The following is a 57,671-nucleotide window of genomic DNA, read 5'->3' as shown; positions in this document are numbered from 1 at the left end:
TAGAATCAAAATTTAAAAGGGCCGCCGGTGTTAAGGATAGTGGAGCTATTTTACCAGGGCACGGTGGCATGCTGGACAGATTGGACAGTTTGGTTTTTGCCGCACCTTTCGCATATTTAACTTTAATTATTTTTTCCAATGTTTCATAAAGAAGGACAAAAAATTATTATAACAACCTTTATTATAGTTTGTTCCATTGTGGTATTGGCCAATTATTTTATAGATATAACTTGGCTTAAATTTGGACTTCAAATAGTTTCCTTGCTTATCCTTATTTTGATCCTACAATTTTTTAGAAATCCCAAAAGGAAGGTTTCCAAGAATTTTGATGAAATATTGGCTCCGGTAGATGGTAAGGTAGTAGTTATTGAGGAAGTGGAGGAAACGGAATATTTTAAGGCAAAGCGGATCCAAGTGTCCATTTTCATGTCTCCCATAAATGTACACGTAACAAGGTACCCCGCCAGTGGACTGGTTAAGTTTTCAAAATACCATCCCGGAAAATATCTAGTGGCATGGCATCCCAAATCCAGTGAAGAGAATGAAAGAACCACTGTAGTTATAAACACTCCCAAGTTTGGCGACATCCTCTACCGACAGGTGGCTGGGGCCATGGCACGTCGTATCGTAAATTACGCCGAAGTTGGTGAAAGTGTACAACAGGGAGAAGATGCAGGATTTATTAAATTTGGCTCTAGAGTAGATTTGTTCTTACCTTTGGATAGTGCAATTACAGTAAAATTGCACCAAAAAGTAACTGGGGCAAAAACATGTATTGCAACTACAAGGGTTAAAAAAGAAAATGAAGACTGATAAACTAAAACAAGATTTTATAGCTGCGGTCGATTTTGTCAATGATTATACAGACCCTTTGCCTGCGGATCTTTTATTAAAACTATATGCCTATTTTAAAATTGCGAACCGCAATTTTAGCCATCCGGGAAGCAGGACCCCTTTAATAAATGCCTTTAAGGCCAACGCCCTTATCCAAGCTAAAAACGTAAGCATTGAAGAAGCTATGCAGCGATATATAGCTTTGGTAGACAAAGAAATTAGGAACCACAAATAGTTTTTTGTACAAATCTGCCCTGATTTGCTTTTCAAAGTTTAAATGGCCCCATAAGCAGACCGGACTAAAAACTTATAATTTCCATGCTCCCCTTTTCCTAATGAATGCCAATCCAAAATATTTTAGTTGAAAACTTAATACTTATGAAGCCAATCGCAGTCCGGTTTCCCCATTTTCAAAATAAGTAAAATATATACTGGCAAAAATGGTAATTAGGAAATAGGCCACAATCCATAGATCGGCCTGGGGAAGGTACGCATTGAGGCCAAACCAGTCTCCTAAATAAACTATCCATATTATTCCGGCCACCCCCCTGGCAACCTCTATCCCCACAGCATATTTTTTCCTATCCATCAAAGTGGTATATCCAAAGATGCCAATAAAAATAAATCCACTAAATATAAGTAGACCCTCAAAACCAATTTGAGTATAGTTGTAGAACATAAACATCATTAATCCCAAACTTATGAGCATTTGAAAAACCACATAAAGTTTCAGACCCTTGGTGGCGCTAGGTGCATATCTTTTAAAATTGTAAACATCCCCAATAATAGCAATAGGATACTTTTCCTTAACATCATCGGGCCTCCAGCCCGTAGGCATAAACCAAATGCGTATTTTATCCCAGAAACTCTTGGTTCGCCAGGCGTCCTGCAATAACCGCCACAAATGCTGAAAATTAATAATTATCGGATTCCAGCTACCCGCAGGCTTCAACACCCCATATTGTGGAGGAACCTGATCCAATTCTTCCTGAAATGTACCAAACATGCGATCCCAAACGCACAATATTTGTCCTAGGTTTTTATCTATGTATTCCGGATTTATGGCATGGTGTACCCGGTGCTGGGATGGGGTGACCAAAATATATTCCAACCAACCCATCTTTCCTATATGTCTGGTATGGTACCAGAATTGTGCAAACAAATGTATGGGGGCCAAAACAGCTATTACCTTGTGGGGCACTCCCAAAACCGCTGCTGGGAGCAGGAATAGGGAAAAATAACCCACTAGGTTGCTGATGGGCTGCCTAAGGGCACAGGCAAGATTAAATTCTTCACTGCTATGGTGGATTACATGCTGATTCCAAAAAATATTTATTTTATGGCTGAGCCTATGGTTCCAATATCCCGCAAAGTCCAGAACAACAAAGGCAACGCCCCATACCAACCAATTGGCTTTAATTTCCGTTATAGCCAAATGTTCCAACAGAAAAGGATAGGAAATTACGATCACTGCCAGCCCCAAGGTATCCTTAATTATATTGGTCAACCCCGAACTTATACTGGAAACCGTATCCATAACCTTATGCATTTGTTTTTTTACAAAATAGCCATAGGTTATTTCTATAGTTAAAAGGATTACAAAAAATGGGATGGCATATAAAAGCGCTGTAGCGTAGGTCTCCATAAAGCAAAGTAAATTCTGAAGTCTGTAACAAATATAATGAAATTCGTTATTTTTTCATTACCACCTGTTTTAAAACCAAAACCATACCCACCTTAAGTAGTCAATAACAAAATCCAAATATGTGGAAAACAATTGGATTCTTGTATTAAAACCGTATTGGCATTCCGATAAAGCTTTGCTTTCAATTTAAATAAAGTATAAATTAGTTGTATATCCCTTATATTCGCTTTTACATGAATTTAAGACATTCCATAGTTACCCGATTTGCGCTTTTCTTCACAGGCCTAATCATTTTCTCCATTCTTTTATCCGGGTACTTGGTCTTTAGAAAGGCTTCACAAGTTATTACGGCCCATTCAAAAGAACGTATTATGCATGGCTCTCAATTGGCAGAACAGTCCTTTTATGCCTTACTCAACGAGGTTACCAATGACATTGCCGTAATAGCCTCGAGTCCAACCCTACAGCAACATATATTTCACCCCTCAGAAAAAACCATCCACGATATTGATCAGCTTTTCCGAATTATATTGGAAAACAAAGAAACTTATTTTCAGATCAGGCTACTGGAGGCCGATGAAAACGGTAAAGAGATTATTCGTTTCAACAAATTGGACGGACAAGTACTGAAGTCGGACAATCTACAACAAAAAGGGGACCGGGAATATTTTAAAGAGGCCGTTCAAATAAATAAAGGAGAACACTATTTTTCCAATATCAATTTGAATGAGGAATACGGTGTAATAAGCACCCCCTACACCCCTACCCTGCGTGTTGCCAGTCCTATTTTTGACCATGGAAACAGAAAAGTTGGTATTTTGATAATCAATATAAACCTAAATCCGCTATATCTAAGCCTCGATCAAATTGCCGGTAACGACAGTCGGTTCTATTTAATAGATGCAGAGGGCCAGTATTTATATGCACATGACAGGTCTCTTCAATTTGGTCAACAGACCCGGAAATTTCAAAATTTTTATACCGATTTTAATGTCAGTAATAGTTCCCAAGAACCTCCAAAAAATGGTTTTCTACAGTTAGTAGGGCAAAATGACGGCCGTTATTTGAGTTATTTTAAGGAGTTGTCCTATTTCGATGGAAAGCGAAAAATATATCTGATTTCCAATATAGGCCAAAATATATTGCTGAAAAATGCCCTTAAGGTTCGCGCCGAAAGTATTCAGACATTGCTATGGGTATGCCTGTTATCCATTCTCCTGTCGTGGTTCTTCACCAATTTATTTTCAAAAAAAATCAACAAAATTACCAGAGCGATCAGCAACTATGACCAGGGCATTCCCGATGATCATACCCTACCCACCAACCGAAAGGACGAAATAGGGATCTTGGCGAATACCTTTACCAAAATGAAGGTGAAAATTGATCAACATGTCCATGAGTTGAACACTGCCCTGGAGAAAGAACAGCTGGCAAGAAGACAACGGGATGAATTTTTACAAAATATGAGTCACGAAATGCGCACACCTTTAAATGCTATTTTGGGGCTAACAAAATTGTTGTACAAAAATGCCTCGGAGCCACAACTACCCATAATCCATTCCCTGGAAAGAAGCAGCAATAGCTTGGCCGGCCTGGTATACGACGTTCTGGACCACCAGAAATTAGTGGAAGGCAAACTGCATATCCAATTGGAACCTACCAATATTGCGGAGCTTTTAAGGGACATCCACTCTACTTATTTGTACGAAGCCGTTCAAAAAGGGCTTACTTTCAATTTAAGTGTAGACGAAAAGCTCGAAACCACCCTATTTCAGACCGATGCTTTAAGATTGACCCAGATAGTTACAAATCTTGTGGTAAATGCCATAAAATATACCAAAAAAGGTATTATTAGCCTCTCCGCTACAGTTAACGGCTCGGAAAATGAAACACTATATATAAAAGTGACCGATACCGGGGTTGGGGTACTCCCCAAAAATCTTGATAGGATAAACGACCGTTTCTTTATGGAAAAAAATGATCTCTCCGGCAGGTATGGCAGCTATGGTCTTGGCCTTTCCATTGTAAAACAGTTAACAACGCTTTTTGGAGGTACTTTAGTGGCTTCTTCAGAAAAAGGGGTGGGCTCCGAATTTACGATCCGAATCCCAACCATATCCACTTCTACCCAAAGGGTTATAAAACCCGTGCAAACAGCAACACTGCCCCTTCCAAAACTAAGCGGTAATTACACCATCCTGCACATAGAGGATGATGTATCCACTATGGAACTGTTAAAACATATTCTAAATTTCGACCAGATTACCTTACTTCAGACCAAATCTTTTGACGAGGCCTTGAAAAGTATAATTTCAGATACACCCGATTTGATCATAAGTGATTTAATGCTCGAAAATGAAAAAATAAACACCAGATTGAAGGATTGGATCAAAACCAAAAAGATAAAATGCCCCCTTATTATTATATCCGCCCTGGATGCGTCGGAAGCCAATACTCCGTACAGTGAATATTTTCAAAAACCCTTCCAAATAGACCATTTAAAAGATACCGTTTATAAAATTTTGGGCAGCAAGGAATTTAAGGCTCCGGATTTTTCAAATATCTATAACAATTATGACCATGAGATCCCTAAAATAAACAAGGTCCTGAAATTACTGGAGAAGGAATTTGAAAATTATCTAACGGGAATAAACAAAATTGGTTTGAACAGGGATCAAGTGAAATGGGAAGCGATAATACACAAATTAATAGCCAATATCCACAATCTTAAATTGACCGAACTGGAGGAGGTACTCCCAGACAAAATATCAGATTTAAACACAGATCGCCTCAACCAAATAAATAACATTTTTGCTTATTATTTGTGCTGCATTAGAGCGGAAATACACCTTAATTTAAAAGCTGGATCTTCCTGAGCAATTCAGTGGCATATCGTTGACTAACAGGGACGTGTTCCTTATTTATTTCCACGGCACCTGTATGTATCACGTCTATCATATTGAGATTAATGATATAAGAGCGATGTACGCGTTGAAAGAAATCGGGAAGTTTAGGTTCAAGATCTTTTAGGGCCATAAGTGTCAACACCTTCTTGTTTTTAAAAACTATGGCAATGTAATTTGCTTCCGCTTTAAAATAGGCGACCTCCTTCAATTTTATTTTTACCAGTTTACCACCTTCCTTTATAAACAATCTAGCATCCTTTTCGGGCACTTTTCTATTATTGGAAATGAATTCCTTCGCTTTTAAAACTCCCTTATAAAACCTGGAGAAATCCAGGGGTTTTACCATAAAATCAACAATTTTGGGATAGTTATAGGAATCCAATGCAAAATCTTTGTTGGAAGTAACCATTATAACGGCGGAATCGGAATTGAGGTCCAATATATCCCTGCCCGTAATATCGGGTAGATTGTAGTCCAAAAAAATAAGATCAAAGGAGGTACTATTAATAAGGTTAATGGATTCAAAACCGGATACCGTTGTAGTGACACCAGCTATCTCATTGATCTTACTGCAAAAATGCTCAAGCAAATCACAAATCAACGGATCATCATCAACAATTAAACATTTCATGATCTTATCCAATATATTACCAGTTTCATCAAGCAATATAATCATTTCGTATAAAAAATAATTTTCACTTCATCTAAAATTCTACTATTGTTATTAATAAAACCAACTACCATGTACTACCAAAGACTTCTCTTACCTATACTTTCCCTATTATTTTTTGCATTGATGGGCTGTAAGGAGCAATCCAAGACTTCCAAAAATTTGGGGGACAATCTGATGGCCATGGCCAATGAACCACGGGGGAAGGACAACGTAGCTTACCAATGGGCCTATATGGCCCTGGAAGGAACTGCTTTGGATACAGATCGCTTTAAGCCTAGGCCCACGGTTACGTCAAGATATCTTGGACTCATATGCACTGCCATGTTCGATGCCTGGACACGATTTGATGACAAGGCACAACCCTTGTACCTTAAAGACGTAGAGCGCTTTCCTGAAAACAAAAGAACACTTAAGAATAAGGAAATTGCCGTTAGTTATGCCGCGTATAGGGCCTTGAAGGAATACTATTATTCCGACAGTACAATGTTCAGGGAAAAAATGATCGCTTTGGGCCTTGACCCAGATAATCAATCCAAGGATGCTAGTACCCCGGAAGGAATTGGAAACTTGGCTGCAGCTATGGTGATCAATGCCCGCAAAAATGATGGCTCCAACCAATATGGGGAAGTTGAAGGTTCCAATGGTCAGCCCTACTTTGATTATACCAATTACTCACCGGTAAATGACATTGACAAGAATATTGACCTCAACAGATGGCAACCAAAGTATTTTATAGATGAGGACGGCAATAAGTACAATCCAGGCTGCCTAACGCCATATTGGCAAAAAGTAAAACCTTTATTATTGGAGACGGCGGATCAGTTTAGACCTGGACCACCTCCTATGGTGGGTTCCGAACAATTGGAAAAAGAAGTTCAGGAGGTAATTGACCTGCAAGCCAATTTAACTCCGGAAAACAAGGCATTGGTGGAATTTATGAGAGATGGGCCCAAATCTGTACAACAAGCAGGGCATTGGTTAAAATTTGCCCAAGACGTGTCCTTGAGGGACAACAATACTTTGGACCAAGATGTAAAAATGTATTTTCTGGTAGAATCAGTAGCCATGGATGCCTTTATCTCCTGTTGGGATTCCAAAATGTATTATGATTATACGCGTCCATACGCCTTGGTCCACGATTATTATCAGGATAAGGTGATCAAGGCCTGGGGTGGCCCGGATAAAGGCATGGTTGAGATGAAGGGTAAGGATTGGAGACCATATTCTCCTGATGCCTTTCTTTGTCCTCCATTCCCAAGCTACGTTTCAGGGCATAGTACCATAAGTGGTGGTTGTGCGGAAGCTCTACGATTATTTACAGGGGACGACTATTTTGGGGTAGAAGTTGAATTGGTCCCAGGAGCCCTTACCGAAATTAATAATATAGATGACCCAGTTATCATAAAATTCCCAACTTTTACCGAAACGGCCGAAATGGCCGGTATATCCAGGGTCATGGGAGGATATCATATACAGGCGGATAATGTTGCCGGTTTAGAGTTGGGCAGACAGGTAGCGAGGTATCATTATAAAAAATATCTTCAACTGATTGGTGAGGATAGAAAAGATGGAACAAAGGTCAACCAGTAAAACGAACTTTTTAAACTTCCTTATCCAGGCTATGGCACAGTGATCATTTACCTGGAAAGTTAAATCAATATCAACAAACTGCAGAAAATGGTTCGAATAACCCAAAATGGGAGAATGCTAAGTATAAGCATAGGTATTGTATACCTTTGGTTTGGATTTCTTAAATTTTTCCCAGGATTGAGTCCGGCGGATGTACTGGCCAAACAAACCATTTCTTTATTGACCTTTAATCTAATTCCAGAAAATGTAGGGATATTATTGCTAGCAGTAATGGAAGTTGCGATTGGTCTTGGCCTAATTTTAAATATTCAACTCCAAAAAATTATTCTTGCAGCACTTGTCCATTTAGTACTAACTTTTATTCCGGTGGTGTTTTTTCCTGAAATTTCATTTTCCAAGGCTCCATTTTCCCTCACTTTGGTTGGCCAGTATATCATAAAGAACATCGTAATTATTAGCTCCCTACTTTTGATTTACCAAAGAACCTACAATAAAATTTCCTAAAAATAAAAAAGGGTAATGGGGCATCATACTTTTTTATCCTTCAATTGTTTGGATCTAAAAAGAAGTGGCACTTTGGAAGATAAATTGCCTTTAGTACCCGTATTGAATATTGGATTATCATATGTTATCATTAAGTTTTTTTGAAGCCAGACATCACTTAAATTCTAAACCATGAAAAAAAAACACTACAATCATTTGTTAGGTATTCTTTTAGTTGCCCTTGCCTTTAATTCTACAATGTTAAACGCCCAAGGATGTGTGGCCATTAGGCACTTTTCCTCCTGTGTTGGAAACAGCCTGGAAAATAATCTTATGGACAAGGGAGACCTTCAAATTGGTATGAATTATAGATATTTCAAATCCTTTCGGCATTTTAGGGGTACGGAGGAAGAGGCCGATAGGGTTTCCAACAATACGGAGGTAATTAATCATTCCCATGCGTGGGATTTCTTCCTGACCTATGGTATTTCCAGTAGACTATACACCAGTATCACCATACCCACTGTAATAAATGCTAGGTCTTCCCTATATGAGCACGGTAGGGAAGAAAGAAATAGTTCCTTTTCAAGAGGTTTGGCGGACATAAGGGCCGGTGTTGGATATTGGCTATTAGATCCAAATTCGAATCCCAATAAGAACATTGCCATTGGTTTGGGTATAAAACTTCCTACCGGTAACTACAATGCTACGGACGTGTTTTACAATGTAGGGCCAGAAGGCAGCCCGGAAGTACGCCCTGTGGACCAGTCCATTCAACCTGGGGATGGAGGTTTCGGATTTACGCTTGATTTCCAATTTTACCAAAAAATAGCCACCGGACTATTTGCCTATGGAGGTGGTTTTTACCTATTCAACCCTAGGGAAACCAACGGAATTAGAACCTTTCGGGAGACGTTGAGCCCTTTATTGGAGAATGAGGCCATTATGGCAGTACCAGACCAGTATTCTGTTCGCACGGGAATTAGTTATAGTGTGTCCAATGTTATATCCACTTCTTTGGGCGCTCGGTTTGATGCCGTACCTGTAAAGGACCTTATTGGAGGTAATGAAGGCTTCCGAAGGCCCGGAAATGTCCTATCCATTGAGCCAGGTATAGCCTATATGCATCAGAATTTTACCTTAAATTTAAACGTCCCTTTTGCTGTCCGAAGGGAACGGCCACAAAGTGTTACTGATCTACAAACGGAAATAAGCACCGGAACTCCTAGAAAAGGGGATGCAGCTTTCGCTGATTATTTAATAAATTTTGGGGTATCTTACCGCTTCCCAAAAAATAAAATAGCGGAAATAGACCCTGCTCTGAAGGATACTTTTAACTAAAATTAATTTCCAGTTACCAGTCTATTGGACGGTAATCCTTAAGGAACTTACCGCACCAATGCTTACCGGTGTTAATGCCGTCTATCAACGGATCCAACACCCTAGCGGCACCATCAACAATATCCAAGGGCGGTTGAAAATCATGGACTTCCTCCTTTCTTTTGGACAACTCTATGGGATCCTCATCCGTTACCCAACCCGTATCCACGGCATTCATATAAACCCCGTCCTTTGCAAAGTCGAGGGCGGAAGTATGTGTCATCATATTCAGCGCAGCCTTGGCCATATTGGTATGGGGGTGCCGATCTTCCTTGTAAAACCTATGGAATTTGCCTTCCATGGCAGATACATTTATAATATGTTTTTTACCCGTATTTTCCTCACGCATCAGCTTGGATAAGCGGTTGCATAGTACAAAGGGTGCAATGGCATTTACCAATTGTACTTCTATCATCTCCGGGGTTTCGATTTCCCCTAATTTCAATCTCCAGCTATTGGTCTTGCGCAGATCGACCTGCTGCAGGTCGGCATCCAATTCTCCTTCGGGAAAAACTTCTTTGGAAGAAAGGGAACTATCAAAACTATATGGGATCTGTGATAGTTTGGCGGAGGCCCTTATACCAATACCGGGTTCCGGTGCATGCCAATTAACGGGCAAGGCATTATTTTGGGCACTCGCTGTACCTTGGCCCAGGTTATTTAGTTCCTGCAAGCAGAAATCATGATCGGACAACACTTCCCGTGCGCGTGGAGGTAATTCCTGAAAAGGAACTTCCTCATTTTTCATTAGGTGCTGGTAAAATCCCGCCGGCCTTCTCACCGTTTGGGCAGCATTGTTGATCAAAATATCCAATCGGTCGTACTGTTGTTCTATAAAGTTGCAAAAGATTTCCACACTTGGGATATGACGTAGATCTAAACCATGTATTTTTAATCTGTGCCCCCATTCATGAAAATCCTCTTCCTTGGAAAAACGTAGCGCTGAATCTACAGGAAACCTTGTAGTAGCCACTACTGTTGCACCTGCCCTCAACAATATTAATGTAATATGATAACCTATTTTTAATCTGGAACCGGTAACTATGGCTACCTGCCCACTTAGGTCCGCTGTTTGAAAGCGTTTTGCATAATTAAAATCGCCACATTCGGGGCACATGGCATCATAGAAATGATGCAGCTTTGAATATACGGTTTTACAGACATAGCAGTTTCTCGGGGATTCCAATTCCAACTCTTCCAAAGACTTCTGAATGGGAGCAGCCAACAATTTTGGGGCTACAAAAATCGCAGCCTCCCTAGCACTTCTAATTCCAGTTTCCTTACGCGCATGCTTATCGCGCTCAATCATCTTACGTTTTGCTGCCTTGGCGGCGTCTTTCTTGCGTTGTTTAAATTCATTCTTGGCCGGCCTGGATAATTGCCCAGCTGCCTTTAGTAACGCCACTCTTTTATCCTCTGGAAGTTCAAATACAGTATGTCCGTTTTCAACCAGCTTCTCAAGAAGATATATACACTGATCGATCTCTTCCGAACTGATCTTTCCCAAGACATTCCCCTGCCCATCTACCAGATTATTACTACCCATTTCCCTGAAATTTTCTGAAAATTAAAACCGTGCAAATGTAAGGTTTAAATTAGATTGCACAAATAGAAGCAATTAGGGAAAAACAAGTTTAAAACAAGACTTTTGATACTCGATTAATCTTATCCAAACACAAGCTGACGATGATAGTTTATTAGACTCCCTTATAAAAAATGTATCCAAAAAACTGGCATAGACCTGCAATGTTTAGAGAAGTACAACTTTAGTCAAACGGACCCACCATAATATGTGCCCTATGGGTACCGGGATCCATTAACCAAGGCATTCCCGGTGCATGTGGTTTGTCCGGTAAGCCCGTAGATTCGGTGGTTGCAAAAGGGGTGTAAATTACGTATCTGAATTTTCCGTTTTGCAATTCCCCGGAAGCAGTATCGTAATCTTCGGATTTTCCATAATATATATACATCATACTAGGTTCCTTTGGCATTTTCAGTTTCCCGGAAGCCACTTCATTGGCACGAATTTTCTCTCTCTCCTCTCCCGCCAGACCTTTTGCTGAGAGTTCCCTGCCACGGGCCATAAACGGCTCCAATTTATCGGAATAGCAGGCTACATTAATCCCGTCCTTATTGGGATTATCTCCAATACAGACCAAATTATTGGTTCCCTTGCGCAATAGCACCAATTTTCCAGAGCTCTCATAACCATATACCATAGCACCATCCTTCTTTTCCTCAGGAGCTGGCAGAACCGCAGTTTTAATTTGAATATCGCTGGGAGGAACTTCTTTGTTAGTTTCTTGCGCCATAAAAGGAAGCACCGTTAATAGCAGCATACCTAGAATTAGTTGTTTCATGAGTGATTTTTTTATTTTCTGATTAATATTGTTAATGGACCCCTACCAGCATTACGGAATACCAAATTGAATTTCCTGCAATTCCCTAAAGATAAAAAATTTGTATCCAACCCATTTGGGAATCTATTGAATAATTTACTTCACAAATCCAACTTAATTCTTAATGGGATAATCTAAATTTACCTGCTAAACTAAAATCCCATCCAACTATGACGGTTTACGAATTTTTAGACACCCTGAGAAGGACTCCCGAGGAGATAACCTTTGGGGACACCATTGGTATTATTGACACCTTTTATAATTTTTCCCCTACAAGATTTTCCAATGGGGAAATTATTAATGAGGCAGGCCAAAATTCAGGTTCCTGTAAAGTATTCTCTTTTGCACAACATCACAAATTGAGCAAAGAGCAAACCTTGGCCTGCTTTGGTTCCTACTACAGAAAAGACGTTCTGGAACACCCAAAGGGTACGGACCACCAAAACATTCGTAATTTTATGATCAGTGGTTGGGAAGGTATATCTTTCGACCACGAGGCCCTCAGCATAAAATAACACCAATGAAAATCTTGTCCGGACCTTTGATCCTATCAAGGATTGGGACAGATATGCATGACTGATTATTTTATCATGGATGCCGAACCTTTATCCAAAAACAGGACGGATTCGGGGTGGGTCCTTAGTATGGAAGCCGGACAGTTGGTACTGATAACCCCATAAAGGCTATTATAAACGGCCTGTGCCTTTCTTACGTCGGGTACTACACAACTAATGGCCTTACAACTCATAATGGCGGTAATGGTAAGCGTAAGGGCCTCTTTGGGCACATCGTCAAAAGTTGGAAACCAGCCCTCTCCAAGTTGTTGGTTTCTACAAGCCTCGTCCAACTCTACCACCTTTACCAATTTGGGGTCTTTAAAGTTGGCCACTGCGGGATCATTAAAGGCTATATGTCCATTTTCACCTATTCCAATGCAGGCAATGTCTATTGGATGTGCCTGCAACGCCTCTTCATAGTTTTTGATTTCCAATTCCAAATTTGGTGCATCGCCATTTAAGAAAAATATCTTTTTAGGTGCTACCCTATTCAAAATACGTTCTTTAAGATACTTTCTAAAACTAGCGGGATGGGCTTCGGATATGCCTTTGTATTCATCCAAGTGAAATACCGTTATCTTTCCCCAATCAATTTCCTTGGTCTGCAGCGCCTCTAAAAACGAAAACTGGGATGCTCCCGTAGCCAATATAATATTGGCTGCACCCTTTTTGTTTATGGCCGCCCGTAATTTTCCAGCCACATAATCGGCCGCAGCTGCTCCCATGGCCTTTGTTTCCCCATAGGTTTTTACTGCTAAATTTTCGATTTGAAATGATCTTTCCATTGTTACTTTTTTAAATAAATTCTGCAATTGCAAACCAGGTGGTAAGCAGTGAAAATAGGATTACGGCCACTAGGCCTAAATTAAGCTTGGTACCAGCCTTGTTATTGCCCATCAATTTATGTCTGTTTATCAAAATAAACATAGGTACCGCTACGGCTGGCAGGATACAAGCCTGAAAAGCCTGGGAAAACACCATAAGCGCCGGTGGCCTTTCCTCTAAAAAAACGGTCCCAAAAGCAAACACCAAAGCGCCGAATATCAGCATTCTGGACGAGGTGGAATGAATGTTTCTTGGAGTCCCCCTATAATCGGCAACTAGCCATGGGGCTATTAGCACAATCGGAAATATAGTGGAAAGTCCGGCTCCTGTAATCCCTATTATAAGAACAAAAGCTGCCAATTTGCCCCCCAAAGGCTCAAAAAGGGATATCATCTCTACCGTATTGTCTAGTTTCATGCCCGAAATGTGCAAGGTTCCCGCGGCAACGGCCATGATGACACCGCTCAATAAAAGCATCATAAAAGCCGAGACAAAAGCATCGGTTTTTTCCTTTTTTAGATCATTTATACCCCATCCCTTTTCCGCCACCACCGTACTTCTCATTACAAAAACAGCCGCCGAACAAGTGGTTCCCGTAATGGCCGCAATAAGCCCCAAGGCACCTGGTGTGTCTGGAATACTCGGAACCATGCCGGACATAATATCGGCCATATCGGGACGAACCATTATAAAAACGACTACAAAGGACAGTCCCATCAAAATAACCAAAACCGTCAATACTTTTTCAAAGGCCTTATACCGGCCAAACCATAAAAAGAATGACAGGATTATCACAAAAAACAGGATGATCCACCCTCTTTGAATTACCACTCCGTTATACGCCAAGCGCACCCCTTCCTGCACCAAATCGGCCACAATTCCCATTACCCCCATAAGAGCCAATAATTCGCCAATTATGAGCACTAGTATAATATAAAGCGAAAGTATCCAGCCCCATTTAAACTCCTGTTTAAAATTAAACAGGGCAGTCCTTCCCGTAACCAAGGTAACCTTGCCATAGGCAACCATTAAAATATAGGTAAAAACGCAGGACAGTACCAATGCCCAAAAAAGGCTCATACCGTATTCGGCACCCGTCTTGGCCATTGTGGTAACACTACCCGTTCCAATATTATACCCAATAAGAAAAAGCCCCGGGCCTACCGCGCTTAGTCCCAATAGAATTTTCTTAATCAATGATTTATTGCCCATATACTGCTTTTAAATAATCAATTTTTAAACAAGTCCCTCTAAATCGAACATTATGGAAGACAACAAGGAACTACTCCTTGGAATAAACCAATTCTCCGGACACAAATGTTTTATATATAACCACCTTCTTATCTTCAAGCTGAAAAAGTATAAGGTCTGCCCTTTTTCCTTGTCCTATTTCGCCTAGGTCATTTAATGAGAACAATTCTGCGGGATTTGTACTTGCCATTTGAATGGCATCTTTAAGAGTACATTGTGTATAATCCATAATTACACCTACACAGGCACTAATTGGTGATGCCGCCCCGGCCAGTACATTTTCCTTGGGCAATTTCACCACATTGGGGGTCAGCAATAGGGTACGTTCACCTCGGGTATATTCTCCTGGTGGCAAGCCTGCCAGATCCAAGGCATCAGATACCAAAATAGTTTTATTGGGGCCTTTTACCTTATAAAAACTCCGTACTTCCTCCTTGGTCAAATGAAATCCGTCCGCTATAATACTGGGCGTAATCCTATCATCGGCCAACTGCGGCCAAAGCGGATTATGATGTCTGTTGATCTCGTTGGCACAACCGTTGCCCAAATGGGTGGCCATTTTAGCCCCTGCATCTATGGCACGTTCTATATCTTTGGCACTTCCATTGTGATGGCCAAGTGCCACTATAATACCATTGGCTACACAATTGCGGATAAAGGGAATGGCACCTTCCAATTCAGGGGCCAAGGTTATTAACTTTATACCGTTGTTGGCCGCCCTTTGTAACTCCTGAAATTCTTCCCAGTCCGGATTTTTTATGTACTTCTCCAAATGCGCTCCCCTAAATCCCGGCAGTGGCGATATGTAAGGACCTTCCAAATGAAAACCGGGAATGGAAGCTCCTATTTCCGGATCTTTTTGTGCCTGTGCCAGAATGGCAAAATTCTTTTTCATCCTCTTGAAATCGCTCGTAATGATAGTCGGGAAATAGGTGGTGACCCCAACCTTCCACAAAGCCTTGGTAGCCTTCCGTATTCCTTCAACGGTAAGATCGGGACCAGAAAAATCGACCCCCATAAAGCCATTGATCTGGACATCGATCAAGCCAGGGGACACATACATTTTTGAAACATTGGCCTCTTTGTCAAGGCGGTTTATTCCCGAAATCTTTCCTGTATTGGTAGAAAGGGAAACCCATCCTTCATCGGAATACAAAACACCCTCTATTGCCTGGGCATCCTTGGATTGTGATATTGCCATATTACTAAAAAAGAACAGCACTATAATGGGTGTATATTTAAATTTCATAACTATTTATTGATTTTACACTTAACTGACCAGAATCAATTTTATCTAAAAACTAATCAACCTATTTAATTCTACGAATCTTGATATTCCTAAACCAGGCATCGTCCTTATGGTTTTGTAGCACAATATGGCCATTTCTCTTATCCAAAAACCCTGGGATATCGACATATTTGCTCTTTTTAAACAAGGAATCCAAATGCTGGGACCCAAATTCATAAGAAACTACCTTTTTTCCGTTTAGCCAGTGCTCCACGTGTTTGTCATTGATCAATATGCGACTAGAGTTAAACTCCCCAATTGGTCTTACCATTGCGTTTTCAGCTGCAATCAAATCATAAAGGCTCCCAGTGTATTGGGAAGGCTTTAATTTGCCTGCATAAAGGGTATCCGAATCATCCAGCAATTGGTATTCAAACCCAAGGGCAGCATATTGGGAACCGAACTTTTGCGACATTTCCTCGGACACATTGTACTTTAAGCCTGTGTTCCCCGCTTTTAATATTTTCCATTCAAAATACAATTCATAATTCTCAAAAGTATCCACGGTCATTAAATCGCCACCCTCCATGGGTTGGCCATCGGGCATGGAAGGAACCTCTCCACTATTCAGTTTTCGTATGGTACCATCCTCAACTTTCCACAGTTCGCTTTGAACATCCTCTCTACCCAAACCTCGCCAACCATTCAGGGATACTCCGTTAAAAAGCAGCTCCCAGCCCTGCTCCTTCTCCAAATCTGTTAGACTATTATTAAGTACAATGGGCGTCCCTGACTCCTTTGCTATCTTTGTCTCTTTGTTCTTGGACCCAAGAAACACCAAGGCGCATATTATAGCCACTGTCCAAAACAATGGATACGACTGCTTATTATACATCATCATCCTAGTTCTACGGATTCCCACTTACCAGAAATTATGGATTTTTGAAGCGCTTCCAGAACGGCAATACCATGTATGATACTCTCATGGCTGCGGGGTTCCTTACCGGTACTGAACATGGTTACCATGTCTACATAATTTTTATCGGGACCAACGGTTTTCACTCGCGACTTTAATTCCACCACTCCTTCCTCGGTTTCAACAAAGGTCTGCCACCCGTACTTTTTGGTAGTAATTACCAAAGTAGCCATCCTTCCGTTTTCAAATATCAAGCTGGCAGTACTGTTTAGGTTTTCCTTTTCATTTTTGTTGAACTTCGCGGAAACAATTTTCTCGTCAAAAAGATAGATAAGAGGTTCTACCAAATGTACCCCGTAAAAGAAAAAGCCTCCATAAATAGAATTAATATCTGCCTTCCCATAACAGGTAATTTGATTTATTTCCTTCATTTCTTCCAATTGCTTCCTCATATCATCCGTACCGTGGCTATGCGCTATGGAACTATAGGATGTTACCGGAGTACCGACAGATCTCGCCATTTCCAGAAACAATTTAGCGGCCTGACTGCTATAACAAAAAGGCTTGTCCACAAAGGTGGGGATTCCCGCCTTTACAAAGGGTAGGGCCGCATCCAGATGAAGGTCGCCATGTCTATGGTCTACGATCAACGCGTCTATCTTGCCCATCATTTCCAAAGGATCCTTTACTATAATAGGAATACCCCCCTCATCTTTAGCCAGTTGGGCATACTCGTCTTTTTCCCCCCAAACGAATTTAACTTCCCATCCAGGAAACTCCTTATCTTTATTGAACATTTTCCCAAAACCTCTAGTATGCGAGTTTTCAGCACCAATAATTCCAATAATTTTTGTTTTCTTTTTCAGGTTTTCTCCTGATTTCAATTGTGAAAACATAGTTGTGGGTACGGACAGGGCCAATGTTGAAAAGGCTGCCCCTTTGCCCAACTTTTCCAAAAACGATCTTCTATTTGCCATATTTATATTTTATAATTTCATTTCCCATCCTTTTTCATAAGAACGGCTCCATAATTTTTGAGCATCATTATCCTCCAGAATATGTCCATTCCTGGAATCTATATTCAACGACCTACCGGTACGCTGTGCTATATTTCCCAGCTGCACCAACAAGGTACTTTTATGTCCCGAGTCTATATCAGCATTCAGGCTGGACCCGCTCAAAATGGCGTCGAACATGTTTTGTATGTGCAAGGCATCCAAAAGTTCGGCAGGATTGGAATTGTTTCTAGGATCTATTTCTTGGGTATTTTTCACTTCTTTTACCAGTTTTCCCTCCAAATCGAAAATGGAATAGCTATTGCCTCCAGGGATAAGCATACTACCGTTTTCCCCATAGAACATTACTCCTACAGCACTACCTTCTATAGGGTTTCCGTTACAGCTTCTACCTTCCCACGACATGGACATTCCGTCTGCAAAATCCAAATTAATCACTTGGGTGTCCGGCGTCTCCCAATCGTCCTGGTACCTATACCTACCACCGTTGGAACTCACCTTTATCGGATAGTCCACCTGCATACCCCAACGCAGTAAATCTATCATATGGGTACCGTTATTAAGGGCTTCCCCCGTACCCCAATGCCATAGCCAGTGCCAATTGTAATGCACAATATTGTCCTTATAATTTTTTCTAGGGGCCGGACCTTGCCAAAGATCCCAGTCCAACCACTTGGGAACCTCAACCTCCTTCCCTATTCCAATGGATTGCCGGTTATTGGTATACCAACCCTTACCAAAATATACCCGTCCTATGGCACCGGACTTCAAGGCATTTATACCTTCGACCACATTGGGCCAAGAGCGGCGCTGGTTCCCCATTTGAATCACCTTTCCATATTTCTTTGCGGCCTGCACCAAAATTTCTCCCTCATTGGGGTTGTGGCTACATGGTTTTTCTACATACACATGTTTTCCTGCCTCCATGGCCAGGAGCGATGCCGGAGCGTGCCAATGATCGGGTGCGGCAATTACCATGGCGTCTACATCCTTACTTTCCAAGGACTTGCGGAAATCGGCATAAGTTTTCGGATCCCTTCCCTGCCTTTTTTTAACGGCGGACACACAATTCATTATAGCCCTACTATCCACATCACAGACATGGATTACCTCACTGTTCTTTTGGCTTGCAAAATTTTGCGCCAATGCCTTTCCCCTACTATTGACCCCCATCATAGAGACATTAATTCGGTCGTTGGCACCTAGAATTCGCGCATAGCTTTTAGCGCTAAATTGAGGTAGCATTCCTGCGGCCGCAATTAGGGCCGAACTGGCAGCCGTTTTTTTTATAAAACTTCTTCTCGAGTTTGAATTTGTTTCCATGCTATCCAAATATGATAATTTATTGTATTGTTTATCTCCTATTTACTTAAAACGGCTAGTACAGATTGGAAAATTCCAGCCCAAGTTTATTTATTTCCTCGTTGGAAACTTCCCCCGAACACACTAAGGTGCGAAACGCAAAACGAACAGAATCGCCCTTCTTTAAGCTCAGGTTCATTGATTCCTTGCCGTCCGAAAATACATGCTGCCCCAATGGGTTTACGGCAAAAAGGCCATAGCCTCGGGCATGCCAATAGGCCGGATAACCCGGATTCTTTTTATGGTCCAGAATCACCACGGCAACTTTTTCGTCTTTATATTTTCCAAAAAGTTTCATCCATTTGGCGCGGGTACCCCAAACATCCCCACCGGTAATTCCTTCACTGCTTAGATAATCTCCCGAAACCACATCATTATTAATTACTTTGATAGTTTCAGGATTTCCATGTGCATCCGTTAGCGTTAGTGGATCGTCCGATGGCAGTTCCAGTTCACGACTCACCCTAATGGCAAACATACCTTCCTTGGTATCCTTGAATAAAATATCCTCTTGGGCCGTCCATGTACTTATCCAATCAATGATCCTGACCTTGCCCCTATCCATAAAGTGAAGATCTATGTCTTCCGTAATTTGGGTCCGACCGCCAGCTTCCCACTTGGTTTTGACGCGAATGGTCCCTTTGCTATCATCGGCCTTGGTCCCAACCACCTCTTGATGCCTAATTACGCCACTAAATTCCTTCCTATCTTTCGGGGTAGCCTCTGAATGCCCCCAATAATCAATACCGTTTACATCTCCGTAATTCATCCACATTCCAATGTGGTGCGGATGATCTGCACGCTCTCCGGCTACGCTCTTCAAGGGATATTTTCGCGTAATTTCCGTACCTTCCGATGTCACTATGGGCCACAAACACGGCTTCATAATATTATCAGGGTAGATGTAGGAAGTAAATAATTCATCCCCAAAGTAGACATCCACTTTTTGTTCGGACACTTTATTTTCCACCCTAATAGCTGGTTTTTCCACTTCTTGCGCAGAATCTGCCTTGTTCTTATTGGACTTACTATTTCCACAAGAACCGAGCAACAACAGCAAAAGCGTGCAAACGGGCAACCCCAATTTAATTTCTTTTTTCATTCCTTAGGCTTATTGAAAATTAATATAATAATCTACGTTTTCCTTAATAATTATATCCAGAGGCACATACTGTACAGCGGCGGGCGATTTTTTATACACAAAAAAATCGAACAAAGTCTTGACCGCCGTTACCCCTTGAAAAACAGGTCTTTGAGAAATAATATAATCGATATTTCCATTCTTTAATTCAGCCACATTTCCAGGGACAGTATCAAACCCCACCACCTTTATGTCCAATTCGTGCAGGGCGTGGTACCTAGAAATTAGATGTGCCCTGGAATTACTTACAAACACTCCTTTGGTTCCTGGATTTTTAATATAGTATTTGGTAAGCTCCCTATTCACTTCTGCTTCCAGGGTTGTGGGTATGGTAATCGAATTTATTTTCCTGCTGTTTAATACCGTGTTGCTTTTAAAGAACTCCCTAAACCCTTTTTCCACAGTTCCTGTGTGGGCACTATTCTCCAGCCCCTTTACCAAGTTTACAACAAGAATTTCCTCGGTGGGACCTAAAATTGAATTCAATAATTTTCCCGCTATATATCCACTACCCTTTAAGTCGGGGCCAATATAACTTAGGTTTTTCTTATTGGGGATGTTGGCATCAATAAAGACATAAGGAATATTCCTTTCCTGGAGCTTATTCACAAACCACAAACTTTCCTTTTCAAAAAGTGGGGCCAAAATTACACCACTTGGATTTTTCCCAAGGATGGTCTCGGCATTTTTGACAAAACTGGATTCGTCGAACAAACTGTACTCATAGGAGCCCAGCTCCAATCCAAAATCCCTATAGACCTCCACACCCTGATCTACCCCTATTTTCGGCAAAGTCCAATAACTTTGGGAAGAAGTTGCTTCCGGAAACAGACTAAAAATTGTGAACTGCCTACCCAAAGCCAATGTTCTTGCGAGGAGATTGGGATTAAAATTCAATTTCTCAATGGCCTCTTCCACTTTTTTTCTTTTGGCCAAAGAGACCTTCCCCCTATTGTGCAATACCCTGTCAATGGTTCCAATGGAAACATTGGCATAGTCCGCCAGATCCTGTATAGTGGTCTTTTTATTTTTTACCATTGTAAGTTGGCCCTTTCAAATACATGATATTTAATTATTTAAAAAAGTGTGTAGGCACACAAATATAAAAATTATAATGATATTCGCACTAAATTATACAAAAATAACAGCAAATTACATAATAAATACACAAAAGTGTGTAAGCACACACCATAGGGGTTAGTCCTATTTGTTTTTAAATAACAAGGGCAAAATGTTGGGAAGTGACTACCTTATAGCGCCTTCCTAATGGCGATAAACAAAAAAATAAATATAGAGTAAACAATAAAAAAAGGTACAATGTAATCTGCCCACCCCAAAACAAGCAATACACTTATTATTAAGAGTTGAAACCCAAGCCCAAAGGTGGAAACGGCCGTCATTAGCCAATTGGGCAAACGCCTATCGTTCGCCGCCTCCGAATCGAGATTATAGATAGCAAGATCAAAGCTTCCATAAAGTATTTTATACCACCAAAACAGAACGTCCACATTCCGTTGGCGTTCCCCAAGCATTGCTACCGGGGTCCCGGATTCAAAAATCCTACTAGTAACATCCCCCTGAAACCTATTCCGTAAAATTACATAGTAATAGTTATAAAGTGTTCCTTGAAGCTGAAGCCCTAAAAATGCCAGCAACGTTAAACCAAAATCGGCCGTGGTTATCCTCCAGAGCACCAGGAATATCAGCATATTCAATACAATATCCGATACCGAATCAAAATATCGCCCGGTATAGGACGGTGTATCCTTTATCCGTGCCAACTCACCATCGGCAGCATCCAAAATAGATTTCAAAATAAGAAACAAGGCGGCATACCAATTATATCCATAATACATAAACGCAACAGCTATGACTCCTGAAATGAGGAACCCAAAAGTAACGTGAATTGGCGTAATTGGGGTTGTTTTAAGTGCGCTGGCAATACGCCTAGCTATCGGCCTCCCATAATCCGATAGGTCTAAAAACTTGTGGTCTTCCGGCAATTTAGACATTGTTCGCTTTTTTAATGGAGCATTTTTAATGACTTAGTTACCTAAATTTTAAAACAGCACACTATTTTGTTGTTATTTAAAGATACGATTAATTAAACAGGGTCTTCCGACCACTATCCAAAATCCAAGGAGTGAACCTATTGCCTGCCCTGGAAAGGGAGTGACTCCCAATAAAATTAAAATATCCGGACCGCCATCAAAACCAGTTTACCCTTCCAGAATCCCCAATTGTAATATAATATCCTTTTCGGAAATGGGGTATGGAACCCCTTCAACAAGGCACTTATACACATCCTCAAACAAATTAAGATAGGATGCCTTAGCCGATTGAATTTTTTCGATTTGTTTTTCCCCTTCCCCACCAATTGTAGTGAGCACACCATATTTATCGGCCTCTTCCAGTCCAAATAAAGGATCGCTAGGACTCATCCCCGTCAACAACTGCTGCTCTTGAATATCGGTTCGGGACTTAACAAAGGTACCTTTGGTTCCATTAAGGACAAAGGCAGCCTGTGGCTGTACCACCAACATGCTCATTGTTATAAACACCTGCACTCCCTTGGGATACAACAAATGTATATGCGCATAGTCGTCCACCTGGGTTTTAGGCCTAAACTGCCCTTTGTGCTTACTCCATTCCAAGGGGTATCCAAAAAGTGCTATGGCGGCGTCCAACAAGTGAGGGCCAAGATCGTACATGAGACCACTACCGGGTACCGGGGTTTCTTTGGCGACCTTAGGGCCAATATGATGCCGGTACCGATCGTACCGCATATGTGCTTCTACCAACGATCCAAGTTTACCGGACTCCAACACCTTTTTAACGGATAGAAAATCACTATCATATCTCCTGTTCTGATAAGGCAGAATACGACGACCCACTTTTTTTGCTGCCGCAAAAAGTTCCTTAGCCTCTGAACTGCCAACACAAAATGGCTTTTCCACCAATACGTGCTTTTTTGCCTTGAGCGCTTTTAGGGCAAATTCAAAATGTGTATAATTGGGCGTATTTACCACCACCAGATCAATATCGTCATCTGCTATAAGCTGGTCAACGGTATCGTAACTAGTAATATTGGGATAACTTATGTGGGCCGATTTTTTACTTCTTTCAACAACTGCCGTCAACTCAAATCCCGGATGCCCGTACAAAAATGGGGCATGAAATAATGTGCCCGACATTCCGAATGAAAGAATACCTGTTTTTATTGTTTTTTTCGCCATAGTCAAGCTGCTTTCATTAAAACTTGTATATTTTTCCCCAACCGAAAGCGTCTTAACTACAGGGATCGCATACAGCTAGCCCAAACTGGCCAGGCTTTTCTCCAAAGTTTCTATCTTGGCAAGAGCGTCCGCCTCCTTTTGCCGCTCCAAGGCAATTACCTGTTCAGGAGCGTTGTTCACAAAACGCTCGTTGGAAAGTTTCTTTCTTACCGAAACCAAAAAGCCCTGGGTATATTCCAATTCTTCCTCCAATTTTTTAATTTCCGCCCCAATATCAATGGCACCCACCATTGGAACAAAATATTCGTTGGATTTCACCCTAAACGTCAATGCTCCATCCACTGCGCTGTCTACATAATCAATAGTCGACAAATTGGTCAACTTGGCAATAACCACATCCCAATTTGGAGAAATATCCCCATCGTTCAATACCGACAGTTGAAGTGCTTCTTTCATAGGAATGTTCTTTTCCTTGCGAATCGTTCGGACTCCTGCAATTACTTCCGAGGCAAAATTGAAGCCCTCGATCAGATCCTCATCAACCGCTTGTACCCTTGGCCATTTGGCTATCACCAAAGCCTCTTCAGGGGTTCGATCTGCAATATGTTGCCAAACTTCCTCCGTTAGGAAAGGCATAAATGGGTGCAATAATTTTAAGTTTTCCTCGAAAATATGGATTACCGCGTCAAATGTAACCCTATCTATAGGCTGTTGGTAGGCAGGTTTTATAATCTCCAATAACCAAGAGCTATAATCGTCCCAAACCAATTTATAAATAGCCATTAATGCATCCGAGATACGGTACTTACTAAAATGATCTTCTATTTCCGCAAGGGTTTTGTTGAATTTTGCGGTATACCATTCAATTCCCAACTTGGAAGCCTCTGGCTGTGGCAGGTCGGCCACCTCCCATCCTTTTACCAATCGGAATCCGTTCCAAATCTTATTGGCAAAGTTTTTTCCTTGTTGACATAAAGCCTCATCGAACATTAAATCATTCCCTGCTGCGGAACTCAACAACAAACCAACACGTACCCCGTCTGCGCCGTAGTCTTCTATTAATTGCAGGGCATCAGGTGAATTTCCAAGGGATTTGGACATTTTACGTCTTTGTTTATCCCGAACCAAACCGGTAAGATATACGTTTTCGAACGGTTTTTCCTGGCGGTATTCATAGCCTGAAATTATCATCCTGGCCACCCAAAAGAACAGAATATCCGGTCCGGTCACCAAATCATTGGTTGGGTAGTAATATTCTATTTCCTTATTATTGGGTTCCAAGATCCCGTTAAAAACACTTATTGGCCAGAGCCAAGAAGAGAACCAGGTGTCCAAGGCGTCTGCATCCTGTTTTAGGTCTTTCAATGATAACTTGGAATTTTTGGATTTTTTCTTGGCCAGTTCCAAGGCTGCTTCCTTGGTCTCCGCTACCACAAAATCGTCCTGACCATCCCCAAAGTAATAGGCCGGAATTTGTTGCCCCCACCATAATTGTCGGGAAATATTCCAATCTCGGATGTTTTCCATCCAATGTCGATAGGTATTTTCAAATTTCTTCGGAAACAACTTAATATCTTCATCCTCCAAAACCGCCTTTATGGCCGGTTTGGCCAATTGCTCCATACTTAAAAACCACTGATCGGACAATCTTGGCTCTATCACCGCCTTGGTTCTTTCCGAAGTACCAACTTTATTTATATGTTGCTCTGTCTTTACCAAAAATCCCTTTTCTTCCAATTCCTTGGAAATGGCCTTACGAACCTCAAAACGGTCCTTGCCCTCATAATGCAATCCAAAACTATTTAAACTTGCATCCTCGTTAAAAATATCAATGGTCTCCAGATGGTGTTTCTCCCCTAAGGCCTTGTCATTAATGTCGTGTGCCGGGGTCACTTTTAGGCAACCTGTCCCAAATTCAACATCTACATATTCATCCTCAATTATTGGGATTACCCTATTACATATAGGTACAATGGCATTTTTGCCCCTTAAATGGGCATAACGACCATCATTGGGGTTAATACATATTGCCGTATCCCCTAAAATGGTCTCAGGTCTGGTAGTGGCAATGGTTACGGTTTCATCAGAGCCTTCTATTTTATATGCTAAATAATATAATAGACCCTGTCTTTCTTCATAAATAACCTCTTCATCGGACAAGGTGGTCTTTGCCTCGGGATCCCAATTCACCATTCGGTAGCCCCTATAGATCAATCCTTTATTGAACAAATCCACAAAAACCCTGATAACAGATGCGGACATATTGTCATCCATGGTAAACTTGGTGCGTTCCCAATCACAGGAGCATCCCAATTTTTTTAATTGTTCCAAGATAACCCCACCATATTCATGGGTCCAATCCCAGGCATGCTTCAAAAATTCCTCTCGGGAAATATCCTTTTTATCTATTCCCTGTTCTTTCAATTTGGCAACCACCTTGGCCTCCGTGGCTATGGAAGCATGATCGGTTCCCGGCACCCAACAGGCATTTTTCCCCATTAAACGCGCCCTGCGTATCAAAACATCCTGTAGGGTATTATTCAACATATGGCCCATATGCAATACTCCGGTAACATTGGGTGGCGGTATAACTATGGTATAAGGCTCCCTGTCATCGGGGATGGAATGAAAATACTTATGCTCGGTCCAATAGTCGTACCATTGGCTCTCTACCTTGTGAGGTTCATATTTTGAAGGAATTTCCATTATTTGGAACAGTTTTTGTTTACCCAATACGGGCGATTACTAAATGAGTACAAAATTAAGGTTAAACTTGAAGTAATTCTAAGGTTTTTGTCCATTTAGAAATACGAAACAAAAATAAGTAACGTTATTACATAACAAAAGAATTTTGGAGGTTGATTAAAAACATTTACTTTTGAAATTCAACAAAAACTAAAAATAATGAAAAAAATAGTACTAGTTCTATTTGTTGGTCTCTTAGGTTTTGGCCTAACCGCTCAAGAAAATGCAGCGAAAATTAATTTCAAAACGGAAACCGTTGATTATGGCGAAATCGCTAAAGGTAGTGATGGTGTGCGGGTATTTGAATTTACCAATACCGGTAATGCACCGCTAGTGATCAGCAAAGTAAGCTCTAGCTGTGGTTGTACCATTCCCAAAAAACCGGAAGGTCCAATTTTACCAGGTAAGACTGGCCAGATTCAAGTAAAATACGATACTAACAGGGTTGGACCGATCGCAAAGGCGATTACGGTAATTTCCAATGCTGACACCCCAACGAAGGTGTTGAAAATTAAAGGAAAGGTATTGCCGGCAGAAGGCAAATAATTTCCATTCATAAATACATAAAGCTTGTTAAGTCCTTTGTAGGGATTTAACAAGCTTTTTTTTTAAGGGCCTTACAAAAAACAGTTGAACAAAACCCTCCCATTTGGCAGGATTTCCAGACACCTCTTATTTGAACATATCCTTAAGAACATAAGTGATTAACATGTCCTTTTGATAACGTTCTATAAGCAACCTAACCTTCTTCCCGTCCTTTTCATTGAGCATGTGCAGGATTTGTTGAAGTTTATAGCGGTGCACCTTTTTACCATTTACAGACAGTATTACATCCCCCTCCTGCAAACCGGCTTTATGCCCAGGGCTTCCAGCACGAATACCGGAAACTATAATTTCCGGGACCATGCTTAATCTGGTGAGGTTCTCGAAGAGTATCTGCACATTCCCAAACGATTTCCCACTCCCCTTCAACACCATTCCTTTGTTCTCGGCTATACTCTCGGAAATATAACGCATCCCGTTGTGCTGGATATCTATCCCACTCATATTAAAGTCGAATGGATGGTTAAAAAGAGCATTTTTACGCAGACTCAGGGTACGGTTACCGTAGTTGAATACCAATGTAAATCTTTTCAAGACCTCTCCGCCCAAGCTACCGTTCCTATTGCCCATAGAGGTGATGGAATTAAAATACTGCAGATCAGGAAATGCAGTTTTGGCCTCCCTCAATTGAAAGCCGCCCAAATTGATGCCATCTATCTTTGTCCTTTTCCCATAAATGCTTCCACTTAGCCCTTGCCCCAGAAAATCCTCATAGTTGTTCTTCGGAATCCCCAAACCTTTATCCAAATCCTCAAAAAGCCATACTGCATCGGAACTACCCGAATCCACCAATAATTCCACAGCTATACTCCGTTTATTCTTCATTAGCACATGACCTTGGACATAGGCTTTATTTTGAACAATGCGCAAAGGAATTGTTCGGATCTTGGAGCTTTTTTTGGGCTTGTATAAACCAGGGGCATGAAGTTTTAAATATTTGGAAGAATAATTCACCTCAACAACAAAATCCCGAAATAGGTCATAACCAATGATTCCATGGACCGGTAAACCCAACCTAGGGGAAAGATTCAATTCCGTGTCCATGACCACATAGAGCAATTGATCCTTATTGACAACATTCCCTATTTTAAAAACGTTGCCCCTAGAACTCAAAGCATCAATAGGCTCCCCATCCCCAAGGCCCTTGATGGCAATTTCGGACACATTGTTTATTTGGATGGAATCCTTATCCGACAAATTGAAAAGAATGGGCTTATTTACTCCGGAATCCAAAATAAATGAAAGTTCCGCACCATTGACCTCTATAGGGATAATAATGAGATTGTTGACCAATTCAAACTTTACCTTTTGAAACTTTTCCCCAAATGGCAATTCGAAATTTTGGGATAAGGTCAAAAAGGGAAAGCAGCAAATAAGGAAAAACATATGTCTTGGGAGAGCCATTTTATTTCCATTTAAAGTAACCTAACTCTCTAATTTACACACAAAACCCTAAACATCAGAATCATTTAACATATTAATATGGAATCAAAAAAGACTGTTTTATTGTTTTGTCCGTATTGATTTCTCATTTTTGCCTAAAATTAAAATCCATATGCCATCAATTTCAAGGAGAGGCGAAACAATGCCGGAATCTCCCATAAGAAAACTAGTTCCTTTTGCCGAAGCTGCCATAAAAAGGGGAGTCAAGATTATCCATTTAAATATTGGCCAGCCCGACATAAAAACACCTAAAGTTGCCTTGGATGCTGTTAAAAACAATACTTTGGAGGTCTTGGCCTATAGTAGAACGGAAGGTTCCGAATCCTACAGGAAAAAGATAGCCCAATATTACGCCAAGAACGACATTCATGTTGATGCGGGCAATATCATTGTCACCACAGGTGGTTCGGAAGCATTGTCCTTTGCCTTGGGAAGTATAGCCGATAATGACGACGAAATTATTATCCCCGAACCCTTTTATGCCAATTACAACGGCTTTGCCAACGCAAACGGAATAAAGGTAGTACCTGTTGTTTCCAATATTGGAAATAATTTTGCACTGCCTCCCATTGATGAATTTGAAAAACTGATAACAGCCAAGACAAGGGCCATCCTTATTTGCAATCCAGGTAATCCAACCGGCTATTTATATACCAAGGAAGAAATTAAAAAACTTGCCTCAATAGTAAAAAAACACAACCTGTTCCTGGTAGCCGATGAGGTATACCGCGAATTTATCTATGACGGCAGGGAACATTATTCCATTCTTCAGGAAAAAGGCTTGGAAGAACATGCCATCATCATAGACTCGGTTTCCAAAAGATATAGTATGTGCGGGGCGCGAATTGGATATTTGGTCTCTAAAAATAAGGAGGTGATCCAGACCGCCCTAAAATTTGCACAGGCTCGTCTTTCCCCTCCTACCTATGCACAGATTGCAAGTGAAGCTGCCTTGGAAACCCCACAGTCCTATTTTGACGATGTAAAAAAGGAATACGAGGGGCGCAGAAACATACTGATCACAGAATTGAACAAACTTGATGGGGTGGTAGTGGCCCAGCCACAGGGTGCGTTTTACTGTATTGCCCAATTGCCAATAGACAATGCCGACACTTTTGCCCAATGGTTATTGGAGGATTTTCAATGGAATGGGGAAACCGTTATGGTAGCGCCTGCAGCAGGGTTCTACGCAACCAATGGCCTGGGAACAAACCAGATCAGAATTGCCTATGTACTGGAAAAGGAAGATTTAATAAGGGCAGTTCACATACTAAAGGAGGCCTTAAATGTATATGCCCGTTAATGGAAATACAACAAGACATATCCCTTAAAAAGTACAATACTTTTGGAATAAATGCCAAGGCCAGATACTTTTGCGAAATAAATTCGATCGCCGAACTAAAAAAGGCCCTTTCACTTAAGGGATATCCCAATTTATTTGTTCTTGGGGGTGGTAGCAATATGCTCATCACAAAAGATTTGGAAAATCTGGTACTGCACATCAATTTAAAGGGAATTGAGCTAATAACCGAAAATGAGGACGAGGCTATAATAAAGGTAAGTGCGGGTGAGAATTGGCACAATATGGTATTGTGGACCTTGGACCATGGTTATGGCGGCTTGGAGAATTTATCCCTCATTCCAGGAAATACAGGTACCGCTCCAATTCAGAACATAGGTGCCTATGGTGTTGAACTTAAAGACACTTTTGTAGATTGTGAAACCATGGAAATTGCCACCGGGGAACTTGTTACCTTTACCAAAGACCAATGCCAGTTTGGCTATCGCGATTCCTATTTCAAAAGGGAAGGTCTTGGGAAGTACATAATCACTTCGGTGAGTTTTAAATTGACCAAACGCAACCATAAGCTAAATGTAGACTATGGGGCCATTGTTTCCCAATTACAGAATTGCGGCATTACCAATCCCGGGATTAAGGACGTCTCCGAGGCGGTAATTGCCATTAGAAAAAGTAAATTGCCGGACCCAAGGGAATTGGGCAACAGTGGAAGTTTCTTCAAAAACCCGGTTATAGATAGGCAACGATTTGATAAATTTACCAAGACATATCCAGATGCCCCCTTTTATAAGGTGTCTGAAAATGAATTCAAGATTCCTGCTGGTTGGTTAATAGAGCAGTGTGGTTTTAAAGGGAAGCGGTTTGGGGATGCCGGAGTGCATACAAACCAGGCATTGGTATTGGTCAATTACGGTAATGCCTCGGGTGCGGATATAATAGCATTGGCAGAAACCATTATAGAAACGGTAGAGCAAAGGTTCGGAATTGTGATCAGCCCGGAAGTCAATATCATAAAATAACCCCTGACATATAATGCCAGGGGCTATACCAAACCAAACTAACCAAAAATTAAATGCACAGTTACCAGCTGTCCATTTATCCAATTAAAACGCTAAGTATAACAATCAATTTTATAATTTAGCGTTTGTGTATATACGAGAAGAAACAAGGTCTTGGATGATTGCCAAACAATTTTTTTTTGAGAACACACTAATTCTATGAGCATATTACTGGAAAATCATATTGTTGAGCTACTTCAAGAGCGAAATGACAAAGCTATTTCCCTTCTCTATGAACACTACGGGGATACTTTATACGGTGTAGCCTACAAGGTAGTACGCGATGAGGAATTGGCCCAGGATGTTGTACAGGAAAGCTTTATCAAAATTTGGAAGAAATCGGATTCTTACGACCCTGCAAAGGCTAAATTGTTTACTTGGCTTTTTAGGATTACGCGTAATACGGCCATCGACAAATTAAGAAGTGCCAACAACAAATCCGACAAGGAAATCCAAATGGACGTTTCGGACGTATATAAATTAGGAAATGAAGGTATAATTCCCGAATTGATAGACGTTCAGGATAATTTGGATAAAATAGATTCAAAATATCAAATTGTATTGGACGCCTTGTTTTTCCAAGGAATGACCCAACAGGAAGCAAGCGAAGAATTGGACATACCACTAGGCACCATTAAATCTAGATTAAAGATAGGGCTTAGGGAATTAAAGAAGATATATGGTTCAACAATGGTCTTTGCCTGTTTACTAAGTTTGTTTATGAATTAAAGCACAACCTTGATGAATACCGGGACCTAAAAACTAAGCTGAAGTTACAGCATAGCCGACCAAATTGTGCAGCAAATAATAAAGCCATGAAAGAAAAGATTAAAATATTTTTAGAAACAGACCTACTGGAGAAATATCTATTGGGCACCACTTCCCAGGAGGAGGCATTACAGGTTGAAAGGTATATAGCCATGTATCCGGAAGTAAGGAATACCTACATTGAGCTTCAGGAAAATCTTGAAATCTTTGCCAAGTTACATGCCATTAAAACTCCGGAAGGCCTTAAGGATAGAATTCAAACTAGAATCAAAAAGGAAAATTCAGGACGATCAAAATTCTTTAGGTATGCCATTGCAGCCAGTTTTGCCGCTCTGATCTTTGCAGGAGCATCCTATTTCTTTTGGAACCAAAACCAGAATTTACAGGAGGAAAATGTTATTGTCAACAATAAGATTCAGAACCTGGAAGAGAATATGCGTTTACAGTTGGAGGATGTAAGGAATCAATTTATTGTCCTTAACAATCCCAAAACGAGGCGACTTACGGTGAAAGGCAATAATAAGGCCAAGGAACTTAAGGCCGTGGCCTATGTTAACCCTGTAAAAAAGCTCTCCTATATCAATGTAAGCAAATTACCTCACCTACCGGAAAACCAATGCTACCAAATGTGGGCAGAGGTCAACGGACAAATGCTTAATCTGGGCGTAATACAGGAGGCCAGCAACAGTGAAAAGCTAATGGCCCTTCCCTATGGTGTAAATGCCGTTGGATATATCACCATTGAGCCAACAGGTGGGAATTCAAAGCCTACCATAGAGAATATCGTGGCCAATATCTCCTATTGAATTAAGGTCTTAAAGTAATCCTAATCCTTCTTGGGAAGGTTATAAATTTCATATCTTTGCATTAAATTATGCAGGGATATGAAATTATTATTTTTTACAATAGGGCTACTAGCACTTGCTTTTGCGGGTATTGCGATAAAAATATGGTCTAAAAAGGATGGTAAATTTGCGGGAACATGTGCCAGCCAGAGTCCCTTTTTAAACAAGGACGGAGAAGCTTGTGGCTACTGTGGAAAACTCCCTACAGAGCAGGACTGCAGAAAGGATTCCGTTACACCATAGAAACCCGCCTATTATCACCATTTACATATTCTTATCTTGGACAAATCCGAAGAACCACTTCCACAACTCATTGAAAAGGCCAAATTAGGCAGCCAAATAGCCTTCAGTGCACTATTAAACAGCTTCTGGAACGATGTCTACGGATTTCAATTGATCAGGACCAGAAACGAGAACGATGCCGAGGACATTACCATCCAGACATTTTCAAAGGCCTTTGACAAGATACATACCTTTAAAGAGGACTACGAATTTAAGACGTGGCTGATCGCCATTTCAAAAAATTTGCACATCGACCTAATTCGCAAGAGCAAAAGAAATATCCTACAGGGCAATCAGGAAAGTAGTAGCGAAGCTATTAAAAAGGTTTTGGATGATGCCCCTTCCCCCGAGGACAGTTTAATTACAGAACAAAATTTGGCCGCCTTATTGGAATACATAAAAAGGCTTAAACCGCATTACCAGGAAGTAATAAACCTAAGGTATTTTCAGGAACTGCCCTATGCCGAAATTGCCGTAAAGCTAGGCGAACCAGTGAATAATGTAAAAGTTAAATTACTAAGGGCAAAAAGGCTGCTGGCAGAAATTATCAATAATAATAATTAATACCGATAGTGCTGCACTTATTTTAACGGAACCAAAGTCCTGTTCTATTAAGGTACCAAAACCTTTGGCATTGGATAATAGAGTTGGGGAATTGTTAAACAAAAACCGGATCAAGTACAATTTATGGGTATTTGGATATTTACGCATATAGTTGAATTAATCTAAATAGGAAGAATTCTATATTTCCAATGCCTCTGAATTGAGGTAATGTACCTAGATCCCGCCGGAAAAGGCTGGATTAGTTCAACTGGCAATTTTAAGTGCGTCTTACCGACTTCTTAAAATTGAGTTTCACTAATAAGAGGAATCGATCATAGGGCCGAGGTATTGAACCTGGATCCCGCCGAAAAAGGCGGGATTAGTTCAACTGGCAATTTTAAGTGTGTCCTCCTGACTTCTTAAAATTGAGTTTCACTAATAATAAGAATCGATCATAGGGCCGAGGTATTGAACCTGGATCCCGCCGAAAAAGGCGGGATTAGTTCAACTGGCAATTTTAAGTGCGTCCTCCTGACTTCTTAAAATTGAGTTTCACTAATAATAGGAATCGATCATAGGGCCGAGGTATTGAACCTGGATCCCGCCGAAAAAGGCGGGATTAGTTCAACTTGCAATTTTAGGTGCGTCCTCCTGACTTCTTAAAATTGAGTTTCACTAATAAAAACACTGCATTTTGGCTTGGTTTTCCGCAAGGGATCCCGGAGCGTATTTTGCTGTCCATGAAAGGTAAAAAATGTCTTGAAACGGAGCTATTTTAGCGCGCCAAAAAAGGGGTGGATCCAACCTGTTTTTCCCTATTTTTATATATGGCTTATATACGGCCTATATACGGCTTATCTATGGCTTATCTACGAGGGAAGATATTACCCATGTTCCGTTGAATTTTTTTCCTGCTCGGCTATTCAAAAAATGATTCGAAAAAGCATCCATAAAATAAAAGGTATCAAACCTCAGGATAGAGGTATTGAACCTGGATCCCGCCGGAAAAGGCGGGATTAGTTCAACTGGCAATTTTAAGTGCGTCCTCCTGACTTCTTAAAATTGAGTTTCACTAATAAAACTTGAACAGTTTCTAGTATGGGATTTAAAAACCTTCACTCAAAATCAAATATACCTGCCCTACTTAACCCTATCCTTTGTCCCAAAGTTATGTCCTATGGCACCTTCCTTAGCGCTTACAATTAAGCCATTAAATTAACGCTGGCACCGGATAGACTTTTCTATTCCCATACTTTGGCTTCAATTGGTATTTTAACTATCGCCCATTTCGTATATTTGTACAAAATCACAGTATGAGTATCGAAACTATAGACAGTGTCATCCCTCCAAAAGGCAAACCCAAATGGTTACGGGTAAAACTTCCAACGGGTAAAAAATACACCCAGTTGAGGGGATTGGTGGACAAGTACAACCTTCACACCATTTGTACCTCGGGCAGTTGTCCAAATATGGGCGAATGTTGGGGAGAAGGTACTGCCACTTTTATGATTTTAGGAAATGTTTGCACACGTTCCTGTGGATTTTGTGGTGTAAAGACGGGGCGACCGGAAGATGTAGATTGGGCAGAGCCGGAAAAAGTAGCCAGATCCATTAAAATAATGGACATAAAACATGCTGTAATTACTTCGGTTGATCGTGATGACCTAAAGGATATGGGTTCTATAATATGGGCAGAAACAGTGAAGGCCATACGACGAATGAACCCCACAACCACATTGGAGACATTGATACCGGATTTTCAAGGCATCCATACGCATTTGGATCGAATCCTTGCTGTAGGACCTGAAGTTATATCGCACAATATGGAAACGGTAAAGCGACTAACACGGGAGGTCCGAATACAGGCAAAATATGAAAGAAGTCTTGGCGTACTTTCCTATTTAAAAGAGCACGGCGCCAACCGTACCAAGTCGGGAATAATGCTGGGACTTGGTGAAAGGGAAGAAGAGGTAATCCAAACCATGGAAGACCTAAGGGCGGCCAATGTAGATGTGGTTACTATTGGCCAATACCTACAGCCTTCCAAAAAACACTTGCCGGTAAAGGAGTTTATTTTACCGGACCAGTTCAAGAAATATGAAGAAATAGGCCTACAATTAGGTTTTAGGCATGTAGAAAGCGGGGCTTTGGTCCGTTCTTCCTACAAGGCACACAAACATATAAAGTAAGTACCGCTTACACCCCATATCTAGAATATCAATCCGTAATTATACGGATAAATTGGCTTGACCCTATTTATGAAACAAATTAATATTGGTATTAACGGCTTTGGTAGAATTGGCCGTACCCTATTTAGACTTCTAAGCGAACAACCCCACTTAAGGGTGGTGGCCATTAACGATTTGGCAGATGCACCTACTTTGGCCCATTTATTAAAATACGACAGCATCCACGGGGTATTTCAAAAAGAAGTATCCCACAGTGATAATTACATTATCGTAGAAAACAATAAGGTTGCCCTCTTAAACCACAAATCTCCCGAGGACATCCCTTGGTCCGAGCATCAAGTGGACATAGTTGTTGAGGCAACTGGAAAATTTAAGGAGAGGACCATTCTGGAACACCACTTAAAAAATGGGGCAAAAAAGGTTATTCTCAGTGTACCTCCAACCGAAGATGACATAAAGATGGTGGTATTTGGAATAAACCACGAAACCCTTGACCAAAGAGATGACATTATTTCCAATGCCTCCTGTACCACCAATAACGCAGCACCCATGATCAAGGTAATTCAAGATCTTTGCGGAATTGAGCAGGCATATATAACCACTATCCATTCCTACACCACAGATCAAAGTCTTCACGACCAACCGCATAAGGATTTAAGAAGGGCCAGGGCGGCCTCACAATCCATTGTTCCCACCACAACAGGGGCGGCCAAGGCCTTGACCAAAATATTCCCAGAACTATCCGATGTTATCGGAGGTTGCGGCATAAGGGTTCCCGTTCCCAATGGCTCTTTGACCGATATCACTTTTAATGTAAAAAGGCAGACCACTATAGAGGAAATAAATGATGCTTTCCTTAAAATATCGCAAAAAGAACTTAAAAACATTCTATATTACACAAAAGACCCCATAGTTTCTATTGATATAAACAATACTTACTTCTCTTGTACGTTTGATTCTCTGATGACATCTGTAATTGGCAAAATGGTTAAAATTATTGGATGGTATGATAATGAAACAGGGTACAGCAGTAGAATTGTAGATTTAATTAACTATATTATAAGTAAACGATACGTTTGAGACCAATATTCTTACATATAAAACTGAACAGAAAATTATGGCTCCTAACGGCTCTATTCTTTTTTTGCTATGCCCATTCCTATACTCAGGAAAACAAGGCTTCAGGGAAGGACATAGAATTTTATTTTGACAAAGCGAGGGAAATGGGCAATAAGAATCAAATAGAACCCGCCCTTGAGGACTTGAATATTGCAATGGAGATTGCCTTCAAGAACAATGACCAAAAGGCTCTCATAGACACTTATCACAAATTCGCCATATTGTATTTACAACTGCAAAAGGACGATAGCGCAGAGTATTATGCGGACCGATCGAAATCCCTTTTAAAGGATATTTCCTATCCCTATGGAGAAGCTACCCATAAATATATAGATGCCATTATTGCCTATAGGGACGGTAAAAATTTCCTGGCAATTTCCATGCTGAACGAGGCCAAACAGATCAATAACGACAGGAATTTACTGAACAATATCCTTTTTGTAGAGGGAATTATTTTCCTAAACCTGGAAAAATACGAAAGTGCCACAAAAAATTTCAATGCCCTCGCCGTAAATACGGATATTTACGAAAAGGACTACCTAGCGGCCAAAGCCCACATTAAATTGGCCGAGATCTATAATAAAACAGAAGATTACGAGGAGAGCATTAAAAATGCACAGAGTGCCTTAAAATTGGCCAAGGCGAACAATTTTTACCTGGAAGTACTTCAGGCCAATGAGCTGCTAACAGTGACCAATGAAAAACTTGGCTTTTTTGAATCGGCCCTATCCTACAACAGGAATCTAGTAAACCTCAAGGACTCTATATTTACCCTTGGAAAAATTTTGGCGGAAACCAAAACGGCCGACAACATCCAGACTAAATTCATGAAGGATGAAATCGGTCGGCAGGAGGCTAAGATAGAAGAACTTAACCAATCCAAAAACAGAACGGAAATAACGGCTATTTTAACCGCTGCCTTTCTTATAGTAATCTCCATATTGGCAATTTCCCTGTACCGCAACAATCAGATCAAATTAAAGACCAACGATCTACTACATACAAAAAATAACGAATTACAGGCCGCAAGGGATGCTGCTGTAATGGCTATGGAAGCCAAGACCAACTTCCTTTCCACGGTTAGCCACGAATTGCGAACGCCGCTTTATGCTGTTACCGGGCTAACACATTTATTACTTGAGGAAAACCCAAGTGAAAATCAAAAAGAACACCTAAAATCGTTGAAGTTTTCTGGTGATTACCTATTGAATTTCATCAATGACATTCTTCAGATCAACAAAATAGACGCAGATAAACTGGAAGCCCTGCAGATCGATTTCAATCTTAAAAAGATCCTCTCCGAAGTCATAAATTCCCTTCATCAAAGTGCCAAGGCCAACAAAACAAAAATTGAACTGGAATTTGACGAGAATATTCCATCCCACCTATTGGGAGATCCACTTAAACTTTCCCAAATCTTTATAAACCTTATAGGCAATGGTATAAAATTTACCAAAGGGGGACAGGTTACCGTTATAGCCAGGCTCGCTAAAAAAGTAGAAGAGAACCTGACCATTTATTTTGAAGTAAAGGATAATGGTATTGGTATTGACAAAGAAAGACAGCTTACCATTTTTGACAGCTTTGAACAGGGGTCTATCCAAATTAACAGGGAATATGGAGGTACCGGTCTGGGGTTGACCATTGTTAAAAGCCTATTGGGACTATTTGGCAGTAAAATTGGGCTTAAGAGTGAAAAAGGCAAAGGAAGTTCCTTTTTCTTTGAATTGGATCTTAAAAGTAAGGATGACCTTATTGATGATATCCCCTTCGAAATTACCGAGGTGGAATACGATTTTGCCGGACTCCATATATTGATTGTGGAGGATAACAAAATCAACCAGGTGATTACAAAGAAAATGCTGAACAAGAAGGAAATTACCTGTGATATTGCCAACAATGGCCTGGAGGCTGTGGCCATGGTCCGTAAAACCGATTACGACTGTATCCTAATGGATATCCATATGCCTGGTATCAGCGGGGAAGAAGCCACTATAGAAATAAGAAAATTCAATAGATTGGTGCCCATTATAGCTCTAACAGCGATTTCCTTGGATGACAGTCTGGAGAGTTTTTATGCCGCAGGATGTAATGACGTTGTTACCAAACCTTTTAAACCGGAGGTATTCTACGCCAAAATTGGAGAGAACATCTTTGATGTGAAAAAAAAAATTGAGGCCTAGGGGGCACTAAGGTTTTCATTCATTAAATGTAATAGTACCTCTTCGCCCCTATTCATAAATTTGTGACTTATCCCAATATAACATAGGTTTTTTATTTTGCCTTCCAGCCTCACATAATCCTTTTCGGTGGTTAGTACCATTTCCTTTGTATTGAACAAAGCAATTTCCTTCTTTGTAAAAAAATGGTGGTCAGGGTATGCCAAATGCTCAAAATCAATCCCTTGAACGTTTAGGAAGCTTTCCAACTGCTTTGGATTGGCTATTCCTGTCACCAAGGTCAATTTTTTACCTTTAAGTTCGTCCAAGCCCATCTCCCCCAAACTACCTTTTAAAGTAGTTTCATACTCCAAGAAGCTAAAGACCACTTTCTGTCCTGGCCCGGGATTCAATTTTTTTCGGATTGCCCCTTGCTCCTCCATACTCAAATTAGATGGGCACTTGGTAACTACAATTATATTGGCCCGCTTTGCTTCCCGTTTGCTATCCCTCAAATTCCCACTAGGCAAATACCAATCATCCACATATAAATTGGAATAGGAGGTTAATAGCACATAGTGGTCACATCTTACTTTTCTATGCTGAAAGGCATCATCCAACAAGATAATATCGGGTGCCACCGTTTGCTCCAAATTGGCAATACCACGTTGCCTGTCCGCATCCACCGCAACAGTGGCCTTGGGAAATTTTTTGTGGATCTGAAAGGGTTCGTCCCCTAAATCGGCAACACCCACCCCAGGTTTCGCCAACAAATAACCTTTGGATTTCCGGCCATAACCCCTACTTAATACCGCTATTCTTTCTTGCTCCTTAACATTGGCAACAAAAAATTCTATCATTGGGGTTTTGCCGGTTCCCCCTACACTCAGATTCCCCACACATATAGTATTGGTTTTAAAGGTTTTGGAAGGAAAGACCCCCAAGTTGTACAGATAATTGCGCAGATATACCACCAGGGCATATATCAGTGAAATGGGAAAACCTAATTTTCTTAGTAGCTGCATTAGAACGAAAATATAATATTTTATCTTTGGAAGACCATAAATTTTAAAAATGATCATAAAACAAGTTATAGATACCTTGGAGGAATTGGCGCCACTGAATTATGCCGAAGATTTTGACAATGTGGGACTTTTGGTGGGGAATGCAAATAATAAGCTAAGCGGTATCCTGGTAACATTGGACACCTTGGAAAATGTAGTAGAGGAAGCTATAGCCAAAAAATGCAATCTAATTGTTAGTTTCCATCCCATTATTTTTGGGGGCTTAAAGAAAATAACCGGCTCCAATTATGTTCAAAGGGTCGTAATAAAGGCCATTAAACACGATATAGCCATATACAGTATGCATACGGCCCTGGACAATAGCCATAAAGGGGTCAATGCCAAAATATGTGAGGTCTTGGGACTGCAAAATACAAACGTTCTAATCCCACAGGCGGGCACTATTAAAAAATTGACCACCTATGTCCCCCAAGAACATGCCAACGCCCTTAAAACCGCTCTGTTCCATGCCGGAGCAGGCCATATTGGCAATTACAGCAACTGCTGTTTTACCGTGGACGGAACCGGGAGCTACCAAGCCAATGCCGGGGCCAATCCATATTTAGGTAAAATTGGGGAGACCCATTATGAGAAAGAATCCCAGATAAGCATTACCTATAGTAAGTCCCATGAAGCAAAAATTTTAAAGGCCCTTTTTAGCAACCACCCCTACGAGGAGGTTGCCTATGAGATACAAACTTTGGAAAATAAAAACCAAAATATTGGGATGGGTATGGTAGGAAATCTGGAAAAATCAATGGACGAGCCCGGATTTTTCGAATTTTTGAAGAAAAAAATGAATGTTTCCTGCATAAGACACTCAGATTTTCTAGAAAAAAAAATAGAGAAAGTTGCCGTTTTGGGAGGAAGTGGCTCCTTCGCCATATCGGCGGCAATAGCGGCCAATGCTGATGTTTTTATAACATCGGACTTAAAATACCATCAATTCTATGAAGCGGAAGGCAAAATACTTTTGGCAGATATTGGGCACTATGAAACCGAGCAGTTTACAAAAAATCTCTTAGTTGATTATCTTACGAAAAAAATTCCTAATTTTGCAGTCTCTTTATCGGAGAGCAAAACAAATCCCATCAAGTATTTTTAAATATGGCAACAAAGACAGAAACAACAGTAGAAGAAAAGTTAAGAGCACTATATGATCTGCAACTAATTGATTCTAGAGTTGATGAGATAAGAAATGTTAGAGGAGAACTTCCTCTAGAAGTAGAAGACTTGGAAGACGAGGTACTTGGCCTTAAAACAAGAATGGATAAGCTTAAAACCGATGTTGAAACCATTAACTACGAGATAGGCGCCAAGAAAAATCTTATTGATGAGGCCAAAGTCTTGATCAAAAAATATGCGGAACAACAAAAGAATGTCCGTAATAGCAGGGAATTTAATTCATTGACCAAGGAAGTGGAATTCCAGGAACTGGAAATTCAGTTGGCCGATAAGAATATAAAGGAATTCAAAGCCCAGATAGAGCAGAAAAAAGAGGTTATTGCCGCTACCAAAGAACGATTGACCGAAAGGGAATTGCATCTTAAGCACAAAAAAGGGGAATTGAACGCTATTTTGGCCGAAACGGAAAAGGAAGAAAAAGCCCTTTTGAAAAAATCCGAAGAGTATCAATCCCAGATTGAAGAGCGATTGGTAAAGGCCTACAATAGAATCCGAAACAACGTAAAAAACGGTTTGGCTGTAGTTCCTATTGAAAGAGGTGCTTCAGGTGGATCTTTCTTTACCATTCCACCGCAAGTTCAGGTGGAGATTGCTTCCCGCAAAAAAATCATAAGCGACGAACACAGTGGAAGAATTTTGGTAGACCCGGTTTTGGCCGAGGAGGAACAAGAGAAAATGCAAAAGCTTTTTTCTAAATTATAGTAAAAGCCACCAATAAAAAACAAAAGCCATCTTTCCAAGATGGCTTTTGTTTTTTCTATACTTCGTACTTCTCCTTCCCATCCAAAAGACTTAATATCTTTTGGTCTACCTCCACACTGTCCCAAATCTCATCTATATTGGGGATTTGCATTATTTGCTTCATTATTTCTTCCTGTGCATCCCCATTGGCCAAAGCTTCCACATAGGGCTTATTTGAAAACGTTACCCGTGAATAGGCAGGAACCCATTTATCCGGGTATTTTTTGGCAAAGCGTTTTTCAATCTTTTTCTGCAAGATAAAATTGGGGTCGGCCGTCATACTGCTCATTTCCACAAAATTGCGGTAACTGAGCTCTGCTATGGCGTCGGCGTTGGGCTTGCGTTCTGTTTGATAGGTACTAAATATCTGTTCCCAATCGTCCCCGTATTGAGCAATAATCTTGTTAAGGGCATGAATATCCTCAAAGCCCGCATTCATTCCCTGCCCATAAAATGGCACAATGGCATGGGCCGAATCGCCAACCAGAGCCACTTTATCCCAATACGTCCATGGGTAGCACTTAATGGTCACCAAGGCACTGGTGGGGTTATTGAAGAAATCTGTGGTCAAGTCCTCAATTGCCGGGGTAACATCCGGAAAATTGGTATTAAAAAAGGCTTTGGCCTCTTCCTTGGTATTTATCTTCTCAAAGGAAACCTCCCCTTCAAAAGGAAGGAACAACGTACAGGTAAAACTACCGTCCAAATTGGGCATGGCTATAAACATAAACTTCCCCCTTGGCCAAATATGAAAGGAGTGTTTGTCCAATTTATGGGTACCATCCCCATTGGCCGGAATAGTAAGCTCCTTATAGCCTACATCTATAAATTCCTGAACGTAATTAAATCTACTTCTTCGTTGCATTTTGTGCCTAACCCTGGAAAAAGCGCCGTCACAGCCAAAAACTATATCGTAATGATATTCCTTCCATTTCCCCCTCTCCGTTGCGCCAGTATATATTTTACCTTCGGAAAGATCTACATCCCATACCTTTTCCTCAAAACGAAAAAGGACCCCTGCCTCTTCGGCCAGATCTATCATTCTCCTATTTAACACACCCCGTGAAATAGACCAGATGGCCTCTCCTTCCTTTCCGTATTTTTGATAATACTCTGGCTGGCCCACAACATGAATGGCGCGTTTGTCCAAGGGAATGGCAATTTTTTTTACTTCATTTTCTATACCCACCTCCCTCAAGGCCGTCCAACCCCTATTGCTCATCGCCAAGTTGATGGATCTTCCGGAAAACTCAACATTTCGGATATCGGGTCTCCGATCGTAAACCGTTATTTGGTGGCCTAACTTCCGTAGGTAAATTGCCAAAAGGGATCCTACCAATCCTGAACCGATAATAGCAATTTTTTTAGGAGTTTGTGTCATACTGATTTTAATAGGGAAAAGTAAATGTTAAAGTAATAAATGTAATAAAATAAAGTAACTTAGATATAGAAGGGGCAAAAACATCACATAATGTCCACAGTGGTTACACGCAGGCGCCAAACCGAACCTCAGATCCAAAAAAATGCATTTTTACAAATAAATTTCTTTCCCAAACATCCAAACACCATGTTCTATCCGTATATATAACACATTCCGCTTAGGCGTCCATATATAAAAAGTCCTTCACATTAAGATTGTGAAGGACTTTTCCTTTTTATGTAAGTTTAGAACTATGAATTGTGTTGAACAAGCTGCGACAGGGTTATTCCAGAATTCCGTCTACTATACCATAGGCTATGGACTCCTCTGCGTTCATCCAATAATCCCTATCAAAATCCTTCATAACCTTTTCAAAATCCTGACCACAGTTTTCCGCCAATATTTTGGCGCTAAGTTCACGGGTCTTAATGATTTCCTTGGCCTGGATCTCTATATTCGAGGCCTGCCCCCTGGCACCGCCACTGGGCTGATGGATCATCACTTGGGCATGTGGCTGAATAAAGCGTCTTCCCTTCTCCCCTACCGATAATAAAATGGACCCCATAGAGGCTGCCAAACCGGAGCAGATGGTAGATACCGGACTCTTTAATGATTTAATGGTATCGTACATGGCAAAACCAGAAGTAACATAACCTCCAGGGCTATTTATGTACAGTTGGATTTCCTTGTTGTTTTGCATATCCAAATACAACAAACGATCGATTACATGTTTAGCGGTATCATCATCCACCATCCCCCATAGAAATACTTTTCTTTCGCCCAGCAATTTTTCGTCTATTGCCTCTTGTATCTTTCCTTTCTTTGAACTCATTTTTTGATTTCTTATTAAGTTTCAAAAATAATGAATTTATTGGGAATTATGGCAGCTAAATTATTTGATAAGCCATTCCTGTCCACAGGTACTATAACAAGACCCCCCATATTCCCAAATTGTAATTCCTACGCATCCGATGATCGGCTATGGACAAACTGGATTTAGCCAACAAAACAAAGCCGTAGACGCCCTTATTTGGAGCTGTATCAACAATGTAGTTGCCAACGATAAGGATTTTGCCAAAAACCTATTATCTTTGATAAAAACCAAACATGAAAAAATCAGTATTGGCCACTTTTTGCCTTGCGCTAATCCTAGGCGGCTGTAAAACCGATAAAAAAACCGAAGTGGCCACCCAAAAAATGGAACTCTCCATTTTGGACAAGATAGCCAATGCACACGGATTTGATCAATTCCGTAATGTAAAGGAAATAGCCTTTACGTTCAATGTAGATCGCCCGGACAGCCATTCCGAGCGCAGCTGGGTGTGGAATACGGTCACCAACGATATTGTGTCTATCAACAAAGGAGATACCATTTCTTATAACCGCAATACCATGGACAGTACGGCAACAAAATTAAACGGTGGTTTTATTAACGACAAATATTGGTTGATGGCTCCCTTTAATCTGGCCTGGGATAAAAACAACATCACCTACGACCACAAAAGTGATGTGCCCGCCCCTATCAGCAAAAACCCGATGCAAAAACTCACCATTGTTTATGGAAACGAAGGAGGTTACACACCCGGTGACGCCTATGATTTTTATTTTGGCAACGATTATATGATAAAGGAATGGGTATTTAGAAGATCAAATCAGCCTGAACCCTCCCTAATCACGACTTGGGAAAATTATGCGGATATCAACGGCTTAAAAATTGCCGAGATGCACCAGAATGAAGATGGTAGTTTTAAATTGTATTTCACCAACATTAAAGTCACTTCCAAAAATCCGTAAAACTTAGTGGAACAATTATTTCCCTCTTTTATGTAGCCTTAAAGTGGCGCCAAGTACTACAATAGTGCAGACCATCAAGATTACAAAGGTATACTTGAGGGAAAAACTCTCGGCCACGAACCCTAGCACTACCGGACCGATCAAGAAACCGGAATAGCCCGTACCGGCTATAAAGGATACCCCCTGGGAAGAATCCACCCCCTTGACCGTACCGCCTATCCTAAAGAGCTCCGGTACAATTACCGAAAACCCAAGTCCTGTCAATGCAAATCCAACAATGGCCATATAGGTGTAGGTAGTAAGGACAAAAACAAAACCTAAAATAGCAATTGCTGCTCCCAAGGCCACTATTTTAATGGGCCCAATAGCGGCACTGATACTATCTCCCAAAAACCTTCCCAAGGTCATCATCACTGAAAACGCCAAAAACCCGGTTCCTATCAAGGTTTCCGGTGCCATGCTTATTTCCTTTAAGAACAAGCCGCTCCAATCCACAATGGCCCCTTCTCCCCCCATTACCACAAAGGAAATAATTCCAAGGACCAAGAGCGGCTTAAAAAGTTTAAGACTAAACGGTTCCTTTTCAACCGGGGCGGCCACAATATGACTATAGTGTTTATGGAATATAAAATTTACTACCAGTACCAAAATAACGGCATAGAGCATATGTAATGCCGGATTATTGATCTTAAATATCAGAAAACTGCCCAGACCGGCAATGACGCCGCCCAAGCTAAAAAAGCCATGCGAGGCCGACATAAAATTTTGCCGATCTTCCTTTTCAATTTCCGTGACCAAGGTATTCATGGCAATATCAGTAAAGCCATTGCCGGCCCCCAATAAAAAAAGCCCTGCCATTAAAGAGTAATAATTGGGCGCCAACAAAGGGAACAATGCCGCTACACTACTGAAAATTATTCCGTACCATGTTGCCCTACCAACCCCTAGTCTATTAATTATTTTGGCCGCCACAGGGAAGACGATAAACACCCCCAGCGACAGGAAGAATAGGGCGATACCCAAATCGGCCTTATTGATGTCCAATTGATCCTTGACCGTAGGGATATAAATGGCCCAAGTACCAAACAAAATATTAATACTGGCAAATACCCATGAAGGTCCAAAATATCTAGGGTTGGAAAGAATAAGACGTAGTGACTTCATAAATGGTTCTGCAATTAAAGTGCTTGGAGGTTTAAGGCCGGAAATTTAGCAATTAAAAAAATAGTAGGGACAGCGAAGGTTAACCTAGCCCTTGCCCTGGATTCCTGATTTCAGGATTTGGCCAAAGTTGTACATATCCGTAAAGGAACAATAAAAAGGTGCAGGTGCCAGTCTAATTACATTGGGCTCACGCCAATCTATAACAACTCCATTTTCCATTAGAAAAGTGAACAATTCCTTTCCCTGCCCGTGCAAAAACACAGAGAGTTGACAGCCTCGGTCCTCCGGAGTGATAATCTCAAAAGACCCATCGGTCTCCTTATCTATCTCTTGGAGAATAAATTCCAAATAGGCCACAATGAGCTTTCTTTTGGAAATCAGGGTTTCCATTCCCACCTCTTGGAACATTTCCAGGGAAGCCAGGTAAGGAGCCAGGGACAGCACGGGAGGATTGCTTACCTGCCATGCATCCGCATTTTCCATAGGCTCGAACTCGGGCTTCATCAAAAACCTGGTCTCTTTCTTTGTTCCCCACCAGCCTTCAAATCTTGGAATCTCGTTGTTATTTAGATATTTCTCGTTTACAAAAATCCCTGAAGCGTTTCCAGGCCCACTATTCATATATTTATAACTGCACCAGGCCGCAAAATCAACACCCCACTCGTGAAGGTTTAGGGCAACATTGCCTGCCGCATGGGCCAAATCCCATCCTACGAATGCTCCCTGTGCCTTGGCGGCCTTGGTAATGGCTTCCATATTAAAGACCTGCCCATTGTAGTAATTAACCCCACCTATAAGCAGAAGGGCCAGTTCATCCCCTACCTCATTAATTTTATCAATAACATCCTGGGTATGCCAAAAATTTTCCCCGGGTCTTTTCTTAACCTCCACAATAGCGGTATGTGGATCAAAGCCGTGAAATTCAACCTGACTCTTTAACATATATTGATCTGAAGGAAATGCCTTTTCCTCACAAATAATTTTAAAGCGCTTCTGGGTAGGCCTGTAAAAGGAGACCATGAGCATGTGAAGGTTTACGGTAAGGGTATTCATAACAGATACTTCCGAGGTCTTGGCACCAACCACTTTTGCCAAGGGAGCCGCCAACCTCTCGTGGTAATCCCACCAAGGCTTTTCTGCATGGAAATGACCTTCCACGGCCAAGTCCTTCCAATCGCACATTATTTCATCTACAAACTTTTGTGTGCGTTTAGGCTGTAATCCCAGGGAATTTCCAGTAAAATAAATAACCTCCTTGCCCTTTACCTTGGGAAAATGGAATTCGTCACGATATTTTCTAAGAGGATCAACAGTATCCAATTGTTGGGCAAACACTAACGAATTTTTAAATTCCATATGCTAAATTTTATGTAAAAATACAATTTACGGTTAGAAGTGGTAATGGGTACATTCAATTTTTGGTCAGTCAACATGTACCCTCATTTCCAGAAGATGCTTTTTAAAACCTACCTTTCCATAAGCCCTGATGGCAGGTTCATTATCGTTGTAAACCGTAAGTCTAACCTCTTGGATACCCTTGGATTTTGACCATTGCATCAGGGCGTCAATAATTGCCTTATTAACCCCCTTGCCCCGTTGGTCCTTTTCGGTATACATAAATCCAAGATAACTGTATTTTTTATGGTTTAAATACGGTTTTGCGTCCCGTATCAAAGCATAACCGGAACCAATGATCCTGGAGTGGAGCTCCGCCACCATTACCTCGGCCTCATCGGACAATATCAGTTGCCTAAGGTCATAATAGCTGATCGGATCTTCATCCAATGTTTCGTCAAAAGGTCTTTCTGCACGAATAATTTCCTGCTCAAAGGACAATAGAATATTTAAATCGGCCAAAGTGGCCGTTCTTACTGTAAATTGTTGCATGATCATTATATTTGAGGGCTTAAATATACAAAGTAATAATCATGCATTTTTTATCTTCCGTACTGGAACAATATATAGCGGGCCATTCGCAATCGGAACCCGAATTACTCCAAAGACTCACTAGGGAGACCCATTTGAAGGTGATTCAGCCAAGGATGATCACCGGGCATTTTCAAGGTAGGGTATTGAGCCTTTTATCCAAAATAACCCAACCAAAAAACATATTGGAAATAGGCACCTATACGGGTTACTCTGCCATATGCCTTGCCGAAGGCTTGCATAAGGAAGGTTCATTGCATACCATTGATATCAATGAAGAACTCCACGCCATGCAGAGGCGGTATTTTGACGAGAGTGGCTATGGGCCGCAAATAATACAGCATACAGGGGATGCCCTGAAAATAATACCACAGCTGAACATGGTTTTCGACATGGTTTTTATTGATGCCGAAAAAGTTAGTTATGACCATTACTATGAGGCCGCCATAAAAAAATGTCGTCCCGGTAGCGTAATTCTATCGGATAATGTGCTCTGGTCCGGGAAGGTTGTGGAGCCCTTGGACCCCAAGGACAGGGCAACCAAAATTTTGGTAGATTACAATAAGAAGTTGCGGGACGACCCCAGGGTAGAAACGGTATTGTTACCAATTAGGGACGGACTAACACTTAGTAGGGTGTTATAAGGGTTGCCACCTCCCCCTATTCCACTTCCCAGGGAGGGGACCAAACACTTTACTACACCCTACCTATCATTACAGAAACAAAGGATATAATTAAACTTAGAAAGATTTTTAAGTATGGGCCAACTTTGAAAGTCCTCCCCCTAAACCCCCTCCCAAGGAGGGGGAATACTTCCTAGAGCAGCACATTCAAGTCGAGTTGCAAATTACATTCCCTCCCCTTGGGGGAGGGATAGGAAGGGGACCAAACACTTTACTACACCCTACCTATCATTACAGAAACATAGGATATAATTAAACTTAGAAAGAATTTTAAGGGATCAATCCTAAAAGTTGTGTGTGAATTAAAAAAGATATAGTTTACTATCTCAAGTTTGTGTCCTGTTCATTTTTTGCATCGCCCAAAAAACGAACCAAAAAACGCTAGGCTGATTTTAAATTTCTTTAAATCTACGCAATTTCCACAGCCCCGGCGTCCAGGCCGCTTTCACTTGGGTGAAATGCTCTATGGACGCCTTCCGCCTTCCAATGTGGAAACCACTTGATTTAAGACGAAATTGAAAATAGGCCGGTCCTTTCGTTCCGTCAACCTTCATGTGGGGATAAGTCATTTTCCATTATTAAAAACCTTTGGCATTGCCCTCAAGATCTATGGTTAGGTCGTTCTTCTTCCGTCGTGGAGATGGCATGGCCGTTAAGAATTATTGAAGCCTTGGAAATAATTTAAACATTGGTTTTACAAAATTGCTCCTATTAATAAAAACTATTTATCAAAAAAAAAACGACTGATCAAATTAATCCCTTTTTTTCATAAACACAACAATTGTTCCTGATCCTTTTTAAGTATGGGCCAACTTTGAAAGTCCTCCCCCTAAACCCCCTCCCAAGGAGGGGGAATACTTCCTAGAGCAGCACATTCAAGTCGAGTTGCATATTACATTCCCTACCCTTGGGGGAGGGATAGGGAGGGGACCAAACACTTTACTACACCCTACCTATCATTACAGAAACATAGGGTATAATTAAACGTAGAAAGATTTTTAAGGGATCAATCCTAAAAGTTGTGTGTGAATTAAAAAAGATATAGTTTACTATCTCAAGTTTGTGTCCTGTTCATTTTTTGCATCGCCCAAAAAACGAACCAAAAAACGCTAGGCTGATTTTAAATTTCTTTAAATCTACGCAATTTCCACAGCCCTGGCGTCCAGGCCGCTTTCACTTGGGTGAAATGCTCTATGGACGCCTTCCGCCTTCCAATGTGGAAACCACTTGATTTAAGACGAAATTGAAAATAGGCCGGTCCTTTCGTTCCGTCAACCTTCATGTGGGGATAAGTCATTTTCCATTATTAAAAACCTTTGGCATTGCCCTCAAGATCTATGGTTAGGTCGTTCTTCTTCCGTCGTGGAGATGGCATGGCCGTTAAGAATTATTGAAGCCTTGGAAATAATTTAAACATTGGTTTTACAAAATTGCTCCTATTAATTAAAACTGTTGCTCAAAAAAACACGACTGATCAAATTAATCCCTTTTTTTCATAAACACAACAATTGTTCCTGATCCTTTTTAAGTATGGGCCAACTTTGAAAGTCCTCCCCCTAAACCCCCTCCCAAGGAGGGGGAATACTACCTAGAGCAGCACATTCAAGTCTAGTTGCAAATTACATTCCCTCCCCTTGGGGGAGGGATAGGGAAGGGACCAAACACTTTACTACACCCTACCTATCATTACAGAAACATAGGATATAATTAAACTTAGAAAGAATTTTAAGGGATCAATCCTAAAAGTTGTGTGTGAATTACAAAAAGATATAGTTTACTATCTCAAGTTTGTGTCCTGTTCATTTTTTGCATCGCCCAAAAAACGAACCAAAAAACGCTAGGCTGATTTTAAATTTCTTTAAATCTACGCAATTTCCACAGCCCCGGCGTCCAGGCCGCTTTCACTTGGGTGAAATGCTCTATGGACGCCTTCCGCCTTCCAATGTGGAAACCACTTGATTTAAGACGAAATTGAAAATAGGCCGGTCCTTTCGTTCCGTCAACCTTCATGTGGGGATAAGTCATTTTCCATTATTAAAAACCTTTGGCATTGCCCTCAAGATCTATGGTTAGGTCGTTCTTCTTCCGTCGTGGAGATGGCATGGCCGTTAAGAATTATTGAAGCCTTGGAAATAATTTAAACATTGGTTTTACAAAATTGCTCCTATTAATAAAAACTATTTATCAAAAAAAAAACGACTGATCAAATTAATCCCTTTTTTTCATAAACACAACAATTGTTCCTGATCCTTTTTAAGTATGGGCCAACTTTGAAAGTCCTCCCCCTAAACCCCCTCCCAAGGAGGGGGAATACTACCTAGAGCAGCACATTCAAGTCAAGTTGCATATTACATTCCCTCCCCTTGGGGGAGGGATAGGGAGGGGACCAAACACTTTACTACACCCTACCTATCATTACAGAAACATAGGATATAATTAAACTTAGAAAGAATTTTAAGGGATCAATCCTAAAAGTTGTGTGTGAATTACAAAAAGATATAGTTTACTATCTCAAGTTTGTGTCCTGTTCATTTTTTGCATCGCCCAAATGCGCAGCATTCATGAATACCATTAAAAATCAATAGACCAGCCCATGAATAAAAAACGACCAGGGCCGAATAACCAAGGTACGGTGTACCTTGGTTAGGAGGAGCCAGCTGTAGCCATGGCCAAGCTGATTTTAAATTTCTTTAAATCTACGCAATTTCCACAGCCCCGGCGTCCAGGCCGCTTTCACTTGGGTGAAATGCTCTATGGACGCCTTCCGCCTTCCAATGTGGAAACCACTTGATTTAAGACGAAATCGAAGATTCACGAAAACCTATTAAAAAACCTGTCTGCCGAAGGCAGGCAATAATAACCACTTAAGTAAATTGAAAATAGGCCGGTCCTTTCGTTCCGTCAACCTTCATGTGGGGATAAGTCATTTTCCATTATTAAAAACCTTTGGCATTGCCCTCAAGATCTATGGTTAGGTCGTTCTTCTTCCGTCGTGGAGGTGGCATGGCCGTTAAGAATTATTGAAGCCTTGGAAATAATTTAAACATTGGTTTTACAAAATTGCTCCTATTAATAAAAACTATTTATCAAAAAAAAAAAAACGACTGATCAAATTAATCCCTTTTTTTCATAAACACAACAATTGTTCCTGATCCTTTTTAAGTATGGGCCAACTTTGAAAGTCCTCCCCCTAAACCCCCTCCCAAGGAGGGGGAATACTTCCTAGAGCAGCACATTCAAGTCGAGTTGCAAATTACATTCCCTCCCCTTGGGGGAGGGATAGGGAGGGGACCAAACACTTTACTCTGCACCTCTAACTTTAGGGTACAAACGGTAGAAAAAGATGGCGAAAAGAATTCCCACTAAAGAACCAACGATCAAATCCAAAGGATAATGTACGCCAACATAAATGCGACTCAAAGCAAATAAAATTGGCCAGATAAAGAAGACCCAAGACCACTTCCATTTATTCTTAAGAAATAGAAAGATACTGGTAGTAATACTAAAGGAACTGGAAGAATGGCCCGAAAAAAAACTATATCCACTGGGACTTTTAAGAATCCGGATCAGGGTGTTGATTTCCTCCGTATTGTTTGGCCTTAGCCTGGCAACCCATTCCTTAACAACACCCGTGCATATTAGCACCACGGTCAGGGTGAGGAAAACGGTTCCCAAAACCCAAAAGGCTTCCTTTTTAGGGTATGCCCTAAAAATAAGAACTACAAACAGAACAAATAAGGGAGTCCAAGTAGCAAAATCGGTTACATAAGACCAAAAGACATCAAAATTTTCGATGCCCAAACTGTTTAGATAAATAAATGCATCCCGGTCCCACTGTAACAGTTGGTCCAGCATATTACTTTCTTTTTACAACGCCGGTTACCTCATCAACGTTCTGCTTCACTTTATTGATTTCGTTCTTGATGTCCTCTGTAAAGCTGGTATCTATACCCTGCTTCTCGGCACTTTTCTGTATCTCTTTCTTGATATCCTCCGTGGCATCCTTCAGTTGTCGCATGCCCTTCCCCAATCCCTTGGCTATACCAGGAATTTTGTCGGCGCCAAAAACCATTACCACGATAAACATGATAAAAAAGATTTCACCTCCGCTAATAAATAGAATTATCGTACTTAACATAACACAAATATAATGAGAAGTTTGACAGCTGCATAAAAAATATGGTTAACTTTTTTCAGGGCATTATAAGCTTATAAAATAATGCCAAAACCAACATTTAAAACACTGACACTAAACCTCATACCTTTTAATTCCGAGAATGAAAGGCGCTCCCTATGGGTAGTCCCGCGGAAGAATACCGTACATAAACCAAGCCCCGATACCCGCTTGGCCGTTAGGCAATCCGGTATCGGGGCTTTAATTAAATTTGGGCAGCAGTCTTAGATTTGCTGCCAGTTTTGGACAAAATCAAACAAATTATTTCCCTTTGATATTCTCCTTAAAGATTTCAAAGTCGGATTTAACCTCTTTGGTAGGCCATGAATTATTGGTGGTGTCTATATCGGCAGTTTCTGCCTTAGGGTCTACCACAATTCCTATCAGTTCCTTGGTAGAGGCAACGACCCTTTTAACTTCTTGGTCATTTTTTCTCCATATTTCCGGTGGGTAGGTAACATTTTCCTTGGAACCATCCGCGTAGGTATACTCTACGATCAGAGGCATTGGAATGCCACCTGGCTTGTTAAAGGTAACTTCATAGAAATATTTGGGTTCCTCTATGGCATTTCTCTCGGCCACGGACAGATTGTCCATCATAAACTCCTTTAAAGTTTTGGAATTTTCCGATGGTGCCTTCCCTTTTAATTTGGCATCGGCATCTTCCGATTCTTCTTCCTCCAAATACACCAAGGGAGGTAAATCCTCTTCCTTAATATTCCTTGCCGCCATAATTTCCCTCATTTGTTTGGAAGGCTTGTTGGAAACATAATATTTTTTAACTCCCTTTACCCCAATATCCACATAATCTGTAGTATAGAACCAGCCTCTCCAATACCAATCCAAATCTACGGCCGAAGCATCTTCCATGGTCCTAAAAAAGTCCTCCGGGGACGGATGCTTAAACATCCAACGTTGTGCGTAGGTTTTAAAGGCATGATCAAAGAGCTCCCTTCCCATTACGGTTTCCCTAAGAATATTTAAAGCGGTAGCAGGTTTTGCATAGGCATTGTTACCCAATTGATAAACATTCTCCGGGTTGGACATAATGGGTGCAATGGTACTTTGATCCCCGGACATATAAGGTATTATCTTGGAAGGCTCTCCCCTTCCCGATGGATATTTGCTATTGGGGGCAATGGCCTCAGGATAGGCTTCCCCAAATTCCTGCTCTGCCATGTATTGCATAAAAGTATCCAAACCTTCATCCATCCAACCCCACTGGCGTTCATCCGAATTAACGATCATCGGGAAAAAGTTGTGACCCACTTCATGGATAATTACGGAAATCATCCCGTATTTCACCCTATCGGAGTAGGTACCGTCTTCATTGGGCCTACCGTAGTTCCAACAGATCATGGGGTACTCCATTCCCTGGTTCTTGGCGTGGACCGATATTGCCTTGGGATAGGGGTAATCAAAAGTATGATTGGAATAGGAGCGCAAGGTATGGGCCACCGCTTTAGTGGAATACTCCTCCCATAGCGGATTGCCTTCCTTGGGATACATGGAAATGGCCATAACATCCCTATCGCCTATTTTCACTGCCTGCATATCGTAAATAAATTTACGGGAGGTAGCAAAACCAAAATCCCTTACATTTTCTGCCTTCAGCTTCCAAGTTTTCTTTTTCTCCGAAAATCCTTTTTCGGCTTCTTCGGCTTCGGCCTGACTCACAATAATTACAGGCTTGTCATAGGTTTTTTTAGCCTTTTCATATCTACGCATCATTTCCTTGGAGAATACTTCCTTCCTGTTCTGAAGCTCTCCGGTACCATCCAGAATATGATCTGCAGGAACGGTAATATTTACCTCGTAATTGCCAAAAGGAAGGGCAAACTCCCCGCTGCCCCAGAACTGATGGTTCTGCCAGCCTTCTATATCGCTATAGACTGCCATTCTAGGGAAAAACTGGGCAATAACATAAGCCCTATTGCCATCCTTTGGGAAATACTCATAACCAGAGCGCGCCCTATTAACCGTATGGTCCGGAATATTGTACCACCACTTTATGGAAAAAGAAACCTGCCCCTTACTTTTTAAAACCTCGGGAAGATCTATCCGCATCATGGTCTGGTTAATGGTATATGGCAAGGCCTTTCCATTGGCATCCCTAACATATTCTATATTGAAGCCTCCATCAAAAGGCTCTGTCATATATTTACTGGCAAAACTGGCCACGGGCTCGGCCACGGGTACGCCCTGACTATCGCGCATGGGCGATTTAGAAGTTTTGGATCGTACGTTCTGATCCAATTGCAGCCATAAAAACGAAAGGTCATCCGGCGAATTATTGGTATAGGTTATGGTTTCGGATCCATAAATTTTGGCATTCTTATCATCGAGCTCAATATCCATCTTATAATCTGCCTGTTGCTGATAATAATCCGGCCCCGGTGCCCCGGAAGCTGACCTATACGTGTTTGGGGTAGCAAATTCTTCATAAAGTTGCTTAAATTTATTCTGATTAAGATGCCCGGGCTCCCGTTCATTCTTTACTTCTTCCTGGGCTACGGACACGGCCGCACAAAGGAACAATAGCGAAGCAAAAACATGTTTCATTCTATTCATATTTGAATTATTTTTTTAGCGCGGGAATTTAACAATTATATGATACATTGTTATTAATTACTTTAAGTTTAACATTCCTTTATTATTCTCGCGGATAAGGACAAAACTCTTTTTTTGGTTCCCGAGTTTAAAATGGACCACATTCTTCTGCTCCATAAACATATCCATCAATACTTCGTTCTGCACGGAAATAGTGCTAATGGAGTTGAAATCAATTTTGGGGACTTCCAAGTAAAGGATCATAATATCGTTATCATATTTTTTACCCAAAACATCATAGGTAACATTCTGGCCGTTTACCTCAAGGGAAAACTTGGCCTTTAAATATTTTCCTATAAATTCATTGACTTGGGGCGACTCGTCCTTGGTGGCCAAATTGCCCTGAATGCCGTACCTTTCCTGTAACACTTTTTCAAAATCGTCTATAAATACCCTAGTGGTAATCTGCAGTGCCCTGTCCTTATCGGAGTATTCAACACTGGTTACACTGATGTAGAATTTATGGGCCACTGTGAATGCCAAGAGCGGTATCAGTAGTATTAAAAAGGTCTTCTTAATTAATTGCATGTCTTTATTTATCCGTCAAAAATAAGCAATGACGGATCAATCCCAAAAGTTGTGTGTGAATTACAAAAAAATATAATTTACTATCTAAAGTTTGTGTCCTGTTCATTTTTTGCATCGCCCAAAAAACGAACCAAAAAACGCTAGGCTGATTTTAAATTTCTTTAAATCTACGCACTTTCCACTGCCCCGGCGTCCAGGCCGCTTTCACTTGGGTGAAATGCTCTATGGACGCCTGCCTACCGGAAGGCAGGCCTTCCACCTTCCAATGTGAAAACCACTTGATTTAAGACGAAATTGAAAATAGGCCGGTCCTTTCGTTCCGTCAACCTTCATGTGGGGATAAGTCATTTTCCGTTATTAAAAACCTTTGGCATTCCCATCAAGGTCTATGTTTAGATCGTTCTTCTTCCGTTGTGGAGATGGCATGGCCGTTAAGAATTATTGAAGCCCTGGAAATAATTTAATCATTGGTTTTACTAAATTGCTCCTAGTAATAAAAACTATTTATCAAAAAAAAAACACGATTGATTAAATTAATCCCTTTTTTTCATAAACACAACAATTGGTCACACTTGGTTATAGCCACTTGTGTGATTTAGCTCATGACGTTTCTTTTTTACAGATATTCGTGAACCTTCGGTTTCCCACTTCCGTTCAAAATGACTCCTCCCCCTTTTAACTGCCAACTGTCACTGTTCACTGCTCAATGACAACTGTTTATTGTCAATCCGCCATCGTTCCTCACTCCATCCCATTATTCTTCCTATAGATGACGCTTTTTTGTTTAATAAATTCCCAAATGGCGAATAAATCCTTGCTGTCCACCACAGGGTTAAAATTGGAATCGACCTCACAGAAATACAGGAAATCGTTTATTTTTTCCAAGGGGATCTTAAGTTGCAGTACATATAGACTATCGGCGAATTGGGTGCGCAATTGTTGGGATTTGTTGTACTTAATATCCCGTGCCACGCGTTTCTTCAACATTTTGGTGCGACCGGTTATGGCATTGATCATAGGATTAAAGGGGATACTCGTTAGCATGCCTATGGAAAAGGGACCCATGGATGCTTCCCTGAGCAGTCTTTCGCTCTGCATCAAAGGCTTTACATGGGCATTGGGCAGTCCCAAACTGGTGGCAGAAATTACAGGTCCCACATCCATATTGTTCATATCCCTGCCCAACTCCCCCGTAAGGTTATAGGGCATAACAATAACCTCGTCCAGGGCAATATTGGATTCCTCCAAGGGAACGGATAAAAATTTACTCTCCAGGATACTTACATTCACTACAATCTCTTTGCGCTTATATTGTACCGCGGAAAAAACCAGGGTATCGTTTAGGTTTGCAACAATGGAGAAAAATCCGTTGATATCCGTAATGGCGGCTTTTTTGGTGGTGGTGTTGAGTACATGGGTGGCAGCCACATCCCCATCGTCGCTATACACCTTTCCTTCCAAGGTCCTGGAAAGATTCTGTGCCATTAGCGACTGGGCAAATACACTGTAGAAGATAAAAACCAAATATATCGGAACAATGCGCACTACTTTCTGTTTATGGTAGATTATTTTCCCAACTCAATCTATTTGGAATTGAGATGCTGGATATTAGATGTTAGACTTTGAATATTGATCTTTAAACCTGCCATCTGGCAAATAGGTGGCTTTATACTACATAGTACAATAAAACTGTTTAAAAATTAGGTACCCCGGACAAATCCTGTTCTCTATACAAAATGCCTACCGGCATTCCCCTCGAAATAACGTTGGTCCTTTTTCCATCACTTCAACAGCTGCCCTTTTTTCAGGCTCCCTATAGCGATCCGGAATAAAGTTGCATACCTTGGTTATAGCCACTTATGTAATTTAGCTCATGACCTTTCTAT

At 41.0% G+C, this 57,671-nt stretch carries 49 protein-coding genes (1 of these 49 cut by a window edge); 22 read left to right on the top strand and 27 right to left on the bottom strand.

Translation table 11 applies throughout. From position 1 onward, the window contains the following. The 3 genes in view from QSE00_RS03045 to QSE00_RS03035 are tightly spaced (each overlapping or abutting the next) and all read left to right on the top strand, a layout consistent with a single transcriptional unit that may run on beyond the window. Nucleotides 1–149, top strand: partial view of a phosphatidate cytidylyltransferase gene (locus QSE00_RS03045; protein ID WP_286104836.1) — the end only. 655 nt of this gene lie to the left of the window's left edge; only the last 149 of its 804 coding nucleotides appear in the window; the start codon falls outside the window, past its left edge; it ends in the stop codon at nt 147–149. Further along, on the top strand, nt 139–813 hold the full coding sequence (locus QSE00_RS03040; protein ID WP_110356639.1) for a phosphatidylserine decarboxylase family protein: 675 nt from the start codon (nt 139–141) through the stop codon (nt 811–813). Before QSE00_RS03045 ends, QSE00_RS03040 begins: the two co-directional genes overlap by 11 nt. Beyond that, entirely contained in the window at nt 803–1,069 is a 267-nt protein-coding gene (locus tag QSE00_RS03035; RefSeq protein ID WP_110356638.1) for an acyl-CoA-binding protein, read from the top strand. The genes QSE00_RS03040 and QSE00_RS03035 overlap by 11 nt, the downstream gene beginning before the upstream one ends. A gap of 141 nt (nt 1,070–1,210) precedes the next feature. Here QSE00_RS03035 and QSE00_RS03030 read toward each other — a convergent pair whose 3' ends face one another. After that, entirely contained in the window at nt 1,211–2,479 is a 1,269-nt protein-coding gene (locus tag QSE00_RS03030; protein ID WP_286104835.1) for a sterol desaturase family protein, read from the bottom strand. A 233-nt stretch (nt 2,480–2,712) separates the two neighbouring features. Here QSE00_RS03030 and QSE00_RS03025 point away from each other — a divergent pair, with 233 nt between their 5' ends. Further along, a complete protein-coding gene (locus QSE00_RS03025; protein WP_286104834.1) occupies nt 2,713–5,355 on the top strand; it encodes an ATP-binding protein in 2,643 nt (880 codons plus the stop codon). Here the strand turns inward: QSE00_RS03025 and QSE00_RS03020 are convergent. Next, nucleotides 5,330–6,061, bottom strand: a complete 732-nt coding sequence (locus QSE00_RS03020; protein ID WP_286104833.1) for a LytR/AlgR family response regulator transcription factor — start codon at nt 6,059–6,061, stop codon at nt 5,330–5,332. The two genes, QSE00_RS03025 and QSE00_RS03020, sit on opposite strands and share 26 nt — an antisense overlap. Before the next feature lie 66 nt (nt 6,062–6,127). Between QSE00_RS03020 and QSE00_RS03015 the strand changes: the two genes are divergently transcribed. The 3 genes from QSE00_RS03015 (at nt 6,128) to QSE00_RS03005 (ending at nt 9,472) form a co-directional block, all read left to right on the top strand. Beyond that, nucleotides 6,128–7,648 carry a vanadium-dependent haloperoxidase gene (locus tag QSE00_RS03015; protein ID WP_286104832.1) on the top strand — a complete coding sequence of 507 codons (1,521 nt, stop codon included), beginning with the start codon at nt 6,128–6,130 and terminating at the stop codon, nt 7,646–7,648. 114 nt (nt 7,649–7,762) lie between these two features. Further along, nucleotides 7,763–8,152, top strand: a complete 390-nt coding sequence (locus QSE00_RS03010; protein ID WP_286104831.1) for a doxx family protein — start codon at nt 7,763–7,765, stop codon at nt 8,150–8,152. Nucleotides 8,153–8,323: 171 nt separating this feature from the next. Continuing rightward, complete coding sequence (locus tag QSE00_RS03005; RefSeq protein ID WP_286104830.1) at nt 8,324–9,472, top strand: hypothetical protein; 1,149 nt, start codon at nt 8,324–8,326, stop codon at nt 9,470–9,472. Nucleotides 9,473–9,485: 13 nt separating this feature from the next. Here QSE00_RS03005 and QSE00_RS03000 read toward each other — a convergent pair whose 3' ends face one another. Continuing rightward, on the bottom strand, nt 9,486–11,057 hold the full coding sequence (locus QSE00_RS03000; protein WP_286104829.1) for an SDR family NAD(P)-dependent oxidoreductase: 1,572 nt from the start codon (nt 11,055–11,057) through the stop codon (nt 9,486–9,488). A 220-nt stretch (nt 11,058–11,277) separates the two neighbouring features. Beyond that, on the bottom strand, nt 11,278–11,871 hold the full coding sequence (locus QSE00_RS02995; RefSeq protein WP_286104828.1) for a hypothetical protein: 594 nt from the start codon (nt 11,869–11,871) through the stop codon (nt 11,278–11,280). Between the two features lie 209 nt (nt 11,872–12,080). On the opposite strand from QSE00_RS02995, the gene QSE00_RS02990 reads away from it, so the two are divergent. Then, on the top strand, nt 12,081–12,425 hold the full coding sequence (locus QSE00_RS02990; protein ID WP_110356630.1) for a HopJ type III effector protein: 345 nt from the start codon (nt 12,081–12,083) through the stop codon (nt 12,423–12,425). A 65-nt stretch (nt 12,426–12,490) separates the two neighbouring features. Here QSE00_RS02990 and QSE00_RS02985 read toward each other — a convergent pair whose 3' ends face one another. From QSE00_RS02985 to QSE00_RS02935, 11 genes are all read right to left on the bottom strand, one after another. Next, nucleotides 12,491–13,252 carry a glucosamine-6-phosphate deaminase gene (locus QSE00_RS02985; protein WP_286104827.1) on the bottom strand — a complete coding sequence of 254 codons (762 nt, stop codon included), beginning with the start codon at nt 13,250–13,252 and terminating at the stop codon, nt 12,491–12,493. Between the two features lie 10 nt (nt 13,253–13,262). Continuing rightward, nucleotides 13,263–14,504 carry an Nramp family divalent metal transporter gene (locus tag QSE00_RS02980; RefSeq protein ID WP_110356629.1) on the bottom strand — a complete coding sequence of 414 codons (1,242 nt, stop codon included), beginning with the start codon at nt 14,502–14,504 and terminating at the stop codon, nt 13,263–13,265. Between the two features lie 70 nt (nt 14,505–14,574). Beyond that, nucleotides 14,575–15,792 carry an N-acetylglucosamine-6-phosphate deacetylase gene (nagA, locus tag QSE00_RS02975; protein WP_286104826.1) on the bottom strand — a complete coding sequence of 406 codons (1,218 nt, stop codon included), beginning with the start codon at nt 15,790–15,792 and terminating at the stop codon, nt 14,575–14,577. A 61-nt stretch (nt 15,793–15,853) separates the two neighbouring features. Continuing rightward, nucleotides 15,854–16,693: a 3-keto-disaccharide hydrolase gene (locus QSE00_RS02970; RefSeq protein ID WP_286104825.1), complete on the bottom strand. Its 840-nt coding sequence runs from the start codon at nt 16,691–16,693 to the stop codon at nt 15,854–15,856. Then, nucleotides 16,669–17,664, bottom strand: a complete 996-nt coding sequence (locus QSE00_RS02965; RefSeq protein ID WP_110356626.1) for a Gfo/Idh/MocA family oxidoreductase — start codon at nt 17,662–17,664, stop codon at nt 16,669–16,671. Before QSE00_RS02965 ends, QSE00_RS02970 begins: the two co-directional genes overlap by 25 nt. A 9-nt stretch (nt 17,665–17,673) precedes the next feature. Beyond that, entirely contained in the window at nt 17,674–19,026 is a 1,353-nt protein-coding gene (locus QSE00_RS02960) for a Gfo/Idh/MocA family protein (protein ID WP_286104824.1), read from the bottom strand. Between the two features lie 55 nt (nt 19,027–19,081). Next, nucleotides 19,082–20,167 (bottom strand): DUF6807 domain-containing protein, encoded by a 1,086-nt coding sequence (locus tag QSE00_RS02955; protein WP_286104823.1) that lies wholly within the window; start codon nt 20,165–20,167, stop codon nt 19,082–19,084. A 9-nt stretch (nt 20,168–20,176) separates the two neighbouring features. Then, nucleotides 20,177–21,244: a substrate-binding domain-containing protein gene (locus QSE00_RS02950; RefSeq protein WP_286104822.1), complete on the bottom strand. Its 1,068-nt coding sequence runs from the start codon at nt 21,242–21,244 to the stop codon at nt 20,177–20,179. A 212-nt stretch (nt 21,245–21,456) separates the two neighbouring features. Further along, nucleotides 21,457–22,218: a CDP-alcohol phosphatidyltransferase family protein gene (locus tag QSE00_RS02945; RefSeq protein WP_286104821.1), complete on the bottom strand. Its 762-nt coding sequence runs from the start codon at nt 22,216–22,218 to the stop codon at nt 21,457–21,459. Nucleotides 22,219–22,425: 207 nt separating this feature from the next. Beyond that, nucleotides 22,426–23,442 carry a Gfo/Idh/MocA family oxidoreductase gene (locus QSE00_RS02940; protein WP_286104820.1) on the bottom strand — a complete coding sequence of 339 codons (1,017 nt, stop codon included), beginning with the start codon at nt 23,440–23,442 and terminating at the stop codon, nt 22,426–22,428. Between the two features lie 75 nt (nt 23,443–23,517). Beyond that, nucleotides 23,518–26,148 carry a valine--tRNA ligase gene (locus QSE00_RS02935; protein ID WP_286104819.1) on the bottom strand — a complete coding sequence of 877 codons (2,631 nt, stop codon included), beginning with the start codon at nt 26,146–26,148 and terminating at the stop codon, nt 23,518–23,520. A 198-nt stretch (nt 26,149–26,346) separates the two neighbouring features. Between QSE00_RS02935 and QSE00_RS02930 the strand changes: the two genes are divergently transcribed. Continuing rightward, the gene (locus QSE00_RS02930) at nt 26,347–26,733 is read left to right on the top strand and encodes a DUF1573 domain-containing protein (protein WP_110356619.1); all 387 of its coding nucleotides are present in this window, start codon (nt 26,347–26,349) and stop codon (nt 26,731–26,733) included. A gap of 126 nt (nt 26,734–26,859) precedes the next feature. Here the strand turns inward: QSE00_RS02930 and QSE00_RS02925 are convergent, their stop codons facing one another. Further along, entirely contained in the window at nt 26,860–28,194 is a 1,335-nt protein-coding gene (locus QSE00_RS02925; RefSeq protein ID WP_110356618.1) for an aspartyl protease family protein, read from the bottom strand. Nucleotides 28,195–28,345: 151 nt separating this feature from the next. Here QSE00_RS02925 and QSE00_RS02920 point away from each other — a divergent pair, with 151 nt between their 5' ends. The 9 genes from QSE00_RS02920 (at nt 28,346) to QSE00_RS02880 (ending at nt 38,520) form a co-directional block, all read left to right on the top strand. Next, nucleotides 28,346–29,536 (top strand): pyridoxal phosphate-dependent aminotransferase, encoded by a 1,191-nt coding sequence (locus tag QSE00_RS02920; RefSeq protein WP_286104818.1) that lies wholly within the window; start codon nt 28,346–28,348, stop codon nt 29,534–29,536. Beyond that, entirely contained in the window at nt 29,536–30,552 is a 1,017-nt protein-coding gene (gene murB / locus QSE00_RS02915) for a UDP-N-acetylmuramate dehydrogenase (RefSeq protein WP_286104817.1), read from the top strand. Before QSE00_RS02920 ends, murB begins: the two co-directional genes overlap by 1 nt. 198 nt (nt 30,553–30,750) lie before the next feature. Next, a complete protein-coding gene (locus QSE00_RS02910) occupies nt 30,751–31,320 on the top strand; it encodes an RNA polymerase sigma factor (protein WP_110356615.1) in 570 nt (189 codons plus the stop codon). An 86-nt stretch (nt 31,321–31,406) separates the two neighbouring features. After that, nucleotides 31,407–32,165 carry an anti-sigma factor gene (locus tag QSE00_RS02905; protein ID WP_286104816.1) on the top strand — a complete coding sequence of 253 codons (759 nt, stop codon included), beginning with the start codon at nt 31,407–31,409 and terminating at the stop codon, nt 32,163–32,165. A 78-nt stretch (nt 32,166–32,243) separates the two neighbouring features. Continuing rightward, on the top strand, nt 32,244–32,447 hold the full coding sequence (locus QSE00_RS02900) for a membrane or secreted protein (RefSeq protein WP_286104815.1): 204 nt from the start codon (nt 32,244–32,246) through the stop codon (nt 32,445–32,447). A 36-nt stretch (nt 32,448–32,483) separates the two neighbouring features. After that, nucleotides 32,484–33,050, top strand: coding sequence for an RNA polymerase sigma factor (locus QSE00_RS02895; protein WP_286104814.1), 567 nt, complete (start codon nt 32,484–32,486; stop codon nt 33,048–33,050). A 1,292-nt stretch (nt 33,051–34,342) separates the two neighbouring features. Further along, nucleotides 34,343–35,218: a lipoyl synthase gene (gene lipA / locus QSE00_RS02890; RefSeq protein ID WP_286104813.1), complete on the top strand. Its 876-nt coding sequence runs from the start codon at nt 34,343–34,345 to the stop codon at nt 35,216–35,218. 69 nt (nt 35,219–35,287) lie between these two features. Next, complete coding sequence (gene gap / locus QSE00_RS02885; RefSeq protein WP_286104812.1) at nt 35,288–36,298, top strand: type I glyceraldehyde-3-phosphate dehydrogenase; 1,011 nt, start codon at nt 35,288–35,290, stop codon at nt 36,296–36,298. Continuing rightward, on the top strand, nt 36,295–38,520 hold the full coding sequence (locus tag QSE00_RS02880; RefSeq protein ID WP_286104811.1) for a response regulator: 2,226 nt from the start codon (nt 36,295–36,297) through the stop codon (nt 38,518–38,520). The genes gap and QSE00_RS02880 overlap by 4 nt, the downstream gene beginning before the upstream one ends. Here QSE00_RS02880 and lpxK read toward each other — a convergent pair. Further along, the gene (gene lpxK, locus QSE00_RS02875) at nt 38,517–39,521 is read right to left on the bottom strand and encodes a tetraacyldisaccharide 4'-kinase (RefSeq protein ID WP_286104810.1); all 1,005 of its coding nucleotides are present in this window, start codon (nt 39,519–39,521) and stop codon (nt 38,517–38,519) included. The genes QSE00_RS02880 and lpxK overlap by 4 nt on opposite strands. Before the next feature lie 49 nt (nt 39,522–39,570). Between lpxK and QSE00_RS02870 the strand changes: the two genes are divergently transcribed. Next, entirely contained in the window at nt 39,571–40,665 is a 1,095-nt protein-coding gene (locus QSE00_RS02870) for a Nif3-like dinuclear metal center hexameric protein (RefSeq protein WP_286104809.1), read from the top strand. Nucleotides 40,666–40,667: 2 nt separating this feature from the next. Beyond that, complete coding sequence (locus tag QSE00_RS02865; RefSeq protein ID WP_110356608.1) at nt 40,668–41,447, top strand: zinc ribbon domain-containing protein; 780 nt, start codon at nt 40,668–40,670, stop codon at nt 41,445–41,447. 55 nt (nt 41,448–41,502) lie between these two features. Here QSE00_RS02865 and QSE00_RS02860 read toward each other — a convergent pair whose 3' ends face one another. Continuing rightward, complete coding sequence (locus tag QSE00_RS02860; protein ID WP_110356607.1) at nt 41,503–42,867, bottom strand: FAD-dependent oxidoreductase; 1,365 nt, start codon at nt 42,865–42,867, stop codon at nt 41,503–41,505. Between the two features lie 322 nt (nt 42,868–43,189). Continuing rightward, nucleotides 43,190–43,738 (bottom strand): ClpP family protease, encoded by a 549-nt coding sequence (locus QSE00_RS02855; RefSeq protein ID WP_110356606.1) that lies wholly within the window; start codon nt 43,736–43,738, stop codon nt 43,190–43,192. A gap of 275 nt (nt 43,739–44,013) precedes the next feature. Between QSE00_RS02855 and QSE00_RS02850 the strand changes: the two genes are divergently transcribed. Beyond that, nucleotides 44,014–44,700 (top strand): hypothetical protein, encoded by a 687-nt coding sequence (locus QSE00_RS02850; protein ID WP_110356605.1) that lies wholly within the window; start codon nt 44,014–44,016, stop codon nt 44,698–44,700. Nucleotides 44,701–44,715: 15 nt separating this feature from the next. Here the strand turns inward: QSE00_RS02850 and QSE00_RS02845 are convergent, their stop codons facing one another. From QSE00_RS02845 to QSE00_RS02835, 3 genes are all read right to left on the bottom strand, one after another. Next, nucleotides 44,716–45,864, bottom strand: coding sequence for an MFS transporter (locus tag QSE00_RS02845; protein WP_286104808.1), 1,149 nt, complete (start codon nt 45,862–45,864; stop codon nt 44,716–44,718). 84 nt (nt 45,865–45,948) lie between these two features. Further along, on the bottom strand, nt 45,949–47,220 hold the full coding sequence (gene kynU / locus QSE00_RS02840; RefSeq protein ID WP_286104806.1) for a kynureninase: 1,272 nt from the start codon (nt 47,218–47,220) through the stop codon (nt 45,949–45,951). Nucleotides 47,221–47,286: 66 nt separating this feature from the next. Beyond that, the gene (locus QSE00_RS02835; RefSeq protein ID WP_286104805.1) at nt 47,287–47,751 is read right to left on the bottom strand and encodes a GNAT family N-acetyltransferase; all 465 of its coding nucleotides are present in this window, start codon (nt 47,749–47,751) and stop codon (nt 47,287–47,289) included. Nucleotides 47,752–47,792: 41 nt separating this feature from the next. On the opposite strand from QSE00_RS02835, the gene QSE00_RS02830 reads away from it, so the two are divergent. Beyond that, entirely contained in the window at nt 47,793–48,434 is a 642-nt protein-coding gene (locus QSE00_RS02830) for an O-methyltransferase (protein ID WP_110356601.1), read from the top strand. A gap of 3,339 nt (nt 48,435–51,773) precedes the next feature. Here the strand turns inward: QSE00_RS02830 and QSE00_RS02825 are convergent. The 5 genes from QSE00_RS02825 to QSE00_RS02805 all read right to left on the bottom strand — a co-directional run bounded on the left by QSE00_RS02825 (nt 51,774) and on the right by QSE00_RS02805 (nt 57,270). Next, complete coding sequence (locus QSE00_RS02825; RefSeq protein WP_110356600.1) at nt 51,774–52,328, bottom strand: phosphatase PAP2 family protein; 555 nt, start codon at nt 52,326–52,328, stop codon at nt 51,774–51,776. Nucleotide 52,329: 1 nt separating this feature from the next. Further along, the gene (locus QSE00_RS02820; RefSeq protein ID WP_110356599.1) at nt 52,330–52,611 is read right to left on the bottom strand and encodes a Sec-independent protein translocase subunit TatA/TatB; all 282 of its coding nucleotides are present in this window, start codon (nt 52,609–52,611) and stop codon (nt 52,330–52,332) included. Nucleotides 52,612–52,908: 297 nt separating this feature from the next. Next, nucleotides 52,909–55,218 carry a M1 family metallopeptidase gene (locus QSE00_RS02815; protein WP_286104804.1) on the bottom strand — a complete coding sequence of 770 codons (2,310 nt, stop codon included), beginning with the start codon at nt 55,216–55,218 and terminating at the stop codon, nt 52,909–52,911. Between the two features lie 57 nt (nt 55,219–55,275). Continuing rightward, nucleotides 55,276–55,785 carry a DUF6702 family protein gene (locus QSE00_RS02810; RefSeq protein ID WP_286104803.1) on the bottom strand — a complete coding sequence of 170 codons (510 nt, stop codon included), beginning with the start codon at nt 55,783–55,785 and terminating at the stop codon, nt 55,276–55,278. Nucleotides 55,786–56,526: 741 nt separating this feature from the next. After that, nucleotides 56,527–57,270, bottom strand: coding sequence for a carboxypeptidase-like regulatory domain-containing protein (locus QSE00_RS02805; RefSeq protein WP_286104802.1), 744 nt, complete (start codon nt 57,268–57,270; stop codon nt 56,527–56,529). Nucleotides 57,271–57,671: the final 401 nt, after the last annotated feature.

This window comes from Arenibacter flavimaris (genome assembly GCF_030291335.1).
Lineage (GTDB): Bacteria > Bacteroidota > Bacteroidia > Flavobacteriales > Flavobacteriaceae > Arenibacter.
The sequence above is the reverse complement of the archived record's forward strand: the minus strand, read 5'-3'. Positions and strand labels throughout refer to the sequence as shown.

Coding starts and splice junctions, on each gene's coding strand:
- QSE00_RS02905 (WP_286104816.1), top strand. CDS start 31,407: ATGAAAGAAAAGATTAAAATATTTTTAGAAACAGACCTACTGGAGAAA.
- QSE00_RS02870 (WP_286104809.1), top strand. CDS start 39,571: ATGATCATAAAACAAGTTATAGATACCTTGGAGGAATTGGCGCCACTG.
- nagA (WP_286104826.1), bottom strand. CDS start 15,792: ATGAAATTTAAATATACACCCATTATAGTGCTGTTCTTTTTTAGTAAT.
- QSE00_RS02920 (WP_286104818.1), top strand. CDS start 28,346: ATGCCATCAATTTCAAGGAGAGGCGAAACAATGCCGGAATCTCCCATA.
- QSE00_RS02930 (WP_110356619.1), top strand. CDS start 26,347: ATGAAAAAAATAGTACTAGTTCTATTTGTTGGTCTCTTAGGTTTTGGC.
- QSE00_RS02990 (WP_110356630.1), top strand. CDS start 12,081: ATGACGGTTTACGAATTTTTAGACACCCTGAGAAGGACTCCCGAGGAG.
- QSE00_RS02960 (WP_286104824.1), bottom strand. CDS start 19,026: ATGGAAACAAATTCAAACTCGAGAAGAAGTTTTATAAAAAAAACGGCT.
- QSE00_RS03010 (WP_286104831.1), top strand. CDS start 7,763: ATGCTAAGTATAAGCATAGGTATTGTATACCTTTGGTTTGGATTTCTT.
- QSE00_RS02810 (WP_286104803.1), bottom strand. CDS start 55,785: ATGCAATTAATTAAGAAGACCTTTTTAATACTACTGATACCGCTCTTG.
- QSE00_RS02925 (WP_110356618.1), bottom strand. CDS start 28,194: ATGGCTCTCCCAAGACATATGTTTTTCCTTATTTGCTGCTTTCCCTTT.
- kynU (WP_286104806.1), bottom strand. CDS start 47,220: ATGGAATTTAAAAATTCGTTAGTGTTTGCCCAACAATTGGATACTGTT.
- QSE00_RS02855 (WP_110356606.1), bottom strand. CDS start 43,738: ATGAGTTCAAAGAAAGGAAAGATACAAGAGGCAATAGACGAAAAATTG.
- QSE00_RS02805 (WP_286104802.1), bottom strand. CDS start 57,270: ATGGCACAGAATCTTTCCAGGACCTTGGAAGGAAAGGTGTATAGCGAC.
- QSE00_RS02950 (WP_286104822.1), bottom strand. CDS start 21,244: ATGGTAAAAAATAAAAAGACCACTATACAGGATCTGGCGGACTATGCC.
- QSE00_RS02965 (WP_110356626.1), bottom strand. CDS start 17,664: ATGGCAAATAGAAGATCGTTTTTGGAAAAGTTGGGCAAAGGGGCAGCC.
- lpxK (WP_286104810.1), bottom strand. CDS start 39,521: ATGCAGCTACTAAGAAAATTAGGTTTTCCCATTTCACTGATATATGCC.
- QSE00_RS03020 (WP_286104833.1), bottom strand. CDS start 6,061: ATGATTATATTGCTTGATGAAACTGGTAATATATTGGATAAGATCATG.
- gap (WP_286104812.1), top strand. CDS start 35,288: ATGAAACAAATTAATATTGGTATTAACGGCTTTGGTAGAATTGGCCGT.
- QSE00_RS02900 (WP_286104815.1), top strand. CDS start 32,244: ATGAAATTATTATTTTTTACAATAGGGCTACTAGCACTTGCTTTTGCG.
- QSE00_RS02935 (WP_286104819.1), bottom strand. CDS start 26,148: ATGGAAATTCCTTCAAAATATGAACCTCACAAGGTAGAGAGCCAATGG.
- QSE00_RS02910 (WP_110356615.1), top strand. CDS start 30,751: ATGAGCATATTACTGGAAAATCATATTGTTGAGCTACTTCAAGAGCGA.
- QSE00_RS02955 (WP_286104823.1), bottom strand. CDS start 20,167: ATGAAAAAAGAAATTAAATTGGGGTTGCCCGTTTGCACGCTTTTGCTG.
- murB (WP_286104817.1), top strand. CDS start 29,536: ATGGAAATACAACAAGACATATCCCTTAAAAAGTACAATACTTTTGGA.
- QSE00_RS03005 (WP_286104830.1), top strand. CDS start 8,324: ATGAAAAAAAAACACTACAATCATTTGTTAGGTATTCTTTTAGTTGCC.
- QSE00_RS02825 (WP_110356600.1), bottom strand. CDS start 52,328: ATGCTGGACCAACTGTTACAGTGGGACCGGGATGCATTTATTTATCTA.
- QSE00_RS02945 (WP_286104821.1), bottom strand. CDS start 22,218: ATGTCTAAATTGCCGGAAGACCACAAGTTTTTAGACCTATCGGATTAT.
- QSE00_RS02835 (WP_286104805.1), bottom strand. CDS start 47,751: ATGCAACAATTTACAGTAAGAACGGCCACTTTGGCCGATTTAAATATT.
- QSE00_RS03000 (WP_286104829.1), bottom strand. CDS start 11,057: ATGGGTAGTAATAATCTGGTAGATGGGCAGGGGAATGTCTTGGGAAAG.
- QSE00_RS02985 (WP_286104827.1), bottom strand. CDS start 13,252: ATGGAAAGATCATTTCAAATCGAAAATTTAGCAGTAAAAACCTATGGG.
- QSE00_RS02845 (WP_286104808.1), bottom strand. CDS start 45,864: ATGAAGTCACTACGTCTTATTCTTTCCAACCCTAGATATTTTGGACCT.
- QSE00_RS03025 (WP_286104834.1), top strand. CDS start 2,713: ATGAATTTAAGACATTCCATAGTTACCCGATTTGCGCTTTTCTTCACA.
- QSE00_RS03015 (WP_286104832.1), top strand. CDS start 6,128: ATGTACTACCAAAGACTTCTCTTACCTATACTTTCCCTATTATTTTTT.
- QSE00_RS03035 (WP_110356638.1), top strand. CDS start 803: ATGAAGACTGATAAACTAAAACAAGATTTTATAGCTGCGGTCGATTTT.
- QSE00_RS02980 (WP_110356629.1), bottom strand. CDS start 14,504: ATGGGCAATAAATCATTGATTAAGAAAATTCTATTGGGACTAAGCGCG.
- lipA (WP_286104813.1), top strand. CDS start 34,343: ATGAGTATCGAAACTATAGACAGTGTCATCCCTCCAAAAGGCAAACCC.
- QSE00_RS02940 (WP_286104820.1), bottom strand. CDS start 23,442: ATGGCGAAAAAAACAATAAAAACAGGTATTCTTTCATTCGGAATGTCG.
- QSE00_RS03030 (WP_286104835.1), bottom strand. CDS start 2,479: ATGGAGACCTACGCTACAGCGCTTTTATATGCCATCCCATTTTTTGTA.
- QSE00_RS02850 (WP_110356605.1), top strand. CDS start 44,014: ATGAAAAAATCAGTATTGGCCACTTTTTGCCTTGCGCTAATCCTAGGC.
- QSE00_RS02860 (WP_110356607.1), bottom strand. CDS start 42,867: ATGACACAAACTCCTAAAAAAATTGCTATTATCGGTTCAGGATTGGTA.
- QSE00_RS03040 (WP_110356639.1), top strand. CDS start 139: ATGTTTCATAAAGAAGGACAAAAAATTATTATAACAACCTTTATTATA.
- QSE00_RS02820 (WP_110356599.1), bottom strand. CDS start 52,611: ATGTTAAGTACGATAATTCTATTTATTAGCGGAGGTGAAATCTTTTTT.
- QSE00_RS02830 (WP_110356601.1), top strand. CDS start 47,793: ATGCATTTTTTATCTTCCGTACTGGAACAATATATAGCGGGCCATTCG.
- QSE00_RS02995 (WP_286104828.1), bottom strand. CDS start 11,871: ATGAAACAACTAATTCTAGGTATGCTGCTATTAACGGTGCTTCCTTTT.
- QSE00_RS02815 (WP_286104804.1), bottom strand. CDS start 55,218: ATGAATAGAATGAAACATGTTTTTGCTTCGCTATTGTTCCTTTGTGCG.
- QSE00_RS02865 (WP_110356608.1), top strand. CDS start 40,668: ATGGCAACAAAGACAGAAACAACAGTAGAAGAAAAGTTAAGAGCACTA.